Origin of the sequence: Kribbella sp. NPDC006257, assembly GCF_040613535.1 — a bacterium.
Classification (GTDB): Bacteria; Actinomycetota; Actinomycetes; order Propionibacteriales; family Kribbellaceae; genus Kribbella.
In genome coordinates this window covers 1-56145 of sequence record NZ_JBEXSJ010000045.1, presented here as the reverse complement: position 1 = coordinate 56145, position 56145 = coordinate 1, and the positions used below count along the sequence as shown (strand labels likewise).

General features: G+C 67.8%; 54 protein-coding genes and 1 riboswitch (1 of these 55 only partly in view). Of the genes, 37 read left to right on the top strand and 17 right to left on the bottom strand.

Going from position 1 to position 56145, the window contains the following annotated elements; translation table 11 throughout:
• Together cydD and cydC are read left to right on the top strand one after the other, a co-directional pair.
• A protein-coding gene (gene cydD / locus ABZ004_RS35920) for a thiol reductant ABC exporter subunit CydD (RefSeq protein ID WP_355686090.1) crosses the window boundary here: on the top strand, positions 1 to 1235 show its 3' portion. The gene continues 391 nt to the left of window position 1, outside the view; 1235 of the gene's 1626 nt are visible here — the last part of the coding sequence; its start codon lies beyond the left edge, outside the window; the stop codon is at positions 1233 to 1235.
• Complete coding sequence (gene cydC, locus ABZ004_RS35915) at positions 1232 to 2932, top strand: thiol reductant ABC exporter subunit CydC (RefSeq protein ID WP_355686088.1); 1701 nt, start codon at positions 1232 to 1234, stop codon at positions 2930 to 2932. Before cydD ends, cydC begins: the two co-directional genes overlap by 4 nt.
• Before the next feature lie 104 nt (positions 2933 to 3036).
• Here cydC and ABZ004_RS35910 read toward each other — a convergent pair whose 3' ends face one another.
• Positions 3037 to 3693 carry a hypothetical protein gene (locus tag ABZ004_RS35910; RefSeq protein WP_355686086.1) on the bottom strand — a complete coding sequence of 219 codons (657 nt, stop codon included), beginning with the start codon at positions 3691 to 3693 and terminating at the stop codon, positions 3037 to 3039.
• 154 nt (positions 3694 to 3847) lie between these two features.
• On the opposite strand from ABZ004_RS35910, the gene ftsY reads away from it, so the two are divergent.
• Complete coding sequence (gene ftsY / locus ABZ004_RS35905; protein ID WP_355686085.1) at positions 3848 to 5032, top strand: signal recognition particle-docking protein FtsY; 1185 nt, start codon at positions 3848 to 3850, stop codon at positions 5030 to 5032.
• A gap of 121 nt (positions 5033 to 5153) precedes the next feature.
• Here the strand turns inward: ftsY and ABZ004_RS35900 are convergent, their stop codons facing one another.
• Positions 5154 to 6128, bottom strand: coding sequence for an asparaginase (locus ABZ004_RS35900; RefSeq protein ID WP_355686083.1), 975 nt, complete (start codon positions 6126 to 6128; stop codon positions 5154 to 5156).
• A 106-nt stretch (positions 6129 to 6234) separates the two neighbouring features.
• The gene (locus ABZ004_RS35895) at positions 6235 to 6813 is read right to left on the bottom strand and encodes an XRE family transcriptional regulator (RefSeq protein ID WP_355686081.1); all 579 of its coding nucleotides are present in this window, start codon (positions 6811 to 6813) and stop codon (positions 6235 to 6237) included.
• A gap of 83 nt (positions 6814 to 6896) precedes the next feature.
• Here ABZ004_RS35895 and ABZ004_RS35890 point away from each other — a divergent pair, with 83 nt between their 5' ends.
• Genes ABZ004_RS35890 through ABZ004_RS35880 form a run of 3 tightly spaced genes read left to right on the top strand, consistent with a single transcriptional unit; the run spans position 6897 to position 9666 of the window.
• Positions 6897 to 7934, top strand: a complete 1038-nt coding sequence (locus ABZ004_RS35890; protein WP_355686079.1) for an NAD(P)/FAD-dependent oxidoreductase — start codon at positions 6897 to 6899, stop codon at positions 7932 to 7934.
• A 26-nt stretch (positions 7935 to 7960) separates the two neighbouring features.
• Positions 7961 to 8422 carry a sigma factor-like helix-turn-helix DNA-binding protein gene (locus tag ABZ004_RS35885; protein ID WP_355686077.1) on the top strand — a complete coding sequence of 154 codons (462 nt, stop codon included), beginning with the start codon at positions 7961 to 7963 and terminating at the stop codon, positions 8420 to 8422.
• Positions 8419 to 9666, top strand: a complete 1248-nt coding sequence (locus ABZ004_RS35880; RefSeq protein ID WP_355686076.1) for a hypothetical protein — start codon at positions 8419 to 8421, stop codon at positions 9664 to 9666. Before ABZ004_RS35885 ends, ABZ004_RS35880 begins: the two co-directional genes overlap by 4 nt.
• A gap of 1 nt (position 9667) precedes the next feature.
• On the opposite strand, the gene ABZ004_RS35875 is transcribed toward ABZ004_RS35880, so the two are convergent.
• Positions 9668 to 10273 carry a TetR/AcrR family transcriptional regulator gene (locus ABZ004_RS35875; protein WP_355686075.1) on the bottom strand — a complete coding sequence of 202 codons (606 nt, stop codon included), beginning with the start codon at positions 10271 to 10273 and terminating at the stop codon, positions 9668 to 9670.
• A gap of 263 nt (positions 10274 to 10536) precedes the next feature.
• Between ABZ004_RS35875 and ABZ004_RS35870 the strand changes: the two genes are divergently transcribed.
• Genes ABZ004_RS35870 through ABZ004_RS35855 form a run of 4 tightly spaced genes read left to right on the top strand, consistent with a single transcriptional unit; the run spans position 10537 to position 15510 of the window.
• A complete protein-coding gene (locus ABZ004_RS35870; RefSeq protein ID WP_355686073.1) occupies positions 10537 to 11874 on the top strand; it encodes an ammonium transporter in 1338 nt (445 codons plus the stop codon).
• Positions 11871 to 12209 carry a P-II family nitrogen regulator gene (locus tag ABZ004_RS35865; protein WP_355686072.1) on the top strand — a complete coding sequence of 113 codons (339 nt, stop codon included), beginning with the start codon at positions 11871 to 11873 and terminating at the stop codon, positions 12207 to 12209. Before ABZ004_RS35870 ends, ABZ004_RS35865 begins: the two co-directional genes overlap by 4 nt.
• Positions 12210 to 14474, top strand: coding sequence for a [protein-PII] uridylyltransferase (locus ABZ004_RS35860; RefSeq protein ID WP_355686070.1), 2265 nt, complete (start codon positions 12210 to 12212; stop codon positions 14472 to 14474).
• A gap of 13 nt (positions 14475 to 14487) precedes the next feature.
• Positions 14488 to 15510, top strand: coding sequence for a DUF2332 domain-containing protein (locus ABZ004_RS35855; protein WP_355686068.1), 1023 nt, complete (start codon positions 14488 to 14490; stop codon positions 15508 to 15510).
• On the opposite strand, the gene ABZ004_RS35850 is transcribed toward ABZ004_RS35855, so the two are convergent.
• Complete coding sequence (locus tag ABZ004_RS35850; protein ID WP_355686066.1) at positions 15494 to 16390, bottom strand: arginase family protein; 897 nt, start codon at positions 16388 to 16390, stop codon at positions 15494 to 15496. The two genes, ABZ004_RS35855 and ABZ004_RS35850, sit on opposite strands and share 17 nt — an antisense overlap.
• A gap of 165 nt (positions 16391 to 16555) precedes the next feature.
• Here ABZ004_RS35850 and ffh point away from each other — a divergent pair, with 165 nt between their 5' ends.
• The 8 genes from ffh (at position 16556) to ABZ004_RS35810 (ending at position 26942) form a co-directional block, all read left to right on the top strand.
• A complete protein-coding gene (gene ffh, locus ABZ004_RS35845) occupies positions 16556 to 18106 on the top strand; it encodes a signal recognition particle protein (RefSeq protein ID WP_355686064.1) in 1551 nt (516 codons plus the stop codon).
• Positions 18107 to 18291: 185 nt separating this feature from the next.
• Complete coding sequence (locus ABZ004_RS35840) at positions 18292 to 19638, top strand: lytic murein transglycosylase (protein ID WP_355686062.1); 1347 nt, start codon at positions 18292 to 18294, stop codon at positions 19636 to 19638.
• A gap of 326 nt (positions 19639 to 19964) precedes the next feature.
• A complete protein-coding gene (locus ABZ004_RS35835) occupies positions 19965 to 21101 on the top strand; it encodes a lytic transglycosylase domain-containing protein (RefSeq protein WP_355686060.1) in 1137 nt (378 codons plus the stop codon).
• Positions 21102 to 21126: 25 nt separating this feature from the next.
• Complete coding sequence (locus ABZ004_RS35830; protein ID WP_355686059.1) at positions 21127 to 22242, top strand: amidohydrolase family protein; 1116 nt, start codon at positions 21127 to 21129, stop codon at positions 22240 to 22242.
• A 116-nt stretch (positions 22243 to 22358) separates the two neighbouring features.
• Entirely contained in the window at positions 22359 to 23732 is a 1374-nt protein-coding gene (locus ABZ004_RS35825) for an N-acetylmuramoyl-L-alanine amidase (RefSeq protein ID WP_355686058.1), read from the top strand.
• 151 nt (positions 23733 to 23883) lie between these two features.
• Positions 23884 to 25116 carry a histidine kinase gene (locus tag ABZ004_RS35820; protein ID WP_355686056.1) on the top strand — a complete coding sequence of 411 codons (1233 nt, stop codon included), beginning with the start codon at positions 23884 to 23886 and terminating at the stop codon, positions 25114 to 25116.
• Positions 25107 to 25745: a response regulator transcription factor gene (locus ABZ004_RS35815; protein WP_355686054.1), complete on the top strand. Its 639-nt coding sequence runs from the start codon at positions 25107 to 25109 to the stop codon at positions 25743 to 25745. The genes ABZ004_RS35820 and ABZ004_RS35815 overlap by 10 nt, the downstream gene beginning before the upstream one ends.
• Positions 25746 to 25811: 66 nt before the next feature.
• Entirely contained in the window at positions 25812 to 26942 is a 1131-nt protein-coding gene (locus ABZ004_RS35810; RefSeq protein WP_355686053.1) for a S1 family peptidase, read from the top strand.
• A 65-nt stretch (positions 26943 to 27007) separates the two neighbouring features.
• On the opposite strand, the gene ABZ004_RS35805 is transcribed toward ABZ004_RS35810, so the two are convergent.
• The 3 genes from ABZ004_RS35805 to ABZ004_RS35795 are packed head-to-tail and all read right to left on the bottom strand — an operon-like array spanning position 27008 to position 29422.
• Complete coding sequence (locus ABZ004_RS35805) at positions 27008 to 27793, bottom strand: M23 family metallopeptidase (protein ID WP_355686051.1); 786 nt, start codon at positions 27791 to 27793, stop codon at positions 27008 to 27010.
• A 57-nt stretch (positions 27794 to 27850) separates the two neighbouring features.
• Complete coding sequence (locus ABZ004_RS35800) at positions 27851 to 29200, bottom strand: SPFH domain-containing protein (RefSeq protein WP_355686049.1); 1350 nt, start codon at positions 29198 to 29200, stop codon at positions 27851 to 27853.
• Between the two features lie 27 nt (positions 29201 to 29227).
• The gene (locus ABZ004_RS35795) at positions 29228 to 29422 is read right to left on the bottom strand and encodes a hypothetical protein (protein ID WP_355686047.1); all 195 of its coding nucleotides are present in this window, start codon (positions 29420 to 29422) and stop codon (positions 29228 to 29230) included.
• Positions 29423 to 29556: 134 nt separating this feature from the next.
• Here ABZ004_RS35795 and ABZ004_RS35790 point away from each other — a divergent pair, with 134 nt between their 5' ends.
• The 3 genes from ABZ004_RS35790 to ABZ004_RS35780 all read left to right on the top strand — a co-directional run bounded on the left by ABZ004_RS35790 (position 29557) and on the right by ABZ004_RS35780 (position 32961).
• Positions 29557 to 29931 carry a hypothetical protein gene (locus ABZ004_RS35790; protein WP_355686046.1) on the top strand — a complete coding sequence of 125 codons (375 nt, stop codon included), beginning with the start codon at positions 29557 to 29559 and terminating at the stop codon, positions 29929 to 29931.
• A 1-nt stretch (position 29932) separates the two neighbouring features.
• Positions 29933 to 32245: a caspase family protein gene (locus ABZ004_RS35785; RefSeq protein ID WP_355686045.1), complete on the top strand. Its 2313-nt coding sequence runs from the start codon at positions 29933 to 29935 to the stop codon at positions 32243 to 32245.
• Between the two features lie 65 nt (positions 32246 to 32310).
• Positions 32311 to 32961, top strand: coding sequence for a maleylpyruvate isomerase family mycothiol-dependent enzyme (locus tag ABZ004_RS35780; protein ID WP_355686043.1), 651 nt, complete (start codon positions 32311 to 32313; stop codon positions 32959 to 32961).
• A gap of 6 nt (positions 32962 to 32967) precedes the next feature.
• Here the strand turns inward: ABZ004_RS35780 and ABZ004_RS35775 are convergent, their stop codons facing one another.
• Genes ABZ004_RS35775 through ABZ004_RS35760 form a run of 4 tightly spaced genes read right to left on the bottom strand, consistent with a single transcriptional unit; the run spans position 32968 to position 36953 of the window.
• Positions 32968 to 33765, bottom strand: coding sequence for a carbohydrate ABC transporter permease (locus ABZ004_RS35775; protein WP_355686122.1), 798 nt, complete (start codon positions 33763 to 33765; stop codon positions 32968 to 32970).
• A 17-nt stretch (positions 33766 to 33782) separates the two neighbouring features.
• Complete coding sequence (locus tag ABZ004_RS35770; RefSeq protein WP_355686042.1) at positions 33783 to 34715, bottom strand: sugar ABC transporter permease; 933 nt, start codon at positions 34713 to 34715, stop codon at positions 33783 to 33785.
• Positions 34712 to 35998, bottom strand: a complete 1287-nt coding sequence (locus tag ABZ004_RS35765) for an extracellular solute-binding protein (RefSeq protein ID WP_355686040.1) — start codon at positions 35996 to 35998, stop codon at positions 34712 to 34714. Before ABZ004_RS35765 ends, ABZ004_RS35770 begins: the two co-directional genes overlap by 4 nt.
• Before the next feature lie 4 nt (positions 35999 to 36002).
• A complete protein-coding gene (locus ABZ004_RS35760; RefSeq protein WP_355686038.1) occupies positions 36003 to 36953 on the bottom strand; it encodes a carbohydrate kinase family protein in 951 nt (316 codons plus the stop codon).
• Positions 36954 to 37078: 125 nt separating this feature from the next.
• Here ABZ004_RS35760 and ABZ004_RS35755 point away from each other — a divergent pair, with 125 nt between their 5' ends.
• From ABZ004_RS35755 to ABZ004_RS35705, 11 genes are all read left to right on the top strand, one after another.
• Positions 37079 to 37831, top strand: a complete 753-nt coding sequence (locus ABZ004_RS35755; protein ID WP_355686036.1) for a DeoR/GlpR family DNA-binding transcription regulator — start codon at positions 37079 to 37081, stop codon at positions 37829 to 37831.
• Positions 37828 to 39171 carry a 6-phospho-beta-glucosidase gene (locus ABZ004_RS35750; RefSeq protein WP_355686034.1) on the top strand — a complete coding sequence of 448 codons (1344 nt, stop codon included), beginning with the start codon at positions 37828 to 37830 and terminating at the stop codon, positions 39169 to 39171. Before ABZ004_RS35755 ends, ABZ004_RS35750 begins: the two co-directional genes overlap by 4 nt.
• A 199-nt stretch (positions 39172 to 39370) precedes the next feature.
• Entirely contained in the window at positions 39371 to 39880 is a 510-nt protein-coding gene (gene rpsP / locus ABZ004_RS35745; protein WP_355686032.1) for a 30S ribosomal protein S16, read from the top strand.
• A gap of 5 nt (positions 39881 to 39885) precedes the next feature.
• Positions 39886 to 40137, top strand: coding sequence for an RNA-binding protein (locus ABZ004_RS35740; protein WP_355686121.1), 252 nt, complete (start codon positions 39886 to 39888; stop codon positions 40135 to 40137).
• Between the two features lie 106 nt (positions 40138 to 40243).
• Positions 40244 to 40867 (top strand): ribosome maturation factor RimM, encoded by a 624-nt coding sequence (gene rimM / locus ABZ004_RS35735; RefSeq protein ID WP_355686030.1) that lies wholly within the window; start codon positions 40244 to 40246, stop codon positions 40865 to 40867.
• Positions 40864 to 42063, top strand: a complete 1200-nt coding sequence (trmD, locus tag ABZ004_RS35730; protein ID WP_355686029.1) for a tRNA (guanosine(37)-N1)-methyltransferase TrmD — start codon at positions 40864 to 40866, stop codon at positions 42061 to 42063. Before rimM ends, trmD begins: the two co-directional genes overlap by 4 nt.
• Positions 42064 to 42216: 153 nt before the next feature.
• Complete coding sequence (gene rplS, locus ABZ004_RS35725; RefSeq protein WP_355686027.1) at positions 42217 to 42579, top strand: 50S ribosomal protein L19; 363 nt, start codon at positions 42217 to 42219, stop codon at positions 42577 to 42579.
• Positions 42580 to 42716: 137 nt separating this feature from the next.
• The gene (lepB, locus tag ABZ004_RS35720; protein ID WP_355686025.1) at positions 42717 to 43346 is read left to right on the top strand and encodes a signal peptidase I; all 630 of its coding nucleotides are present in this window, start codon (positions 42717 to 42719) and stop codon (positions 43344 to 43346) included.
• Entirely contained in the window at positions 43343 to 44110 is a 768-nt protein-coding gene (gene lepB, locus ABZ004_RS35715; protein ID WP_355686023.1) for a signal peptidase I, read from the top strand. The genes lepB (ABZ004_RS35720) and lepB (ABZ004_RS35715) overlap by 4 nt, the downstream gene beginning before the upstream one ends.
• Before the next feature lie 96 nt (positions 44111 to 44206).
• Entirely contained in the window at positions 44207 to 44905 is a 699-nt protein-coding gene (locus tag ABZ004_RS35710) for a ribonuclease HII (protein WP_355686021.1), read from the top strand.
• A gap of 76 nt (positions 44906 to 44981) precedes the next feature.
• On the top strand, positions 44982 to 45305 hold the full coding sequence (locus tag ABZ004_RS35705; RefSeq protein WP_012922325.1) for a DUF2469 domain-containing protein: 324 nt from the start codon (positions 44982 to 44984) through the stop codon (positions 45303 to 45305).
• 6 nt (positions 45306 to 45311) lie between these two features.
• On the opposite strand, the gene ABZ004_RS35700 is transcribed toward ABZ004_RS35705, so the two are convergent.
• Together ABZ004_RS35700 and ABZ004_RS35695 are read right to left on the bottom strand one after the other, a co-directional pair.
• Positions 45312 to 46430, bottom strand: a complete 1119-nt coding sequence (locus ABZ004_RS35700) for a phosphoribosylaminoimidazolecarboxamide formyltransferase (protein ID WP_355686020.1) — start codon at positions 46428 to 46430, stop codon at positions 45312 to 45314.
• 27 nt (positions 46431 to 46457) lie between these two features.
• Positions 46458 to 46540, bottom strand: a riboswitch (ZMP/ZTP riboswitch).
• Between the two features lie 10 nt (positions 46541 to 46550).
• The gene (locus ABZ004_RS35695; RefSeq protein WP_355686018.1) at positions 46551 to 47288 is read right to left on the bottom strand and encodes an AraC family transcriptional regulator; all 738 of its coding nucleotides are present in this window, start codon (positions 47286 to 47288) and stop codon (positions 46551 to 46553) included.
• Positions 47289 to 47345: 57 nt separating this feature from the next.
• Here ABZ004_RS35695 and ABZ004_RS35690 point away from each other — a divergent pair, with 57 nt between their 5' ends.
• Positions 47346 to 48905: an FAD-dependent oxidoreductase gene (locus ABZ004_RS35690; protein ID WP_355686016.1), complete on the top strand. Its 1560-nt coding sequence runs from the start codon at positions 47346 to 47348 to the stop codon at positions 48903 to 48905.
• Here ABZ004_RS35690 and ABZ004_RS35685 read toward each other — a convergent pair.
• On the bottom strand, positions 48892 to 50034 hold the full coding sequence (locus ABZ004_RS35685) for a cellulase family glycosylhydrolase (RefSeq protein ID WP_355686014.1): 1143 nt from the start codon (positions 50032 to 50034) through the stop codon (positions 48892 to 48894). The genes ABZ004_RS35690 and ABZ004_RS35685 overlap by 14 nt on opposite strands.
• A gap of 16 nt (positions 50035 to 50050) precedes the next feature.
• Positions 50051 to 51667, bottom strand: coding sequence for an FAD-dependent oxidoreductase (locus ABZ004_RS35680; RefSeq protein ID WP_355686012.1), 1617 nt, complete (start codon positions 51665 to 51667; stop codon positions 50051 to 50053).
• A 145-nt stretch (positions 51668 to 51812) separates the two neighbouring features.
• On the opposite strand from ABZ004_RS35680, the gene ABZ004_RS35675 reads away from it, so the two are divergent.
• The 4 genes from ABZ004_RS35675 to ABZ004_RS35660 are packed head-to-tail and all read left to right on the top strand — an operon-like array spanning position 51813 to position 55810.
• The gene (locus tag ABZ004_RS35675) at positions 51813 to 53186 is read left to right on the top strand and encodes an extracellular solute-binding protein (protein WP_355686010.1); all 1374 of its coding nucleotides are present in this window, start codon (positions 51813 to 51815) and stop codon (positions 53184 to 53186) included.
• Between the two features lie 37 nt (positions 53187 to 53223).
• Entirely contained in the window at positions 53224 to 54063 is an 840-nt protein-coding gene (locus ABZ004_RS35670; RefSeq protein ID WP_355686009.1) for a sugar ABC transporter permease, read from the top strand.
• A complete protein-coding gene (locus ABZ004_RS35665) occupies positions 54060 to 54944 on the top strand; it encodes a carbohydrate ABC transporter permease (protein WP_355686007.1) in 885 nt (294 codons plus the stop codon). Before ABZ004_RS35670 ends, ABZ004_RS35665 begins: the two co-directional genes overlap by 4 nt.
• Entirely contained in the window at positions 54941 to 55810 is an 870-nt protein-coding gene (locus tag ABZ004_RS35660; RefSeq protein ID WP_355686005.1) for an NAD(P)-dependent oxidoreductase, read from the top strand. The genes ABZ004_RS35665 and ABZ004_RS35660 overlap by 4 nt, the downstream gene beginning before the upstream one ends.
• Here the strand turns inward: ABZ004_RS35660 and ABZ004_RS35655 are convergent.
• Positions 55783 to 56145, bottom strand: a 363-nt coding sequence (locus ABZ004_RS35655; protein WP_355686003.1) for a substrate-binding domain-containing protein, incomplete at its 5' end; no start/stop codon positions are given. The two genes, ABZ004_RS35660 and ABZ004_RS35655, sit on opposite strands and share 28 nt — an antisense overlap.

Below are 56145 nucleotides of genomic sequence, written 5' to 3'. Positions count from 1 at the left end.
GATACCTGCCGCAGTTGGTGCTGGCGTCGACTGTGCCGGCTGGAGTGATCGGCTGGATGGCGACGGGTGACCTGCTGGCGGCGGGGACCGTGCTGGTGACCCTGCCGCTGATCCCGATCTTCATGGCATTGATCGGCTGGGTCACCCAGGCACACAGCAGACGTCGTCAGCAGGCACTCGCTGTACTGGCGCATCACTTCGCGGATGTCGTCTCCGGGCTGCCCACGCTCAAGTTGTTCGGTCGCGCGAAGGGTCAGGCGATCGCCGTCGAACAGGTGACCGATCGGCATCGGGTGGCGTCGATGGGGAGTCTGCGACTGGCCTTCCTGTCGTCCTTCGTCCTGGAACTGCTGGCCAGCATCTCGGTGGCGCTGGTCGCGGTCGGCGTCGGGCTGCGGCTGGTCGACGGGAAGCTGGGGCTCGAGACGGCGTTGATGGTGCTGATCCTTGCGCCGGAGGCGTACTTGCCGCTGCGGCAGGTCGGTGCGCAGTTCCATGCGAGTGCGGACGGGGTTGCGGCGAGCGAAGAGGTGTTCCGGGTGCTGGAGACGCCGCTGCCGATGCGGGGTGAGCGGACCGACGTACCGGATCTGCGGGTGACTTCGCTGCACCTGCACGACGTGACGGTGACGTACGCCGGGCGGTCGACGCCGGCGCTGGAGGGATTCGACCTGGACCTGTGGCCGGGGGATGTGGTCGCTCTGACCGGGCCTAGTGGGGCGGGTAAGTCGACCGTGCTGGCTGCGCTGCTCGGGTTCGTCGTGCCGGAGCAGGGGGTGATCGTGGCGGCTGGGAGTGCGGCGGATGAGTTCGACCCGGCGCTGTGGCGGCGACAGTTCGCCTGGGTGCCGCAGCGGCCGGGTTTGCTGGCGGGAAGCATTGCGGACAACGTGCGGCTCGGTCGGGCCTCGGCTTCCGACGACGACGTACGCCATGCGCTCGATGCGGCCGGGGCTGCCGAGTTGGAGCTCGGGACTGCGGTCGGGGAGCAGGGGAAACTGTTGTCGGGTGGACAGCGCCGGCGGGTTGCGCTGGCTCGGGCACTCGTCACCGAGGCACCCGTGCTGCTCCTCGACGAGCCGACAGCAGGTCTGGATGCCGACGCCGAAGCCGCAGTCGTCGCGAACCTCCGCGCAACTGGTCGAACCGTCCTCCTGGTAGCCCACCGCCCAGCCCTGATCACCGCAGCCGACCGGGCAGTCCACGTAGGGGAGAAAGAGTTGGTGAGGGCGTGAACGCCATCGTTGCCGGGCGCGACCGCCGAGCACAGGCGGCTGGCGATCCGCGGACGGCTGGAGCTACCGCGGTGGAAGGCGACCTGAGGGTGGGTGGGGTTGCGATGGATCGGCGGGTCGTTGGGTGGTTGGGGGTGGCGGTGGGGGCGGGGGTGTTGGCTTCCGGGTCGGCGGTGGCGTTGCTGGCTACTTCGGCTTGGTTGATCACCACTGCCGCGGCACAGCCGCCGGTGTTGACGTTGATGGTGGCGATCGTGGCGGTGCGGGCGTTCGGGGTCGGGCGCGGGGTGTTCCGGTATGTCGAGCGGCTCGCGGGACACGACGCGGCGTACCGGGTGCTGGGTGGGGTGCGGTCGCGGGTGGTGGGACGGCTGGAGGAGCTGGCGCCGGCTGGGGTGTCGTTGCGGAGCGGTGATCTGCTGACTCGACTCGTGCTGGACGTCGATGCGGTGCTTGATCTCTGGCTGCGAGTGTTGTTGCCGGTGGTGGTTGCTGCTGTGACCGCTACGGCGACGGTGGCACTGCTGGTGATCCTGCTGCCGGTTGCGGGTGGGGCGGCTGCCCTGGCTGTAGTGGTTGGTTGCACGGTTGTGCCTTGGGTGACGGCAACTGCAGCGCGACGAGCTGAGCAGGCGATCGCCGGAGCCCGGGGAGCTGTTGCTGCTGGCGCTACCGAGGCATTGCTGACTGCGGCGGATGTCGTTGCTTTCAACGCAGTCGACAACGTGCTGGCGGAATTTGCTGGTGGCGATGCGCGGCTCGCTGCTGCAGAGCGTCGGTCGGCGTGGAGTACCGGTCTCGGGAACGCATTGCTTGTGCTGTGTGTTGGCGGGGCAAGCGTGGCGGGATTGGTGCTCGGGAGCCAAGCTGACATCTCCGGGCCGGTCTTCGCGGTACTCGTGCTCACTCCACTGGCACTAGCCGACGTGCTGGGTGGGATCCCGCTCGCGGCTCAGCTCGGGATTCGGGTGCGGGCTTCGCTCGGGCGGCTGCGGGAGGTGATGGAGGCGCCGGTGCCGGTGACGGAACCGGCTGCCCCTGCTGAGCTGCCGACCGGGAGGGACCTGAGGGTTCGTGGGCTGCGAGCCGGTTATGACGGTAGAGACGTGCTGAGTGGGGTGGATCTGGAGTTGCCGGCGGGGAGTCGGCTGGTCGTGACAGGGCCGAGTGGTTCTGGAAAGAGCACGCTGGCCGCAGTACTGCTGCGCTTCCTGGAACCGCGTGGCGGCGAGTTGCAGCTGGGCGGAGTCGACCTGCGCGAGCTGCAAGGGGATCAGGTGCGGTCGGTGGTCGGATTGCTGACTCAGGAGAGCCATGTGTTCGACACGAGCATCCGGGAGAATCTGCTGCTCGCTCGCCCTGGTTCAAGCGACTTGAGGTTGTGGAAGGCGCTCTATCGCGCTCGGCTCGGCGAGTTCGTCGAGAGTTTGCCGGATGGGCTGGACACGATGGTCGGGGAGCACGGCGCTCGCCTGTCGGGTGGAGAGCGACAGCGGCTCGCCTTTGCCCGCCTGCTGCTCGCAGACCACGACGTACTGGTGCTGGACGAGCCGACCGAGCACCTGGACGAGGAGACAGCGCGGGCGCTGCTGGCTGACCTGTACGCCGCGGCCGGCAACCGCTCGGTGGTGCTACTGACCCACAATCCCGCCCAAGCGCCGTCCGCGACCCGGACTCTCGCACTTTCCGTTCACTGACGGACCACGGCCTTGCTTGCGTCCGAAGACGTCGGACGTGTTCGGACGCAAGCACGCAGCTCGGCAGAAGCGAGCACTCGGTTCAGCAGAAGACAGTGATCGGCTCAGCAGAAGACGGTGATCGAGTAGGAGCGGTTGACGATGACGTCGTTCTCGAACAGGCCGACCTGCACCTTGTGCACATCGGTGTCTGATGGTCGGGCGCTGATCCCCACGTGGCCGACCTGTCCCGTCACCTGGATCGCGCACCGGCTGACGTCCCGGTCGAACGTGACCAGGCTGGTGCCATTCGAGGTGAACTCCGCACCGGTCGCGTGGTTTCCGCTGGCCACCCGGACCGTTGGCCCGTGCCCGTCGAAACCGTCGTCGATCACGGCCCAGAGCGGTGAACCGTCAGCACCAGCCGGTCCCACCGGCCCGGCCGGTCCCACCGCCCCGGTCGCCCCAGTCGCGCCGGTCGGGCCAACCGGGCCCACCGGACCAGCTGGACCAACCGGACCGGCGGCACCGGTGGCGCCGACGGGACCCATCGGGCCGGTCTGGCTCCAGGCGATCGGTGTCTCCCCCGGGCGACAGCTCTCGTTCGTGTCGACCACTCGCAGCGATCCCTTCACCGGACCGAGGAGCGAGCTGTTGGTCGTGTAGCAGCCGTTGACCCGGCCGCTGGAATCCGGGATCGCGGCGTACGCGACGGCCCCGGCGGCGGTCAGGATGACCGCGGTGGCGGCGATCGCTGTCGCCCTGTTCCTGATGTGCGTCATGACATCCCCCTGTCGATGGCCGGTGGATCGGCCAGTTCCTGGAGCCATCCTGGTCGGGCCTGTTCAGAGTTCCTTAAAGTGCGCCAGCGGCTCAGCCGGGCAGCGGGTGAGGTGGGGGCCGGGGGTGGGCCGGGGGGTCTGTAAGGATGGGGGAGTGTCGAACCCTCAGCTAGTCACTCTGCTCACGGACCAGGCGCTGATCGCCGTCATCGTGGTGGTTGCCGTCCTGCTGGTCGGTGGTACCACCGGTCTGGTCATCTCCCGGCGCCGGAAGGCAGAGCTGCCGGCCGCGAAGCCGGCGCCCGAGCTCACCGAGCCGAAGGTCGGCGACGACGCGGAGGAGCCGCGGGACAAACCGACCCGGACGCTCGAGGACGCGGAGCTGCCCGAACCGGGTACGACGGCGACGCTCGAGAAGCCCGAGTCCGCGCAGGGCCGGCTGGTCCGGCTGCGGGCACGGCTGGCCCGCTCGCAGGGTTCGCTGGGCAAGGGACTGCTCGCGCTGCTGTCGCGCGACACCCTCGACGACGAGGCGTGGGAAGACATCGAGACCACCCTGATCACCGCCGACGTCGGCGTCGCCCCGACCCAGGAACTGGTCGAGAAGCTGCGGACCCGGGTCCGCGTCGAAGGCGTCTCCGGCGACCAGGCGCGGACCATCCTGCGGGAGGAGCTCATCGCGCTGGTCGACCCGAGCCTGGACCGCTCGCTGAACGTCGACCGCAAGGACGACCAGCCTGCCGTCGTCCTGATGGTCGGCGTGAACGGTACCGGCAAGACCACCACGGTCGGCCGGCTCGCCCGGGTGCTGATCGCGGAGGACAAGCACGTCGTACTCGGCGCGGCCGACACCTTCCGCGCCGCGGCTGCCGACCAGCTGCAGACCTGGGGTGAGCGGGTCGGAGCACGGACGGTTCGCGGACCCGAGGGCGGCGACCCGGCCAGCATCGCGTTCGACGCGGTCAAGCAGGGCATCGAGGAGCACGCCGACGTCGTGCTGATCGACACGGCCGGCCGGCTGCACACCAAGACCGGGTTGATGGACGAGCTCGGCAAGGTGAAGCGGGTGATCGAGAAGGCCGCCGAGGTCGACGAGGTGCTGCTCGTCATCGATGCCACGACCGGCCAGAACGGGCTGACCCAAGCGCGGGTGTTCGCCGAAGTGATCAACGTGACCGGCCTGGTGCTGACCAAGCTGGACGGTACGGCGAAGGGCGGCATCGTGATCGCCGTCCAGCGCGAACTCGGCGTACCGGTGAAGCTCGTCGGGCTCGGCGAAGGCGCCGACGACCTGGCCCCGTTCGACGCCGAACAGTTCGTCGACGCGCTCCTCGACTGACCCCGACGGACCGATGAACCGCCACACGCCGGGGATCAACGGACCGATGAACCGCCACACGCCGGGGATCAACGGACCGATGAACCGCGGCACGCCGGGGATCAAGGGACCGATGAACGGGCTAGTGGTGTTGGGCGAAGGCGGCGTTGATGTCTTCGGGGGGTTCGTTGGTTGCTAGGAGTAGGCGTAGGAGGATGCGGGCTTTGTAGGGGTCTAGGAAGCCGCCGTCGATGAGGCCGCGTCGGAGGAGGTCGGACTCGGAGCCGACTGAGCTGTAGGTGTTGCGGAGAATTGAGCCGCCGCCGGTGCGGGACGTCAAGACGACGGGGATGCGCTGAGCGATCTCGCCGAGCACAGGGGCGAGTGCGGACGGCACGTGCCCGACGCCGTAGCCCGCGACAACCAGACCTTGGTACTTGTCGGCCAGTCCTTCGAGCAGTTGACCGTCGTCGTCCAGCGTGACGGTGTACAGCGCCACCTTGTTCGCATCCAGGTCTTCCGGCTCAGCACGACCCTGTACGCCGTCCTGTCGCGCAGGGCGGGTCAGGATCCGCACCTGCTCCTCCACCAGGTGACCGATCGGCCCCGCGTTCGGGGACGCGAAGGCCGCAGTACTGGTGCTGTGGGTCTTGCGTACCCAGCGAGCTGCGTGGATCTGATCGTTGAAGACCACCAGTGCACCCAGGTCGCGAGCAGTGGGAGAGCAGGCGACTCGTGCTGCGGCCAGGAGGTTGGCCGGGCCGTCGGGGCCTGCCAGCGTTGGGTTCCGCATGGCACCGGTCAGGACGAACGGGTTGGAATGCGGCCACACCTGGTCGACCACGAAGGCGGTTTCTTCAAGCGTGTCAGAGCCCTGCAGGACAACGATGCCGGTCGCGCCGTTGCTGATCGCCTTGGAGGCGGCGTCCACCACGTCGAGCATCTTGGCCAGCGTCAGGTCCGCGCTTGGCACTGCCTGGATGTCCTGCACCTCCACCGGACGCCCTAGCTCGGCAAGCCCTGGTACTGCGGCGGTCAGCTCGGCTCCGGTCAACCGGTTCTTGTTGGGGCCGGCCATACCAATCGTGCCGCCGAGGGTGAACAGTGCGACGCTCACGGGCAAGTCCTCTCGTTCGGTGACAAGCCCGGGAAGACTACTGCCCGGGTGCCGCGAAGCGCGTGCCTGGGCGCCGGAGATGTGCGCGAACCTCCGACTCATGGCACTAGGTGGTTCGGGCTCGCACGTGTAGTCGTTCACCTTGCGGGCCGAAGAGGCACAGCATCTCGGCGGGACCTGGACCGGGGTTGCTGAACCAGTGCGGGACGCGGGTGTCGAACTCCACCACCTCACCTTCGGCCAGCAGGATCTCCTTGTCGCCCAGCAGTAAGCGGATCCGCCCGGACAGCAGGTAGAGCCAGTCGTAGCCCTCGTGGGTCTTCTGGTTGGGTTCGCCGCCTGGCCAGCCGGGCGGAACGATCTGCTTGTACGCCTGCAGCCCACCTGGTCGCCGGGTCAGCGGGATCATGATCGCGCCGTCCTTGCGCTTGATCGGGCGGGCATGGATTCGCGGATCACCGGTGGGTGGGGCGTCCACCAGTTCGTCCAGTTGCACCTGGTGGGCGCGGGCCAGCGGCAACAGCAACTCCAGGGTTGGCCGACGCTGGCCGGACTCCAGTCGCGACAGGGTGCTCAAGGAGATCCCGGTGGCGGCGGCGAGCTCGGCGAGCGTCGTACCGCGTTCCTGGCGGAGCATCCGCAGGCGCGGGCCGACGCCTTCGAGAACGGTTTCGAAGTCTTCCATGTTGCTATCTTGGCAAACTTTCTTGTCGTTTTGGCGAACGGGGCAGATTCTCGGGTCAGAGGCCGACGAGAAGGAGCAAGACGATGGACGAGTACGACGTGGTGGTGGTCGGCGGGGGAGCCGCTGGGCTGAACGGGGCGTTGGCGTTGGCGCGGTCGCGGCGGTCGGTGCTGGTGATCGATGAAGGCACGCCTCGCAATGCACCGGCGGCGCACGTGCACAACTTCCTGACACGCGACGGGGTGCCGCCCGCAGAGCTCTACGCGCTCGGCCGCGCCGAGGTGATCAGCTACGGCGCCGAGGTCCGCACCGGCACAGTCACCGCGGTGACGCCGCGATCCGGCGGGTCCGGCGGGTCCGGGGCGTCCGGGGAGTCCGGCGGCTCCGGGGAGTCCGCCTGGTCCGGCGCCTCCGGCCGGGCCGGGGCGCCCGGCGGGTTTGAGGTGGAGATGTCGGACGGGAGCAGGGTGGGGGCTCGGCGGGTGTTGGTGACTACTGGCTTGACCGATGAGCTGCCCGGCGTACCGGGGTTGGGTGAGCGGTTCGGTCGGGACGTGCTGCACTGCCCGTACTGCCACGGTTGGGAGGTGCGCGACCAGGTGATCGGCGTGCTCGCCACCAGCGTGATGGCGATTCACCAAGCGTTGCTGTTCTCGCAGTTGAGCGACGACGTCACCCTGTTCCTGAACGGCGGTCCGGAGCCGACCGAGGAGCAGTGGGAGCAGCTGGCTGCACGCGGGATCTCCGTAGTACTAGGCAAGGTCGAGGCGGTTGAAGTCACCGACGACAAGCTGTCCGGCGTACGGCTGGAGGCCGGCAGAGTGGTCCCGTGCGAGGCGCTGGTGGTGCAGCCACGTGCCAAGGCACGTGCGGGCTTCCTGGACGGTCTGGGACTCAAGGCTGCCGAGCTGGAGATCAACGGTGTCTCCATAGGCACAGCTGTGCAGGCTGATCCCGCAGGCAGCACCTCTGTGCCGGGAGTGTGGGTAGCAGGCAACGTGACTGCCCCGACGGCTCAGGTGATTGCCGCTGCTGCCGCTGGGCTGACTGCCGGCGCAGCTATCAATTTCGACCTGATCGAAGAAGACACCCGATTGGCAGTGGCCGCGCGGAGTAGTTGAGGAGTTGAATAGGCGCGGGAGGGTGGATGCGCGACACTGTCGACCCAGAATTCGCCTCGTACGTCGATGCGCGGCAAGGGAAATGGCTCCGGACGGCGTACCTGGTGTACGGCGACCTGGATCGGGCTGAGGAGCAGCTTCGGCATGCCTTCACCCGGCTGGCATTGCGCTGGGGAAAGGTCGACGACCCGGACGTCTTCGTCCAGCGGATCCTGTACGACGCGGCGCTGTCCCGCTTCTCCCGGACCAAGCAGCCGCTGGTGGACGAGGACGACCCGGTCACCTCGGCACTCGCCGGGCTCAGTCCGGTCCAGCGTGCCGTGTTCGTGTTGCTGCACCTCGAGGAGCTCACGGAGTACGAGATTGCCGACGTACTCAATCTCTCGCATGCCACCGTGCACGGGCATGCGATGAGCGCGATGACGCACTTCCGCTCGGCACTCGGCGCCGGTGACCAGCGGGACACCCGCCGCCGGGACTGGCGATGAAGCGCGAAGACGTCCACCCGCTGCTGGTCCAGGCGGTCGACGCGATGTTCGAGCCGGATCTCGCCGACGATTCGTGGGCCGCCGCGGTGGCCATCCGGCGCCGGCGGCGGCGCAGCGTGATCATCGTCGTGGTGGCGACTGCGCTGATCGCTGCGGTGGCCGGACTGATCGCCGGCCTGAGCGGAGGCAAGGCGGGGATCACGCCTCCGACCACGCTGCCGTCCGCACCGGCAGCGGTCGTGCCGCCGGCCGGGACGATCGCCGGAGCGGACTACTGGATCGCGCCGCAGGCCGCCAGTGAGCGGTACCTCGATCACCTCGAGACCCCGATGGGGGACTCACTGAGGTTCCCGGATTCGCCCGCGAACCTCAGTGAGTCGCCGGTGGACCGGATCGCAGCGGTAGTGCTCACGAGTCGCAGCGGTTCCTACGACCCGCTGCTGCTCGGCAGTGACGGGAAGTGGGCCCGCGCCGACGTACGGCTGAGCGCGATCGGCACCGGTGCCCCGCTCAGCACAGGAGCTGTCGCACCGAACGGGAAGCTGGTGGCCTTCCCACAGCCAGGCGCACTCTTGGTGCTCGATGCAACCAACGCCGGAATCCAGCGGTTCAACGTGCCCAACCAGGACCTGCGCAGTGTCAGCTGGCTCCCGGACAGCCATCGCGTCCTGATCAGCGGCCCCAATGCCGCCTATCGCATCCTGATCAGCGGCGGTGGTTTCGGCGAGCGGGCTGTCACGGTAGTTGAGCCAAGCATCGACCCGGACGCCGCAACCGCGCCGTACCGGCTGGACGACCGCTCTGGGCAGGTGGCGCTGTCGCGGTACTCCGCGAGCAACGGCTGGACTGTGAGCGGCGCAGCAGACCTCCCGGTGCAGTCCTGGGTGGGACAGACCTTCGGTAGCAGCTCTGTAGCTGCAAGGCTCTTCGTCGCAAGCAATAGTCCGCAGGTGCCCAACGCAGAGCTGCAGCCACAGATTGTGGCCGCCATCTCCGCGCAGCGCTCGTTGCCGAACCGCCTGCTCGTGCTCGGCCCCTCGCCACCACCAACGGCAGGAACGCTCGCGGCGGCAGTCGCCAGACCGGTCGGCTGCTGCCTGGTGCTCGGCTGGTACGACGAGAACACCGTGCTGATCCAGGTGCAGGGCTGGGTGATCGCCTGGAACGTCCAGTCCGGGCACGTACGCCGGGTCACCGAGCTCGAGGTGAGCGGTCTCGCCCTCGGGCCCGGTGTCCGCGGCTGACTTACCGGTCCTGCTCCGTGATCGAGCGCATCGTGATGGCGGCCAGGTGGCCGGCATCCTCCGGGGCCGGCATCTGGTCGCCGGTGAGTGCCCTCAGGATCAGTACGCCGGCCAGCCAGTGCACCATCATCACCGGGTCGGCGTTCGCCCGGATCGGTTCGCCGCGGCGCCGGGCCCGGTCCAGTGCGGCGGCCGTCAACGCGATCCGCCGGCCGAGGAAGGCCCGGTAGAGGGTGGCGAACCGTTCGTCGCGGTTCATCTCGGTGATCGCCAGCCGGATCCACGCGATCCCCTCCTTGGTGTTCACGAACAGCAAGGCATCGCGATAGACGTGCTGGAGATCGCCCTCGATCGAGCCGGTGTCCGCGTCCGGGATCTCGACGTCGAACAGCTCGGTCAGGGCGTCGTTGGCCAGTTCCTCTTTACTGGCCCAGCGGCGGTAGATCGTGGCTTTACCGACGCCTGCCGCCTCCGCGACGTCGTCCACCGTCATCCCGTCGAACCCGCGCTCCAGCAGTAGCTGGACGGCGTACCGGCGGATCCTCGGCTCAGCCTCCGGATCGCGCGGCCTGCCGCGGCGCGGCCTTTCCCCGCTAGTGGTCCCCATTTCTGTATTCCCCGGTTAGGACAGGCGCAGTGGCGCGGCTGCGGCCCTGTGTGGTCAGGCCAGAGTGCCACAGGTCGGCCGATGTCACGCCGATGTCACTTAAGAAGCCGCTTTGTCACATGCCTGAAACATCTCGACCGATCGGCTGAAACGGCGCGCCGACACCGTGTGCGGTGTGGCCGTGCGCGGGCTTCCCGGCGTTGTGGAGCTCCCCCTGATGAGGACGCGGGCCACCCCCCAGATCGATGGAAGGGATGACGTTGATGGAGATCAACGCCGGCGATACCGCCTGGGTCTTGGCAAGTGCCGCCCTGGTGTTCTTGATGACACCTGGACTGGCTTTCTTCTACGGCGGCATGGTACGTGTGAAGAGCGTGCTGAACATGATGATGATGAGTGCCATCACCATCGCCGTGGTCACCATTCTTTGGGTGGTGGTCGGCTTCTCGCTGACCTTCACCGGTGACAACGGGCACGTGATCGGTGACTTCTCGGCGGCCGGGCTGAAGGGCCTGATCGCGCCGGACGCGGTCAGCGGCACGATTCCCACCCTCGCCTTCGTCGCCTTCCAGTTGATGTTCGCGATCATCACCCCGGCGCTGATCTCGGGTGCCATCGCCGACCGCGCCACCTTCCGGGGCTGGATCGCGTTCGTGGCGGGCTGGACGTGCCTGGTGTACTTCCCGGTCGCGCACTCGGTGTGGTTCCTGGACGACGGCAACGGTGGCTGGATCGGCGACAAACTGAAGGCGATCGACTTCGCGGGTGGTACGGCGGTGCACGTGAACGCCGGTGCGGCCGCCCTGGCACTCGCCCTGGTGCTCGGCCGCCGGGTGGGCTGGCGCAAGGACCCGATGCGGCCGCACAGCCTGCCGCTGGTCATCCTCGGCGCCGGCCTGCTGTGGTTCGGCTGGTTCGGCTTCAACGCGGGCTCGGCGCTGAGCGCCGGCACCACGGCGGCAGTGACGTTCGTGAACACCCAGGTGGCCACCGCCGCGGCGGTGATCGGCTGGCTGATCGTGGAACGGATCCGGCACGGCAAGGCGACCACTCTGGGGATGGCGTCGGGCGCGGTGGCAGGTCTGGTCGCGATCACCCCCTCGTGTGGTGCGGTCACGCCGGTCGGCGCGATCATCCTCGGCGTGCTGGCCGGTGCGATCTGCGCCTTCGCGGTCTCGCTGAAGTACAAGCTCGGCTTCGACGACTCCCTCGACGTGGTCGGCGTGCACCTGGTCGGCGGTCTGTTCGGCTCGCTGGCGATCGGCTTCCTCGGCTCGGCGGCCGCTCCGTCGGCGGTGGACGGCCTGTTCTACGGTGGCGGTGCCGGTCAGCTCGGCCGGCAGGCCCTGGCCAACGTTGCCGTCGGCGTGTACTCGTTCGTGGTCGCCTTCGGTCTCGGCAAGCTGATCGACAAGACGATCGGCTTCCGGCTTCCCGAAGACGACGAGGTCACCGGTGTCGACCAGGTCGAGCACGCCGAGACGGCGTACGACTTCCTGGGCGCCTCCGGACTGCGGGGCCACAACCCGCTGGCGCGTCCGTCGGTCCCGGCCCCGGTCGAGGATGCACCCGCTGACACGAAGGAAGGTGCGAACGCATGAAGCTGATCACCGCGGTGGTCAAGCCGCACAAGCTGGAAGACGTCCGGGCCGCGCTGGAGACGTTCGGAGTGACCGGTATGACGGTCACCGAGGCCAGCGGCTACGGCCGGCAGAAGGGCCACACCGAGGTCTACCGCGGTGCGGAGTACGAGGTGGACCTGGTCCCGAAGGTCCGGCTCGAGGTCGTCGTCGAGGACGGTGACGGCGCCGACGTGGTGGATGTCATCGTCAAGGCCGCGCAGACCGGCAAGATCGGCGACGGCAAGGTCTGGGTGACCCCGGTCGAGACGGTCGTCCGGGTCCGTACCGGCGAAACCGACGGAGACGCCCTCTAGATGGTGAACCGAGCAGAGCAGCGGCGCGTTCGGGCGCAAGAGGCGGACGCGCTGCTGCACCTGCTCCTCTCGAAAGCCTGTGACGCCCTCGGCCAGTCAGCCGAGGGCGTCGCCTTGGTAGCCGTCGGTGGCTACGGCCGGGAGGAGCTCTCCCCGTACAGCGATCTCGACGTGATGCTGCTGCACGCTCCGGACTACCCACGGATCGACGAGCTCGCCGCGCAGATCTGGTATCCGCTCTGGGACTCACGGACGAAGCTGGACCACAGCGTCCGGACCGTGGTGGAGGCGCAGGGCGCCGCTGCGGACGACGTACGGGTAGCACTGGGCTTGCTGGACGCACGGCATGTAGCGGGCGACTCGCATCTCACATTGCAGTTGCGGTCGGTGCTGATGGCCGACTGGCGCCGTACGGCGAAGACGCGGCTACCCGCGCTCGCCGAGGCCTGCCGGGACCGCGCCAACACGGTCGGCGAGCTGGCACACCTGGCCGAGCCGGACCTGAAGGAGGCGTACGGAGGCCTTAGAGATGCCGTCGTACTGCGGGCGCTCGTCGCCTCCTGGCTGATCGACGTACCGCACCCTGTGGTGGAGCGGGCGCGTCTGGATCTGCTGAACATTCGCGATGAGCTGCACTCGGTTGCTGGCCGCGCTACCGACCGGCTGGTTGCCGACGTCGCTGGCGAGGTTGCTGCTGGGCTAGGGATGGCGGACCGCGATGAGTTGTTGAGGCACGTGTACTCGACCGGTCGGACTCTTGCGCATGTGTGTGACGTCTCCTGGCGCCGTGTTGAGAGCCTGGTAGCGCGTCCGCCTCGGTCGCGGCGACGTGGACGGGTTGGTGGACCGTTGCTGTTGGCCCTGGACGAGGGAGTCGGGCAGCACGAGGGTGAAGTCGTCCTGATGCCTGATGCTCGGCCAGAGCGTGATCCAGTGCTTGGACTGCGAGCTGCTGCGGTTGCTGCTGATCGCTCGCTGGTGCTGTCTCCTGCTGTCTGTGGCCGACTGGCTACGACGGCTGCCGCGATGCCTACGCCGTGGCCGGGTGAGGCTCGGCGACTACTATGCGCGTTGCTCGGTGCTGGGTCTGGGCTGCTTGAGGTGTGGGAGGCGATGGACCAGGCGGGCTACGTGTCGCACTTGCTGCCTGAGTGGGACACCGTGCGCTTCCGGCCACCGCAGTCGGCTGTGCACCGCTACACGGTCGACCGGCATCTGCTGGAGACCTGTGTCGAGGCTTCGAAGATGGTGCGCGACGTACGCCGTCCGGACCTGCTCCTGATCGCTGCGTTGGTGCATGACCTGGGCAAGGCGGTTGAAGGTGACCACAGCGTCACAGGTGCCGTCATTGCTACTGCTGTGGCTGAGCGACTGGGCTTCTCGCCGGCTGACGTTGCCACGATCACGCTGCTGGTCCGGCAGCACCTGGTGCTCGCCCAGGTGGCTACCCGGCGGGACCTGGACGATCCGATGACTGTGGACCTGATGGCAGGGATCGTCGGCGACACGGACACGCTGGATCTGCTGGAGGCACTCACGTACGCCGATGCGCGTGCTGCTGGGCCGGCCGCGTCGTCGCCGTGGCGGATGCGGCTGGTGGGGGAGCTGTCCCGCCGGGTGCGAGGAGAACTGTCCGGAGGAGGTGCTGGGCTGTGGACCGAAGCCCCGCCCGTCCCGGTTCCCGCGCTGCACCAGGTGGTCGGCATCGGGCGGATCGGTGTGACCGTGTCGGAGCATGCGGGCGACCTGCGCGTCAACGTGGCCGTGCCTGACCAGGTGGGGACGCTGGCGACGGTTGCCGGCGTACTGGCGGTCGAGCGCCTCGCCGTACGGTCTGCTGTTATCACTTCTGTTGACGGGCTCGGCATCTCGCAGTGGTCGGTCGCCGGGTCGGTCCCTGATCCGGTGCGGTTGCGGGACCGGCTTGCTGTCGCGCTCCGCGATGACACGGATCTCGTACGCCGGTTGTCGGCGCGGGACTCGTCGGCTGTCCGCAAGGTGGTGGCCAGCAAGGTCGATTTGTTGCCTGAGGCATCGGAAACGGCGACCGTGCTGCAGGTGCGGGCGCATGACCGGCCGGGCCTGCTGTACGACGTGACGGCGGCGATCGCATCGACCGGAGCGGACATCCGGTCGGCGCATGTGAGCACGCTCGGGGCCGAGTGTGTCGACGTCTTCTATCTGACCGACAGCACCGGTGCACCGCTGGAAGAGGAGGACGCGGAGACGACGGCCAAGTCCGTGCTGGATCGCCTGACCTTCTGAGTAATGTTTCGGCATGACTGTCGTAGAGGCACTGCAGGAGCAGGCGGGGGAGTGCGAAGAGCTGGGCTCTCCTATGTACGCCGAGTTGCTGCGGCTGATCGTGGACGACTATGAGCTCGGTGGTGTGTCGGCGAAGGTGCTGGACGGGTTTCCAGAGCGGTATGCCCTAGGGCTTCCGCTGTTGGGCGCAGTGCATCGGCTAGTGCTTGGTGGAGAGGTGCCGGAGCTGGCGCCGTTCTATCCGAGCGTCGGCGGTGAATGGGACCCGGTGCTGGGCTGGGAAGCTTTCGAGCAAGTTCTCCAGTCGCGCGGTGGAGAGCTGCGGTCGCTGCTGGCGCAGCAGCCCCAGACTAATGAGGTAGCACGGTCTACTGCTTTGTACGGCGGGTTGCTGCAGCTCTTCGAAGCCGTTCCGCTGCCGGTGCGACTGTTTGAGATCGGGTCGAGTGGTGGACTGAATCTGCGAGCTGACCACTTCCGGTTCAACCTGGATGACGGGACCGGGTTCGGGCCTGCATCGAGTCCGGTGCAGATTCCGTCAGCTTGGTCCGGGCGGGCTCTGACGCCGCAGCCGGGGTTGCGGATCGCGGAGCGGGTCGGGAGCGACATCTCGCCGGTGAACCCGTTGAGCGCCGAAGGCGAGTTGCTGCTGACGTCGTACATCTGGGCTGACATGGCGGGGCGGCTGGAGCGGCTCCGTGGTGCGATCGAGATTGCGCGGTCGGTGCCGGCCGACGTACGGCGTCAGGATGCCGTGTCGTTCCTGCGCGGCCTGGAGTTGTCGGAGGGCCACATGACCGTCGTCTGGCATTCGGTGATGTGGTACTACCTCTCGGCTGATGAGCAGGCGGCGGCTGATGAGGCGATCGCTGCGCTGGGTGCACGGGCGACCGCCTCTGCTCCGCTGGCGCGGCTCACGCTGGAACAAGACGACTCGGCTCTCGAGTTCCCGATCGTGTTGCAGGTCTGGCCTGCTGGTGAGACGCGCGTGCTCGGGCACGGCTCACCGCATGGGCTGCCTACGGTGTGGGAGTAAGGGCTGCGACGAGGGTGTCGGTGAGCTCCGCGGCGTACCGGCCGTCGGGATCGAGATCCGGGTCGAAGATGCCGATGTCGAGGCCGACGCACTTCGGTGATGCCAGGAGTTCGCGGAGTAGTTCGTGCAGGTGCTCGTGCTGCAGGCCGCCCGGATCGGGGCTGTCGACGGCCGGCATCACCTCGGCGTCGAGGATGTCCACATCGAGATGCACCCAGAACCCGTCCAGCTCGGGTCGTTCTTGCTGGCGCAGTACGTCGGCTGCTGCTCCGGCCGGGTCTTTCATGATGTCGAGTGCCGACCGGTGCAGAATCCCTGCTTCTTGGAGGGTTTCGAGGTACGCCTCGTCCTCGCGGTAGCCGAGCATGGCGGCGTCCTCGTCCTGGAAGTACGGCGAGAGCTGCTCGAGGTCGGTCAGATCCTTCTGCCCACGCCCGGTCACCAGCGCGAGCGCCTCGCCGCCGGCCGCCCCGACGTACTCGTCGTTGTCCACCGTGCGTAGATCCGAATGCCCGTCGAGGTAGACCACTCCGTAGCGGCCACGCCTCTTCAACGCCAACGCCGGACCCAGCAAGTTACTGCACTCACCACCCAGCAACACGACGAACTTCTCGTCGTCGAGCAGCTTCCCGATCCGGTCGGCCAAACGCACGGTGTAGGTGGCCATCGCCTCAGCATTGAACACACCGTCGCCGGGCTTCCAGTCGCCCCGGTCGTACCGAGGCGGTGTCACGCAGCCGGCGTCCTCCGCTCCGATCCGGCGCACGAACCCCAGATCCCGCAACGCCCCCGCCAGCTTGTAGCACCCCGGCACCGTCCCCACCACCGGCGGCCGCAACCCCAGGTTGGACGGTCCGTCCACCACGACCCGACTCTTCACCCACCCACCCCTAACCGCTAATTGCGCGACAATTGGTTAGATCCTCCCGACCCCCGACCCACCCTGTCAACATCCACGGGTCGGGGCGGCCGGTAGACTCGTCGAGTTGCTCTGGGGATGTGGGAGTGACGGTCTGCTCCACCTGATGAAACGGATTGTGGTCTCGTGTTCGACACGCTTTCTGATCGCCTGTCTGCCGCGTTCAAGAACCTGCGCGGCAAGGGCAAGCTGACCGATGCCGATATCGACGCGACCGCGCGGGAGATCCGGATCGCGCTGCTGGAGGCCGATGTCGCGCTGCCGGTGGTGAAGGACTTCATCGCGGCGGTGAAGGAGCGGGCCAGCGGGGCCGACGTGCGCGGCGGGCTGAACCCGGCGCAGCAGGTGATCAAGATCGTCAACGAGGAGCTCGTCACCATCCTCGGTGGCGCGACCCGTGAGCTGCGGATGGCCAAGCGGCCGCCGACGGTGATCATGCTCGCCGGTCTGCAGGGTGCCGGTAAGACGACGCTGGCCGGCAAGCTCGCGAAGTGGCTGAAGGAGACCAAGCACCAGACTCCGATGCTGGTCGCGGCCGACCTGCAGCGCCCGAACGCGGTGACCCAGCTGCAGGTGGTCGGCGAGCGCGCCGGCGTACCGGTGTATGCGCCCGAGCCTGGCAACGGAGTCGGTGACCCGGTCCAGGTCGCCCGGCTGGCGATGGATGAGGCGAAGAGCAAGCAGTACTCGGTGGTCATCGTCGACACGGCCGGCCGGCTCGGTGTCGACGAAGAGCTGATGAAGCAGGCCGCCGACATCCGCGACGCGGTCACGCCGGACGAGATCCTGTTCGTCGTCGACGCGATGATCGGCCAGGACGCGGTCACCACCGCGCAGGCCTTCCTCGACGGCGTCGGCTTCGACGGCGTGGTGCTGTCCAAGCTGGACGGTGACGCCCGTGGTGGTGCGGCGCTGTCGATCGCGCAGGTCACCGGCCGGCAGGTGATGTTCGCCAGCAACGGCGAGAAGCTCGAGGACTTCGACGTCTTCCACCCCGACCGGATGGCGTCGCGCATCCTCGGCATGGGCGACGTGATGAGCCTGATCGAGCAGGCGGAGAAGTCGTTCGACGCCGAGGAGGCCGCGAAGACGGCCGCCAAGCTGCAGAAGCGGGGCGGCAAGGACTTCACCCTGGACGACTTCCTCGCCCAGATGCAGTCGGTGCGCAAGATGGGCCCGCTGACCAAGATCTTCGGCATGCTGCCCGGCGCGTCGCAGTTCAAGGACCAGCTGGAGAACTTCGACGAGCGCGAGATCGACCGGATCGAGGCGGTCATCCACTCGATGACGCCGGCCGAGCGCAACGACCCGAACATCATCAACGGTTCCCGCCGGGCCCGGATCGCGAAGGGGTCCGGGACCGAGGTCGCGACCGTCAGCGGGCTGGTCGAGCGGTTCTTCGAGGCGCGCAAGATGATGTCGGCGATGGCGTCCGGCAAGGGCCTGCCGGGGATGCCGGGCATGCCCGGCATGCCGGGGACCGGCGGTAAGAAGGCCAAGCAGCAGGCGAAGAAGACCAAGGCGAAGCGCGGCTCGGGCAACCCGGCCAAGCGCGCGAACCAGGTCGAGCCGGCCGCTCCGCAGCCCGGTCAGCTCCCGGCGGCCTTCGGCGGCGGCGCCGGCGCGGACGGCTTCGAGTTGCCGGACGAGCTGAAGAACATGCTGGGCGGGAAATAGCCGCGCGGTACCACGTTCCGTGGCCGGCTGAGGCCGCTATCACGGATCGTGCCCCGGTGACAAGTCCTCGCTCGGTCATGAACTCACGTCCGGTCGTGGACGGTTGCCGGAACCTGCCCGACGGCTAAGATCGTGGCTACGCCCGAAGCAACGAGACACTGCGGAAACGCTGGGGGACGGTTCGGATGAGGCAGCAGTTCAAGAACCTGGACACGTGGCGGGGCAAGTTGACCGCCACGTGGATCACGCTTGCCCCACCTGCCGCGATGGTCGTCGTGTTCGTCGCCGGCGGCCTGCCGTCGAACCAGTTCGTGGTCGACTCGCACGCGCTCGGCGCGCCCCGGACCGACTCGGTCTTCGACGACCTGATCAGCGACGTCCCGGCCCAGCCCGGTGCGGACGGCAGTGTGGGCACCGAGAAGCGGTCCTCGATCGACGTCCCGGTCACCGGCGCCGTCGACAACAAGCAGCCGATCATCCCCGGTCTGGTCGGCGACACCTCGGGCATCCCGGGCACCGTGCTCGCGGCGTACCAGAAGGCGGCCAACGACCTCGCGCTCGCCCAGCCCAACTGCCACATCACCTGGCCGTTGCTGGCCGGTATCGGCAAGGTCGAGTCCTCGCACGCCAGCGGCGGCCTGGTCGACACGGCAGGTAACACCCGCGGCAAGATCCTCGGCCCGGTCCTCGATGGCGGTCCCGGGATGGCCGCGATCGCCGACACCGACCAGGGCAAGTACGACGGCAACACGAAATGGGACCGCGCGGTCGGCCCGATGCAGTTCATCCCCGGCAGCTGGACCGCGTTCGGCGCCGACGGCAACGGGGACGGCGTGAAGGACCCGCACAACGTCTTCGACGCTTCCCGGGCGGCGGCCGGCTACCTCTGCTCCGGCGGTTCGGACCTGAGCACGCCGCAGGGCCTGGTCCAGGCGGTACTCCGGTACAACCACTCGATGGACTATGTGAACACCGTCCTGCGCTGGATGCAGTCGTACAGCAAGTCCACGACGACCCTCCCTGACGGCACCGGGGTGATCGACCCGACGATCGACGACAACGGCAACGTGCAGCGGGACTCCGACCCGACCCACGTGCCGACCGACCCGACGACGACGCACCCGACCTCGGCGCCGACGTCGGCGCCGACCTCGGCCCACAGTACGGCCGGCACGCACCCGACGACGGTCCCGACCACGCCGACGCACTCGACCACGCCGACGACGACGCCGACCAAGACGCTGCCGACCAGCCCGCCGACCTCGACGACGCCGCCGTGGACGCCCACGCCGACCCCGCGGCCGACACCGACCCCGACGCCGACTCCCACGCCGACGCCGACCCCCACGCCGACCCCGACTCCGACGCCGACGGACACCCCCACGCCCACGCCGCAGCCGCAGTGCGACCCGACGGACACGCCGCCCGCGACGCCGGACCCGACCCCGACCTGCACGCCGGCCCCGCAGAGCCAGACCAGCGAGACCCCGAGCAGCAACGCCACCCCGGACGAGGCGCCCACCACCCCCTGACCGGTACGCCGTACGCAGGCGTGCCGGTCCGGTACCGGCGAGCGCCCGTCGCCGTCGGCCGACGGCTACGATCGCGGGTGTCCGAATGTAAGGACCGGGCAAAGGCGATTTCGGTTGCCGACGGCCCCTCTGCACCGGGTTTCACGCCTGAAACAGGGTGCCTTCTGACCGAGAGCTATCGACTCAGGTAACTTTCCGTCGATCTTCGGTAACTTTCTGGCGCTTGGGTCGTTGGGGGAACTATGCGCCTAACCCGTAGTGGTAACCGTCGGGTCAAAATCATCATCGCTTCACTCTGCACGGCCCCCCTCCTGGTGGGGGCCATCGTGACCGTCGCCTCGGGGGGTGCCGGTGCCTCCGGCGACTTCGCGGCGGACAGTCCGGTCGCCCCGTCGCCTGGGGCCGGGCTGAACAGCGGTGAGTTCGATGAATTGACCATGATCGTCCCGCAACGTCCCGGAGTGGACGGCCGGATCGGATCTGACAAGCCTGCCCGTGCCGACGTGCCCGTCCAGGGTGCGACCGACGGTTCGTCCGTCGTCCGGCCGGGCCGCCCCGATGCCGTCAACGGCATCCCGCGCGGGGTCTTCCCCGCCTACCGCCGCGCCACCGCGAATCTCGCCGTGGTCCGGCCGAACTGTGGCCTCACCTGGCCGCTGCTGGCCGGCATCGGCAAGGTCGAGTCGAACCACGCCTCCGGCGGCCGGGTCGACGTGGCCGGCACCACTCGCGGCAAGGTCCTCGGCCCGGTGCTGAACGGCAAGGGCGGGACCGGCCGGATCCTCGACACCGACAAGGGCCGGTACGACAGCGACAAGGTGTTCGACCGCGCGGTCGGCCCGATGCAGATCATCCCGGGGGTGTGGAGCGAGTTCGGCGCCGACGGCAACGGTGACGGCTTCCGCAACCCGAACAACGTGTACGACGCGGTCACCACCGTCGCGGTCTACCTGTGCTCCGAGGGCGACGACCTGAAGCGCCCCATGGACCTGGTCTCGGCCCTGCTGCGCTACCAGCACTCCAAGGACTTCGTGGCTACCGTGCTGCGCTGGATGCGGGTCTACAGCAAGAGCGCCGTGCTGATCCCGAACGCCAAGGGCAACCTGTCGACGCCCAAGGCGACCGGGAACGCCGACCGCAAGGTCGACCCGCGGCAGGTGCCGGACGTGCCGGACGACCCGAAGCAGCCGACCCAGAAGCCGACCAGCAGGCCGACCACCAGGCCGACCGGCAAGCCGTCGGTCCCGGACCCGATCGACACGCCCACCGGACGTCCGACCCGGCCGACGCACCCGCCGACGGACACCCCGACGCCGACCGATCCGCCGACGGACACCCCGACGCCGACCCCGACGCCGACCGACACCCCGACCCCGACGCCGACCGAGACGCCCAGCGGCTCGCCCTGCGCGGGCGATGGGAACCCGACTCCCTGCACGCAGGGCAGCGGGTCGCACGGCTGACGCCTGACCGGTTACGGTCGGCGTTATGGCCGACGTCATCAAGCTCACCGGCGTAGTCCTGCCGGCCGGTGAGCATCAGGAGATCCACCTCAGTGGCGGGCTGGTCGTCGACCGGCCCGCCACTGCTAGCCGACCGGGGCGGTGGGGTGGGGGAGGCGTGGGCACAGTAACGACTGTGTCGACGGGCGGCTGGATCGTGCCCGGGCTGGTCGACGCGCACTGCCATATCGGCCTGGACCAGCGCGGTGCCGTCGACGAGACCGTCCAGGAACGGCAGGCGTACGCCGATCGCGACGCCGGCGCCCTGCTGGTCCGCGACGCGGGGTCGGCCGCGGACACCCGCTGGATCGACGAGCGCGAGGACCTGCCGAAGATCATCCGGGCCGGCCGGCATATCGCCCGCTCGAAGCGCTACATCCGCAACTACGGCTGGGAGATCGAGCCCGACGAACTGGTTGCGTACGTCGAGCAGGAGGCCCGCAAGAGCGACGGCTGGGTGAAACTCGTCGGCGACTGGATCGACCGCGACGCCGGCGACCTCACCCCGTGCTGGCCGGCCGAGGCGCTGAACGCCGCGATCGCCCGCGCCCACGAGCTCGGCGCCCGGGTCACCGCGCACGTCTTCGGTGAGCACGCCCTGCCCGATCTGCTGGCCGCCGGGATCGACTGCATCGAGCACGGCACCGGGCTGCTCCCGGACATGCTCGACCAGATGGCCGCGGCCGGCGTCGCCGTCGTACCGACGCTCATCCAGCTCGAGAACTTCCCCGAGTACGCCGACCAGGCGGCCGGGAAGTTCCCCGCGTACGCCGCTCACATGCGCGACCTGTACGACCGGCGCCTCGACACGCTCCGCTCGGCCGTCGAAGCCGGGATCCCCGTGTATGCCGGGACGGACGCGGGCGGCGTACTGGGTCATGGTCTGGTCGCCGAGGAGATCCGGGCCCTCACCGACATCGGCATGTCCGGCGAACAGGCGCTGGCGGCGGGGTCGTGGGCCGCTCGCGAGTGGCTGGGCGTGCCCGGCACGCTGGAGCCCGGCAATCCGGCCGATCTGGTGGTGTACGACGAGGACCCGCGCGCCAACCCCGCAGTACTGGATCATCCGCGGATGATTGTCCTGCGCGGAAGAATCTGCTGATCACGGCCAAATGGGGAAAAATTCACGTAAGTACTGGCATTTTCGGAAGATATTGCCTTAGCGTGATGGGCACCCGCCGACGCCCCTCGGTGGGACGCCAAGGGAAGGAACTCCCGATGGGTAAGACCGCCCCACTGCCCAGATTGATCGCGGTGCTCGCCACCGCAGCCGCCGGTGCGATCGCCTTCAGCGGAACGAGCACCGCCGTCCCCTACCCCGAACCGACCGCCTCCGCCGTCCCAGGTGGCCTGGCGACGGCCTTCAAGAACGCCTCCGCGCGGTACGACGTACCGCGGGAAGTCCTCGTCGGTATCGGCTTCGCCGAATCGCACCTGGACAGCCACGACGGTCAGCCGAGCCAGGACAACGGCTTCGGTGTGATGCACCTGGCCAGCAACCCGACCAACCCGACCATTTCCGAGGCGGCCAAGCTGACCGGCCTGCCGGTCGAGAAGCTCGCCAAGGACCCCGCGGCGAACGTCCAGGGCGCTGCCGCCGTCCTGGCCTCGTACGCGGACAAGGCGGGCCTCGCTGGCGCCGCCCGCAAGGATGTGGCCAAGTGGTACGAGGTCGTCGCTCAGTACCCGCATTCCGCTGACGCCCCGACCGCACGGCTCTACACCGATGAGGTCTACAAGATCATCGGCCAGGGCGTCGGTGCCGCCGGCGTCTCGCTGTCGGCGAAGCAGGTCACCCCGGACCGCGGCCGCTACGCGAAGGTCGCACCCCTCGGCACCCGTACGCCGGCCTCGCTCCAGGCAGCCGACTACCCAGGCGCCATCTGGAACCCGGCCTGCACCTGTAACTACCGCGTCGGTAGGACCGCGGCAATCACCACCATCGTCATCCACGTCACCCAGGGCTCGTACGCCGGCACGATCAGCTGGTTCAAGGACCCGGCGGCCCAGGTGAGCGCGCACTACGTGATCCGGTCCAGCGACGGGCAGGTGACCCAGATGGTGGCCGAGAAGGACACCGCCTGGCATGTCCGCACCGAGAACCCGTACACGATCGGCATCGAGCACGAAGGCTTCGTGGACCAGCCGTCATGGTTCACCGACGCGATGTACCGCTCGTCGGCCGCGCTGACCAAGAACATCGCCGAGCGCCGCGGCATCCCGAAGGACCGGGCCCACATCAAGGGCCACAACGAGATGCCCAACAACGACCACACCGACCCAGGACCGTACTGGGACTGGAACTACTACATGTCGCTGGTCAACGACGGCAACCCGCCGCCGACCTACAACTTCACCACCTATGGCTCCGGTGTCCGGGTCCGGTCGGACGCCAAGCTGACCGCCTCGATCGTCACCACGCTGCCCGGCCCGACACAGGTGTTCGTCACCTGCCAGAAGCAGGGCGACACGGTGACCGCCGAAGGCACCACCAACAACTGGTGGGCCAAGCTGCGTGACCAGGGCGGCTACATGACAAACATCTACATCCAGGACCCGAACGCCAAGCTCCCCGGCGTCCCCGTCTGCTAGCGGCTGAGGTGCTCGGGGGGCTCCGTTGTGGAGACCCCCGAGCACTAGGCTGTCCAGTAAATGCCCGGACGAAGAGTAGAGCCTGCTGTACCGACTGAGACCTGCCCGTTGCTTCAGGATCGATACTGACGACAACGGAAAGGCAAAGGCCATGCTCTCGAAGATCCTGACCCGCGGCGGCCCGGCCTGCGGTTATCTGGTGATCAGATACCTGAAGTTCCTGGTGCTGTTGGCGGCGACGCCGATCAGTCTGCTGCTGGCGTGGATGATCCCGGGAGCTACCGCTGGGCTCGTCCGGCTGGCCAATAGTGAGCTCTACCGAGCCGCCCGCTACCTGGGCGAGGACGAGTCGGTCCAGCTCCCGCCGGCCGCGGAGCGCGCTCCCGGTGATCTGGTGACGCTGGCCCGCGACAAGTCCTTCAAGCGCAGCCTGTGGCTCTACCTCGGCCCCTTGGTGATGATCCCGGAGCTCTTCGTTGCTGTCGCGTCGATCTCCGCAGTGCCGTCGGCCGTGATCTCAGGGGTGATCTGGCCGATGGACAAGGGCAACGTCACGATCATGGGTGTAGCCGTCCACAGTTGGTGGCAGGCGCTGATCTTGGTACCGCTGCAGATACTCATCGGGCTCGGCCTGCTGGGCTGGGTGGCTCCGGCTCTAGCGCGTGGACATGCCCGTGCTACTCGCCGCCTGCTTGCGCCGAGCGCTGCCGAGCTGGAGACCGTGCGGCTCTCGCAGAGGGTCGAGGAGCTGACCAGGACTCGTGCTGGTGCTGTCGACTCGCACGGTGCCGAGCTGCGCCGGATCGAGCGCGACCTGCACGACGGCACCCAGGCACAGCTGGTCTCCCTGGCGCTGCGGATCGGCGTAGCCAAGCAGACGATGGCTCACGACCCCGAGAAGGCCGCTCAAATCCTCGACGACGCCCGTGACGGCGCAGAGCAGGCCATGACCGAGCTGCGCGGCGTACTGCGGAACATGTACCCGCCGATCCTCGCCGACCGTGGTCTGGCCGGCGCCGTGTCCGCCCTGTGCGCCCGCTGCCCGATCCCGGTGGAGCTCCGCCTCGGTGAGCTCGGCGCCGTCCCCGCTCCGGTCGAAGCCGCGGCGTACTTCGTGGTCGCGGAATCACTGACCAACGTCACCAAGCACTCGGCGGCCGGCCACGTCGACGTACTGCTCGAGCGGCGCGGACAAGAGCTCTACCTGGCGATCACTGACGACGGCATCGGGGGTGCGCGCGTCACCAAGGAGCGGGACCTGCTGGGCCGGGGGAGTGGACTGCATGGCATGGTGCACCGGGTGGAAGCGATCGACGGACACATGGAGCTGCAGAGCCCTATCGGCGGCCCGACGACGGTCGAGGTGATTCTCCCGTGCGGGTAGTGATCCTCGAGGACAACCCGATCCTGGCCGAGGGCCTCGGCCTGCTGCTCAACAACTCAGGCTTCGAGGTCGTCGCCGTCGCCGGAGATGCGGACGAGTTCGCGAAGGCCGTCGCCGAGCACGATCCGCAGATGACCGTGGTCGACGTACGGCTGCCGCCCACGTTCACCGACGAGGGCCTGCGGGCTGCGATCGAGGCCCGCCGGGTGCGCCCGGGTCTGCCGGTGCTCGTCTTCTCGCAGTACGTCGAGGAGGTGTATGCCGCGGAGCTCCTGGCTGCCGGGAGTGAAGGCGTCGGGTACTTGCTCAAGGACCGGGTGTCCCGGGTCGACGAGTTCCTCGAAGCCGTACGCCGGGTGGCGGCCGGCGGGACCGTCCTCGACCCCGAAGTGGTCAGCCAGCTGATGGTGAAGCGGACCGATCCGCTCGAACGGCTGACGCCCCGCGAACGCGAGGTGCTCGCCCTGATGGCCGAGGGGCTGGGTAACTCCGCCATCGCCGAGAAGCTCGTGATCAGCGAGGGAGCCGTCCACAAGCACGTCGGGAACGTCTTCCTCAAACTCGACCTGCCGCCGACCGATTCCGGTCACCGCCGGGTCCTCGCAGTACTGGCTCACCTCGGGCTCTGACGCTACTCTGATCTGCGAGAGCGCTCTCACCGCACCGAAACCGCCCCCTAGGTGAGGAGAGTCCGTATGAAGTTTCTAGTCGCCACCGTGCTCGTAGTGAGCGCGGTAGCAGTCCCGAGTCAGGCCGTCGCGGCCGCGCCCGACAAGCCGTTGGCAGTGCCAGGTCAGGCGCTGGCCATGCAGAAGGACCTTGGCCTGACCGAACAGCAGGTCAAGGGCCGGCTCAAGGTCGAGGCCGCAGCCACCAAGCTGGTGCCGACCGCGCAGAGTGCTGCCGGAGCCGCCTTCGGTGGAGTCTGGTACGACAGTGCGAAGCAGAAGCTCGTTGTGGGCCTGACATCGGAGGCCGCAGCGGCCGCAGTACGGGCTACCGGTGCTGACGTCGCTCTAGTGCCGCTGACTGCTAAGCAGCTTGATCAGCGCAAAGCAGCGGTCGATAAGGTTGCCGGCAAGGCTGTCCCGGCGGCCGTGAGTGGCTGGTCCGCCGACCCGCGGACCGGCAACGTCGTGGTGAATGTCCAAGCAGGTAAGCGTTCTGCGGCTGTCGACGCGTTTGTCGCCAAGGTCTCCAAGGCCAGTCCGGTCACTGTCCGGGAGGTCGCGGCTCAGGCTCCGCGGACCTTCGCGGCCGGCACGGTGGGTGGAGATCCCTACTACACAGGCAATGTCCGCTGCTCGATCGGCTTCTCCGTGTACGGCGGGTTCGTCTCGGCCGGGCACTGCTCCCCTGGTGTCGGGGCCAGGACGTGGGGCTGGGACGGGTCGGCGCAAGGTGTCTTCCGCGGCTCCTCGTTCCCTGGCAACGACTACTCCTGGGTCGCGATCGACAGCGGCTGGTGGACTGTCCCGGTGGTGCTCGGCTGGGGACAGGTCAGTGACGCACTGGTCCGCGGCTCCTGGGTAGCACCGATCGGTACGTCGGTCTGTCGCAGCGGGTCGACCTCGCATTGGCACTGCGGCCAGGTGACCGGCATGAACGAGACCGTGAACTACGGCAACGGTCAGCTGTTCTACGGTGCTACCAAGACCAGCGTTTGCGCGGAGCCCGGTGACTCGGGTGGGTCGTTCATCACTGGCGACCAGGCGCAAGGGGTCACGTCCGGCGGCTGGGGCAACTGCAGCAGCGGCGGCGAAACCTGGTTCCAGCCCGTCAACGAGATCCTCAGTACGTACGGGCTGACGCTGCACACCGCCTGACCCTGGTAGTTACGTCCGAAGAAGCGGACGACACGTCCCTCCGCTTCTTCGGACGTAACGGGGGTTCAGCAGTTGGGGACTCCTGGGAGGACGGCGTTCGGGTCGTCGATGTAGATGTTGCTGATGAAGCCGGCCGGGCTGGCGAGCTTGGCCCACCAGTTGTTGGTGTAGCCCTCGGCGTTGACGGTGTCGCCCTGCTTCTGGCAGAGCACCCGGACCGCGGTGGGGCCAGGCAGCGTGGCGACAACCGGCGAGCTCAGGTACGCGTCCGAGCGAACCCGTACGCCGGAACCCCAGGTCATGAACGGCTTCCCGGGCTGGCTACCGCAGCCGTTGTCGCTTGTCAGGAAGGCGGAGCCGTACGAGCTGGGATAGGACAGTGCACTGCCGTTGATGACGATGTTCTGGCCGACACCGTTGAGCAGTTGCTCGTAGTGGATGTGCGGGCCGGTGGAGTTGCCGGTGCTACCGGTGACCCCGATCTGCTGGCCCTGGGAGACCTGGGCGCCTTCCGCCACGGAGTACGCCGACAGGTGGAAGTAGTAGGTCTTCCAGCCGCCACCGTGTTCGACGGCGATGTAGTTGCCGGCGCCACTGGGCTGGGAGAAGCGGTGGGCTGTGCCGGCGGCGGACGCGAGCACCGGTGTGCCATTGGTCGTCCCGCCGTCCGAGCGGATGAAGTCGAGAGCGCGGCGGACCTCGCCGGAGTGGTGGCTGTAGGTCCACTGTTGGCCACACGGAAACGGGGCCTTGAAGTTCGGCGCGGCCAGCGCTTCGGTCGGCACCGCCACGAGCGTGGCGATGCCGACCAGGAGCGAGGCGATCACTGCGAGCAGTTTTCTGGGCGGCATCTCGTCAGTGTCGGGGTGAACAACAAACCGCGCAACCGTTTCGACGGTGAATAAATGTCAGGCGGTTGCGTCCTTGACCGGCTCCAGCGTCGGTGGCTGCTCGGGCTTGGTGCTGAGCGATTCGATCAGCTGCTTGGCCAGCGCGAAGCCGGAGCCGCCCATCGTGATCGTCTTCACCAAGGTGTCCTCGATGCCCTGAGCGCCGTTCAGCACGACCATGTTGCCGACCTTCTCGAAGGACGACGCGGCGGCCCGGACGATCTCCGGGTAGGCCTCGGCGAGCTGCTGGGCGACGACCGCATCGGTGTTCGTGGCCAGCGCCTCGGCACGTGCCTTGATACCGGCCGCCTCGGCCATCGCCTTGGCCTGGACGGCGAGCGCCTCGGCCTTACCGTTCAGCTCGGTCGCCTTCGCCTGCGCCTCACCGCGCAGGGTGACCTCGCGGGCCTGCGCCTCGGCGGCGGCGATCTGCGCGTCCCGGGCGGCCTGGGCCAGCGTGCGCTGCCGGTACGCCTCGGCGTCGGCCGGCTTCAGCACCGACGACTCCAGTTGCTTCTCGGCCAGCGACGCGTTCAGCTTCGCGGTCTCGGTCTCGGCGACCACAACTTCCTGGCGGGCCAGGGCTTCGGCCAGCGGCCCGGACTGCGACGCCTTCGAGTTCGCCTGGTCGACCTCGGCCTGGTAACCGGCCTGGGCGATCGAGCTCTGCCGTACTGCGGCGGCCTTCGCCGCGGCGGCGACCTGCTCGCGCTCGGTCGCCTCCTGGTCCCGCTCGGCCTGGGCGATCCGGGCCTGCGCCTCGACGGCCGCGGCCTGCGGGCGGCCCAGGTTGCGGATGTAGCCGGACTCGTCGTCGATCTCCTGGATCTGCAGCGAGTCGACCACCAGGCCGAGCTTCTCCATGTCGCCGGCCAGCGAGCCGCGGATGTTGGTGGTCAGCGTCTCCCGGTCGTGCAACATCTCCTCGACCGTGGTGGAACCGACGATCGCGCGCAGGTGACCCGCGAACAGCTCGTGGATCGTGCTCATCACCTGCTCGTCGCTCTGGTCCAGGAACCGCCGGGCCGCGTTGGCGATCGAGCCGAAGTCGTCACCGACCTTGTACGCCGTGACGCCCTTGATGTGCAGCGGGATGCCCTGGCTGGACACGCAGGTGACGGTCAACGGCGTCGCGCGGATGTCGAGCGGCAGCCGGCGTACGGTCTGGAAGCCGGGCAGCACGGCGGTACCGCGGCCGACCACGATCTTGAAGGCCAGGGTGTCGTTGGCCTGTTCGGTGGTCGCGTGCGCGCCGAGGCCGGAGATGATCAGCGCCTCGTTCGGCTCCGCCACCCGCCAGACCATCCGGAACAGGATCAGCAGGATCACCAGCGCGACGGCGCCGGCGATCAGGTACGTCCAGAGCATTTCCCCTCCAGGGAACGGAACAATGGTTCAGATGGCCCGAGCGACGTAGACCGTGCGCGGCGGATCGAACTCCACCACGACGACCGGCGTACCGACCTCGATCACCTCGTCGGTTGCCGGGTAAGCGTAGAAGGCTTCGGTGGCACCACGGACCGGCAACATCACTTCGCCGACGATCCCCGGCCCGACCCGCCCGATCACGCGTCCCCGCTTCCCGACCATGACGCCCCCTCCGACGCAGCATCAACCACTTCCGTTCCTGCAGCCTAGTGTCCCTGCGTCACGCCTTGTGATCGGCGCGGTGCGGGCGCATGGTTGGAACAGAGCTTTGCGGCCTGGGGGTTGGGGGAGAAGCGATGGGCGCAGAGGTTCGGCTCGGCGTGGTCGAAGCGGGGTCCGACGACGCGCGGCTGGAAGAGCTCGCGTTGATGCTGCGGCAGGAACTGCTGGCGCTCAACGTGCGATCGGTCGAGCCGTACGCCGAGGGCGAGGCGCCCGACGGATCGCGATCCGCGCTGGCGGCGATCGCCGGCGTACTGACGGTTTCGCTGCAGCCCGGGCTGCAGGTGATGGGTGCGGTCGTTGCCGTGGTCCGCGACTGGCTGCGGAGATCGGACAGCGGGCGGACGGTGAAGATCGCGATCGACGGGGACGTGATCGAGCTGACCGGCGCCAGTGACGACGTACAGCAGCGGCTGGTCGACGCCTGGGTGAAGAAGCACGGCGGATGACATGGACGGCACGCGAGTCGCTCTGGTCATAGCGAACGACGAGTACAGCGATCCGGGGTTGCGCCGGCTGGTGGCACCGGCGCAGGACGCGGCCGCGCTGGCGGAGGCGCTCGGGGATCCGTCGGTCGGCGGCTTCGAGGTCACCGTGCTGCAGAACGAGTCGGCGCAGGAGATCCGGTACGCCGTCGAAGACTTCTTCGCCGACCGGGCGCCGGAAGACCTGCTGTTGCTGCACTTCTCCTGCCACGGTTTGAAGAACGCGGCCGGCGAACTGTTCCTTGCGGTCGCCGACACCAAGCCGACTCGGCTCGCGTCCACGGCGGTGGCGGCCGACTTCGTCAACCGGCAGATGGCGGACAGCCGGGCGCAGCGGATCGCGCTGTTCCTCGATTGTTGCTACGGCGGCGCATTCCCGCGCGGCATGGTCGTGCGAGCGACTGGTGAGGCTCAGGTGCGGGATGCCTTTGCTGGGCAGGAAGGTGTTGGTGGTGGGCGCGGCCGGGTGATCGTGACGGCTTCCAGCGCGATGGAATACGCGTTCGAGGGTGGGCAGCTCGCGACCGACGCAACCAAGCCCCGGCCTTCGGTCTTCACGGGTGCCGTGGTCGACGGTCTGACCACCGGCGAAGCTGATCGCGACGGTGACGGGTGGGTGGGTCTCACCGAACTGGTCGGCTTCGTCACCGATCGGGTCCACCGGGTGACGCCCAACCAGAACCCGCAGATGTGGACCTTCGGATCCCAAGGCGAGTTGCTGATCGCCCGCAGCCGAGTACGCCGGATCACCCCGACGCCGCTTGCTCAGGAGCTGCTCGAAGCCATGGACAGCCCTTTGACGGCCACCAGATTCGGCGTCGTCGACTACCTCCGCGAACAAGTACTCGGCGCGGATCTAGGTCAGGCGTACGCCGCCTGGCAGGCGCTCCAGCACCTCACCGAAGACGACAGCCGCAAGGTCTCCGAAGCCGCCCGCCACGCCGTCGCCGCAGCCATCCCGCAAACCACTCCGGCCGACCTCACGCTCGATCCCACCACCCCCACCACCCTCCAACTGACCGGCCCCCCACTGGCCCAGACCGCAGTAGCCACCACCCCCACCCCGTGGCTCCAGATAGAACAAATCACCACCCAGATCCGCCTGACCACAACCCCCCAACCCCCAGGCCCCCACGAAGCCATCCTCCTCCTCACCGCCCCCACCGGCACCCGGACAATCCCCCTCCACCTACAAGTCCCCGAACCACCCCCAGCACCCACCGCACCGCGCCCAGAACCGGCGTCCCCTCCTCCTAGCACCCCGATGAGGGCGAAGGCGCAGCCTGAGCGCGAGCCCGCAGGCGCCTCGCGCGTGACTCCAGCTGAACCTCAGCCCATCGCGGCGGAGCCGCCGGATCTCGCGTCGGGAATCCAGTCGCGTACTCCGCCTGAAGGCCAGCCCGCTTCGGCTGGCCGGCCGCCCGCCTCGCCCCAGCCTGCCGTGGTCCCGCGCGCTGCTGCGCCTGAACCTCAGCCGGCTGGTTCACCTCAGTCTTTCGCGCAGTTGCCTGAGACAACTGTTGCTTCTTGGTGGGTGGTTGCGGGGCTGGCTGTAGGTGCGTTGCTCCTGGTCCTGATCAACTGGCCGGGACCGCCGGAGACGTACAAGGTTTGGTATGACTCGGATACCGGGTGGCATGTCTACCGGAGTTGGAGTGATCCGGAGATCCTCGCCTCGCTCCTCGCGCTGGTGGCAAGTCTTGCGATCAGGTTGTCGAGACGTTGGGCCGCGCTCACGCTCGGCGTCGTAGCCGGCTGCGTCTTCGCCCTCATCGAGGACGGCTTCCTGATCCTCGGCAGCGGCATCGCCGTGGATGAAGTCAACGAGTGGCTCGCCACCACAGCGATCGCCGGTGCCATGGCAGTCGGACTCATCGCATTGATCAAACCGAAGCTGACGCGACTCTGGCCAGTACCACTGCCGGCCGCCGCCCTCGTCATCACCGGCGGCCTCCTGCTCCTCATCAGCGCAGGGATCAAGGAGTCCGATGGCTACTCCTTCTTGACCGTCACAAAGCTGGCCGCGCTGGACCCGATCGTCCTGGTCGCCCTGGCGTGGTTCGCCCTGGCAGCCGTGGACGCGACTACCAAAGTCTGGCTCAGCGCGGCAACAACGACGTACGCGATGTTCTCTGCCATCGCCGTCGTTCCCGCGCTCACCATCGGCGGGTCGAGTTCCGTGCTGCTCACCAGCTGGCTCGCCAACGGTCTGGTGGTGCTGGGAGTACTCGGCAGTCTCTTGATCAGCCCCGGATCGCCCCTTCGGCCGCGCCCCTGACGAACTACGGGGCGAAGGTGACGCAGCTCTGGTCCTGAGCCTTCGGCGAGTGCAACACTCTGCTCATGGGGGAGCTGACTGAGCTGATCAGAAGCGAGCGGTTGGTGCTGGCCGACTTCCTGGAGACGCTGACTCCGGATGAGTGGGCTACCCCTTCGCTGTGCGGAGAGTGGCGCGTGCAAGACGTGGCAGCGCATCTCACCTTCGCGCCGGTGGTCCCGCGGGGCGAAATGCTCGGAGGCCTGCTCAGGTACGGGTTCCGGGTCAACAAGGCCAGCGCGGAGGTGTCCAAGAAATGGGCCCAGCGTGGTCCGGCCGAGATCATCCAGCAGTTGCGGACCAACGCCGCCGCAGGCGCAAAGCCCGCCGGCGTACCGGAGATCGCTGCGCTGGTGGACACCGTGGTCCATTCGCTCGACATCAGGGTTCCGCTGGGCAAGCTCCGGACGATCCCGCCCGAGGTGTTCGCGCCGGTTGCCGACTTCTCGGTCAGCATTCGTTGGCCGATGACGATCTCGGTCGGTCGGAATGCCCGGAAGCGACTTCAGGGTCTGCGGTTGGTTGCCGATGACTACGACTGGTCGTACGGCGAAGGCGCACAGGTGAACGCGAGTGGCGTCACCGTACTGCGGGTGCTCAACGGCCGCCCGGTCGCGCGGACCGAGCTGACCGGTCCCGGCGCCGATCAGCTCTACGCCGCGCAGCCGAAAGGCTGACGACCCTCAGCCTCGGATTGCTCCTTCGGTGGCGCCCTTGATGAACTGACGGGCGAAGATGGTGAAGATGACGATCAGCGGGATCATCGCCATCAGCGCGCCGGTCATCACCATGCTGTAGTCGACGCCGTGGCTGCGGTTCAGCGACGACAGCGCCACCTGCAGCGTCAGGTGATCCGGGTTGGTCAGCACGATCAGCGGCCAGAAGTAGTCGTTCCACGAACCGACGAAGGTGAAGATCCCGAGGAACGCCAACGCCGGCCGCGCCGACGGCAAGGCCACGTTCCGGTAGATCCCGAGGAAGCCACAGCCGTCCAGCGTCGCCGCCTCCACCAACTCGTCATGGATCGAGTTCTGGAAGTACTGCCGCAACCAGAAGATCCCGAAAGCGTTAGCAGCCGCCGGAATGACCAGTGCCTTCAACGACCCGACCCAGCCGAACGCGGCCATCGTCTGGAACTGCGGTACTGCGCCCAGTTGCGCAGGAAGAAGCATCGTCGCCAGCAGGATCACGAACAACACATTGCGCCCCGGGAACCGGAACTTCGCAAAGGTGAACGCCGCCAGCGAATCGAAGAACAGCACGAGCAATGTGGTGGAGACAGCCACCACAGCCGTGTTCCCCATCGACTGGAAGAACGCCACGTTCTGCAGCACCGCGTGGATGTTGTCGTCGAGCTGCGACCCGAAGGTGAACTTCGGCGGGTACCGGTAGATGTCCGACGTCGTGTTGGTCGCCATCACGAGCGTCCAGTAGAACGGGAACAGGCACAGCAGCCCGGCAACGGCCAGCAGCCCATGCATCAGCACGCCACGCCACTTCACTGGCGTCCCCTTCCGCCCAGCAGCTTCCAGTTGATTGCCGTGAACAACAACACGAGCATGAAGATGCTCAGGGCAATCGCACCGGCGTACCCGTAGTCGTTGTTGAAGAAGGCCTGGTTGTAGAAGTACATGACCACGGTCATGCCGCTCTGCCCGGTGCCACCGTTGTTGCCGACCATCACCTGTGGCTCGGTGAAGGTCTGCAGGCCACCGATCGTCGACATGATGACCGTGAACAGTACGACGGGGCGCAGTTGCGGCAGGGTGATCAAGAAGAACGTCCGGAACGGGCCGGCTCCGTCGACCTTGGCCGCCTCGTACTGCTCGGTCGGGATCGCCTGCAATCCGGCCAGATAGATGATCGTGTTGTAGCCGGCCCACTGCCACACGATCATCGTGGAGATCGCGATCTTGATGCCCCAGGGTTGCCGGAGCCAGTCCTCGGTGGGCAACCCGAGCGACCGTAGTACGGAGTTGATCAGCCCGAAGTTGGTACTGAAGACGGCGGCGAAGAAGATCGCCGCCGCCACCAGTGAGGTGATGTTCGGGATGAAGTACGCGATCCGGTAGATGCCCTTGAACCGTACGGCGGAGTGCAGCATCACCGCGAGCGTCATGGCGATCACCAGCGTCGGCACCGTCGACATCACGAACAGGATCACCGTGTTCCACAGTGACAACCAGAACGTGCTGTCCTCGATCAGGAAGCCGAAGTTCTGCAGCCCGACCATCTTGCGCGGTCCGAGCCCGTCCCATTTCTGGAACGCGAGCAGGATCGTCGAGGCGACCGGGTAGAGCCCGAAAACCAGGAAGATCAGGTAGAACGGCGACAACGCGAGGTAGAAGCGCCAGTACGACAGGACGCCCCGGCGGCGCTGCGGCTTCGCAGTACGGGCCCTTCTCGACGGAGCTGTCGCAGTCAGGGTCACTGCACGCCCTGACGCTTGCCGATCTGCTTCGCCTTCGAGACGGCCTCCGCCCAGGCCGCGTCGGACGACTTCTTGCCGGCCTGGACGAGCTTGAGACCGTCGGTGAACGGGACCGCGATCGCACTGTCCAGCGGCGCCTCGTAGGCGATCGGGATGTTCTTGGCCGCAGGTCCGAAGACCTCGATCGGCACCTGGCCGCCGAAGAACGGGTCGGCCGCCTTGAGTTGCGGCTTGTCGTACGCCGCGGGCGCGGCCGGGAAGATCTGCGCGTCGGCGAAGGCCTTGGCCTCGTTGTCCGGGCTCAGCATGTACTTGATCACCTCGAGCGCGGCCTTCGGGTCGGCGGCGTTCTTGGTGATGGTGAGGAACGAACCACCGAAGTTCGCCGGTCCGCTCGGCGTCGGGGCGACCCGCCACTTGCCGATGCTGGTCTTGCAGGCCGCCTTGATGTCCAGCGCGACCCAGGCGGCGCCGGTGACCGTGGGCACCGTCCCCTTGTCGAGGCCGGCATTCCAGTCCGGCGAACCACCGAGGGTCTTGCCGTCGACCTTGAGCGTCACCGCCTTCACCGCGGTGTCCCAGGCCTTGCGGATGTGGTCCTGGTCGCCGATGAACTTGTTGTCCTTGTCGATGTAGCGCGCTGTGCCCTGGTTGACGATGGTGCCGTACAGGTCGGTCGCATCGGCGACGATGAACGCCTTCGGGTTGGACTTCTTCAGCTCCACCCCGGCCGCGATGAAGTCGTCCCAGGTCTTCAGTTGCTCAGCTACCTTGGCCGGGTCGCTGGGCAGCCCGCCGGCGGCGAAGACGTCCGCGCGGTAGAACAGCGCGGTCGGGCCGATGTCGATCGGGATGCCGATCACCTTGCCGTCCAGCGTGGTGGCCTGCTTGACCTTCCAGTCCAGGTAGTCGCCCAGGATCGAGTCGGCGCCGATCGTCTTCAGATCCACGAACCGGTTGGCCTGCGGCAGCATCGAGGCGATGTCCTCGCCCTTGATGCCGGTGATGTCCGGGATCGACGTCCCGCCGTTGAACGTGGTGACCAACTTCTGCTTGAAGTCGCCGCCGACCTCGGAGTACTTGATGTGCTGGTCGGGGAAGTGCGCGATCGTGTCGTCCAGCACGGACTTGCCCAGCCCGCCCGGCCAGCACCACAACGAGATGTTGCCGGTGGCATTCTTCTTGGTCGTGCCGGCGTCCATGCTGGACGAGCAGCCGACCACGGTTCCGCCGAGCATGGCGGCGAAGCCCCCGGCGATCAAGGTGCGACGAGAGAGCTCCATGTTTCTACCTTCCTTGGTGCGCGCGGATCAGCGCGTCGATTGCCCCGTCTGATGGATTGCGGTTCTGCCACGCCTCGATCTCGGCCCAGGTCGGCGCCGCGTCGGCACCGCCCAGCCGGGTGACCGAGAGCGCGGCGACGAGCGCGCCGAACCGCACGCGCTCGGCCAGCGGCAGCTCCCACAAGGTGGCCGCGATGAACCCGGCGGCGAAAACATCGCCCGCTCCGGTGGTATCAACAGCCGGTACTGCGTACGCCGGTACTGCGACTTCCTCGCCGGAGCCGGCGTCGATCGCCAGTGCGCCGTTGGAGCCGTCCGACACGACGACCACGGGCACCCGCTCGGCCAGCTGACGCAGGGCGGCGGCCGGCGTCGTAGTACGGGTGTAGCTCATGGCTTCACCGGCATTGGGGAGGAAGACGTCGCAGTGTTCGAGTTGGTCGAGTACTGCGGAGTCCCACTGCTCGGCCGGGTCCCAGCCGACGTCTGCGAACACCAGGCTGCCTGCTGCTTTTGCCTTGGCCAGCCACTCGTTCGGCCACGGACCGATGTGTGCGGCAACAGCTCTGGCGGCCGGTGGCGTCTGTAGTAAGTCGTCTGCGCTGAGTGGGGGAGTAGTGCCTCGGGTCACGAGGGCACGGTCGTTGTCGTAGGCAAGGGCCACCGTGAGTGGGGTGTGCCAGCCGCTGATCTTGCGGGAGTGGGTGAGGTCGATGCCCTCGCCGGTCTCGAGTCGCTGCCAGGTGCGGTTGCCCAGGTCGTCGTCACCGAAGACCGCGGCCAAACCTGTGCTTAGACCGAGTCTCGCGAGGGCGACCGCGAAGTTGGCGATGCCGCCCGGGCTTTCGGCGGAGTCGGTGGCCCACACCTCGGTGCCGGGCCGCGGCGGAGTGGGCAGCCCGAGCACCAGGTCATGGAAGACCAGCCCGGACACGACCACGTCCAGTTCGCTCATCACCAGCACACTCCTGCAGGGTCGCTCAAACTCGTGCAGACAGTGTGGATCTTTTGAGCAGACTACGCAATAGGTGTGCAATCAGATGACTGACTATGACGGAGTTTGCGTGATACGGTCTCTCTGTGTTGCCAAAGCAGCGTCAGGATCAGATCGTCCGCGCGCTCAAGGCCGATGGGGCCGGGGGCGTGAAGGTGCTGGCTGCCCAGCTGGGGGTCAGCGAAGCCACGATCCGCCGCGACCTGGAGCAGCTGCACGAGCAGGGCCGGCTGACCCGTGTCTACGGCGGTGCGCTGGCTGTCGACGGTGGCGACGAGCCGTTCGCCGACGTGAGTGTGGTGAACGTCGACGAGAAGGACCGGATCGCTCGTCGCGCAGCTTCCCTGATCAGCGACGGCCAGTCCGTGCTGCTGGACATCGGTACTACGGCGCTCCGGCTGGCGCAGCATCTGCACGGCCGGTCGGTGACCGTGGTGACCAGCAACCTCGCAGTACTGGAGGAGCTGCAGAACGACGAGGAGATCGAGCTGATCATCCTGGGCGGCTTCGTACGCCGTAGCTACCGCTCGCTGGTCGGCTACCTGACCGAGGAGTCGCTCCGGCAGGTGCATGTCGACTGGCTGTTCCTGGGGACCAGTGGTGTCCGTCCGGACGGTGGCGTGATGGACAGCACGATGATCGAGGTACCGGTGAAGCGCGCGATGATCAAGGCCGCCGACCGGGTAGTGCTTCTCGCGGACGCGACCAAGTTCCCCGGCCATGGGGTAGCCAAGGTCTGTGAGCCGACCGAGCTTTCAGTAGTAGTGACCGAGTCCGCTGCCGACGAGGCGACCCGGACCCAACTGACAGAGGCGGGGGTACAGGTGATCTTGGCATGAGGCTGACCATCCTTGGCGGCGGTGGGTTCCGGGTGCCGCTCGTCTACCAGGCGCTGCTCGGTGACCGCGGTGCAGGCCGGATCACGTCGGTGATGCTCTACGACACCGACCGGGCCCGGCTGTCCTCCATCGGCGCCGTACTACGCCAGCAGGCTGCCCGGTACTCCGATGCGCCGGTGGTGACCGAGACGACCGATCTCGACGAGGCTCTGCGCGGGTCGGACTTCATCTTCTCCGCCATCCGGGTCGGTGGGCTCGAGGGGCGGACCATTGACGAACGGGTCGCGCTGGACCTCGGCGTACTCGGGCAGGAGACCGTGGGAGCGGGCGGGATCGCCTATGCGCTCCGGACGCTGCCTGTCGCGGTGGGGATCGCGCAGCGGATCGCTGAGCTGGCACCCGAGGCGTGGGTCATCAACTTCACCAACCCTGCTGGGATGGTGACCGAGGCGATGATTCCGTACCTGGGTGACCGGGTGATCGGTATCTGTGACTCGCCGTCGGGGCTCGGGCGTCGTGCTGCGCTCGCTCTTGGGCTGGACGCGTCGACTGTGTTCTACGACTACGCAGGGCTGAACCACTTGGGCTGGTTGCGTGGTCTGCAGTCCGGTGGGGTGGACCACCTTCCAGCATTGCTTGCTGACTCTGATGCGCTTGGCGCTTTCGAGGAGGGGCGGCTGTTCGGAGTCGAGTGGTTGCGGTCTTTGGGGTCGATCCCTAATGAGTACCTGCACTACTACTACTTCGCGCGGGAGACGCTGGCCGCAGTACAGGCGGTTGAGCAGACGCGGGGGACGTTCCTGTTGGAGCAGCAGTCCGCGTTCTATGCGGAGACGGCTCGGCGGCCTGCTGATGCGCTGGAGCTGTGGCAGAAGACAAGGGCGGAGCGGGAGTCGACGTACATGGTCGAGAGCCGAGCAGTGGCCGACGCGGGGGAGCGGGACGAGCGGGACATGTCTGCTGGGGGGTATGAGCAGGTGGCGCTGTCACTGATGCGGGCGATCGCGCACAACGAGCGCGCCTCGCTCATCCTCAATGTGCGCAACCGGGGGACGCTGCGGCACCTCGACGACGACGCTGTGGTCGAGATCCCGTGCACGGTCGATGCGAACGGTGCGCGGCCGCTCACAGTCACCCAGTTCACCGACCACCAGGCCGGCCTGGTCTGCGCCGTGAAGGCAGTGGAACGCTCGACCATCGAGGCCGCAGCTACCGGGTCGCGGGCGGCCGCAGTACGGGCTTTCGCCTGGCACCCCCTGATCGACTCGGTAACGGCCGCCCACCAACTCCTGGACGGCTACAGCAGTCGGCTGCCCGAGCTGGCCCCCTTCCGCCCCTGACCTGCGCTTTTGTCGTCGAGGGCCCGGATTGGTTCCTGAGCGCCGGATCTGGCAGACTAGACGGCTGAGTGTCGTCCGGATCGCGTGCAGCCCTCTAACTCCACGTCCCGGTCGGCCCATCCGAGTGGTCACCCGTTGTCCCCACGACGCCGGTGGCTCACTCAACCAGACATGAATTCCCAAGGGAGACCACACAAACGTGGCAGTCAAGATCCGTTTGAAGCGCATCGGCAAGAAGCGTGCGCCGCACTACCGCATCGTCGTCATGGACGCCCGCACCAAGCGTGACGGCCGCGCCATCGAGGAGATCGGCAAGTACAACCCGAAGGCCGAGCCGTCGTTCATCCACGTCGAGTCGGACCGGGCGCAGTACTGGCTGGGCGTCGGCGCGCAGCCGACCGAGGCCGTCGAGGCGATCTTCAAGGCCAGCGGTGACTGGCAGCTGTTCAAGGGCCTGCCGGCCCCGGCGCCGCTGCGGGTCAAGGAGCCGAAGCGCGACAAGCAGGAGATCTTCAACGAGGCCCTCGCCGAGGCGCACGGCACGCTGAAGACCGAGGCTGTCACGGCCAAGAAGACCACCGCCAAGAAGGCCGCGGCGAAGAAGGACGAGCCGAAGGCCGACGAGGCTGCTCCGGCCGCCGAGGAGACCCCGGCCGCTGCCGAGGCCCCCGCCGCCGAGGCCGCGCCGGCCGACGACGCCAAGGCCTGACCATGATGGAGACCGAGGCGCTCGAGCACCTGGTCCGAGGCATCGTGGACAATCCTGACGACGTCAGCGTCCGCTCGCGCAACCTGCGCCGCGGCCGCACCCTCGAGGTGCACGTGCACCCCGACGACATCGGCAAGGTGATCGGCCGCAACGGCCGGACGGCGACGGCCATCCGTACCGTGGTCGGGGCGCTCAGCTCCGAGTCCTCGGTCCGGATCGACTTCGTCGACGAGTTCAACCGGCGCCCGCGCCGCTGACTCGCAGCTGTTTCCCGAAGGGCCGCATCCGAGACTGGATGCGGCCCTTCGGTATCTCTTCGGCCAGACTGGGCCCGGAGCAACCAGAAAGTTAAGGGGTATCGAGGTGTTGGTGATCGTCGGCCGGATCGGCCGGGCGCACGGGATCAAGGGCGAGGTCGGGATCATCGTCCGGACCGACGAGCCGGACCGCCGGTTCGCCGACGGGGCGCAGCTCGTCACGACCACCAAGCCGCCCCGCACGCTCACGGTCGAATCCACCCGCTGGCACAGCGGCAAACTGCTGGCGAAGTTCGCCGAGGCGCCGGACCGGACCGCCGCCGAACTGCTCCGCAACCTGGAGCTGCAAGCGGAGATCGGCGAGGACGAGCGCCCGGAGGAGTCGGACGAGTACTACGACCGCGAGCTGATCGGTCTCGCCGTACGAACCACCGACGGCGCCGAGGCAGGCGAGGTGATCGACGTGATCCACCTCCCGTCCCAGGACCTCCTCGAGATCCGCCGCCCCGCGGGCAACGCCGTACTGGTCCCCCTGGTCGAGGAACTGGTCCCCGAGATCAACCTCACCGCCAATTTCGTCCTCGTCGCCGACCGCCCAGGCCTCCTCGACCCCGAAGGCGCCGAAGTAGTCCCCAACACCCCCGGCACGGACAACGGCTCCGGCTCCGGGGACGCCTCGGACTCCGGTTCTGGTTCTGGTTCTGGTTCTGGGGAGGGTAGTGGGGGATGAGGCTGGATGTTGTCTCGATTTTTCCGGAGTATCTGGCTGCGCTGGATCTGAGTCTGGTCGGCAAGGCGGCCAAGAGCGGGCTGCTCGACGTACGGGTGCATGATCTGCGCGAGTGGACGTACGACCGGCACCGGACGGTGGACGACACGCCGTACGGCGGTGGCGCGGGCATGGTGATGAAGCCGGAGCCGTGGGGCGAGGCGCTGGACGCTATCGCTCCGATCGACGGCCCTGCCCAGCCCCGGCTGATCGTGCCGACGCCTGCGGGTCGCCCCTTCACGCAGGAGCTTGCCTACGAGCTTGCTGCCGAGCCGTGGCTCGCGTTCGCCTGCGGGCGCTACGAGGGGATCGACGCACGGGTAGCGGCGCACGCTGCCGAGCGGATGCGGGTGGACGAGGTCTCCATCGGCGACTACGTGCTCAACGGTGGCGAGGTCGCCGTACTGGTGATGGTCGAGGCCGTCGCACGCCTGCTTCCGGGAGTGATCGGCAACCCGGAGTCCCTGGCAGAGGAGTCCCACTCGGGCGACGGCCTGCTGGAGTACCCGGTCTACACGAAGCCGCCCACCTGGCGAGGTCACGCCGTACCGGACGTCCTCCTGTCGGGTAACCACGCTCTAGTCGCCAAGTGGCGCCACGAAGAGTCCGTACGGCGTACTGCTGAGCGCCGGCCGGATCTCTTGGCTGCCTGGGGTGCTGCTGTCTCCTCAGAGAAGGAGGCGCTCGACGCTGTTCAGGTGCTCCCGGCAACCGCGGCAGACGCAGGAGAGATCCACACGCTGCAGCTAGCGGCGTACCTGTCTGAGGCAAAGGCCTATGACGATCTGACCATTCCGCCGATGCAGGAGGCGCTGGAGGGCTCGGCAGAGCGGGTGAGCGCTGGTGGCGTCTGGAAGGCCGTGGCCGGTACCAGGATCGTCGGGGCCGTCCATGTCGCTGTGGACGGCCCAGTGGCGCGCATCGGGCGGCTCATGGTCGCTCCTGACTGGCAGGGCAAAGGCGTGGGGACGAAGCTGCTCCGGGTTGCCGAACAAACCGCGCCGGCCGACGTCACGCAGTACGAGCTGACTACTGGCGCCAAGAGCGAGCGCAACCTGCGGTTCTACCGCAAGGCCGGTTACCGTGAGGTGCGGACCGAGTCACAGACGGCGAAGGTCGACCTGGTGCTGCTGGCCAAGCGGCGCCGCCGGCGCTGATTTCGGATCGGCCACGGTCGTGTGGCAAACTTGGTCGCTGTTGTCCGTTCGGTGCTCCTGCCACAGGGGGTGACCACCGCACGGCGGCATCTTCGACTTCTCACACCGAGCATTCGTGGGTGACCTGTGGCACGCGCGAGAGAGAGACACCTGATGAGCAACCTCCTGAACGAGCTCGACAACGCGAGCAAGCGCGACGACATCCCGGCCTTCCGCGCCGGTGACACGGTGAACGTGCACGTGAAGGTCGTCGAAGGTAACCGGTCCCGCGTCCAGGTGTTCAAGGGTGTCGTGATCCGCCGCCACGGTGGTGGCCTGCAGGAGACCTTCACGGTCCGCAAGGTCAGCTTCGGCGTCGGCGTCGAGCGCACCTTCCCGCTGCACACCCCGATCGTCGAGAAGGTCGAGGTCGTCACCCGCGGCGACGTGCGTCGCGCCAAGCTGTACTACCTGCGCGAGCTGCGCGGCAAGGCAGCCAAGATCAAGGAGAAGCGGGACAACATCCCGGCCTCCTGATCGTCTAGTAACGACGGTCAAGTATGGCGCCGAGCACTGCGACTCGCGCTCGCCCGGTCGCCAGGAGAGCACGTCGCAGCAAGGGACGTCACCGTAGGCTCAAGCAGCGGAATCCGCTGCTGAGCCTGCTCGTCGAGATGACCACCGTGACGGTGCTCGCACTCGTCATCACGGTGGTGCTGCGGCTGTTCGTCGCCGAGGCCTTCTACGTGCCCTCGGAGTCGATGTACGACACGCTGACGACGAACGACCGGATCCTGGCCGAGAAGGTCAGCTATCTGCATCGCGACGTCGACCGCGGCGACATCATCGTCTTCAAGGACCCCGGCCACTGGCTGAACGAGGAGCAGAAGCCGCCCGGCACGATCCGGCAGATCGGCGAGTTCGTCGGCATCCTGCCGCGCAGCGGCGAGGGTCACCTGGTCAAACGGGTGATCGGCGTCGGCGGCGACCGGGTGATCTGCTGTGACCGGTCCGGCCGGATCATGGTGAACAAGATCCCGCTCGACGAGCAGGAGTACCTGCTGAAGGGTGCCAAGCCCTCCCTGCAGCCCTTCGACGTGGTCGTCCCGCCCGGCCATCTGTGGGTGATGGGCGACAACCGGGCCGAATCGGCCGACTCCCGCGCCCATATGGGTGGCCCCGGTGGAGGATTCGTTCCGGTCGAAAACGTGGTTGGCCGGGCCTGTTGCGTAATCTGGCCGTCTGACCGGATGACGATGCTGCGTCCTCCGGAAACCTTCAAGAAGCCGGGGCTGAAGAAGTGACTGAGACACCGACTGCGACGAAAGAGAAATCACCCCACCGCTCCGGGCTCGCGGCAGCTGCCCGCGAGTTCGTGCTGATCGTGGTCGGTGCTCTCATCGTCTCGTCGATCCTGCGGGCCTTCGTCGGCCAGATGTTCATCATTCCGAGCGAGTCGATGCAGAACACCCTGCTGGTCGGCGACCGGGTGGTGGTCGAGAAGCTGACCGACGTCCAGCGCGGCGACGTGGTCGTGTTCGAGGATCCGGGCGGCTGGCTGGGCCAGGAGGAGAGCGGCCAGAAGCGCGGCTCGATCGGGCGGTTCTTCGAGGTCGTCGGCCTGCTACCGGACTCCAGTCACGGACACCTGATCAAGCGCCTGATCGGGATGCCGGGCGACAAGGTCGCCTGCTGCGACTCCAAGGGCCGGCTGCTGGTGAACGGCAAGCCGCTGGACGAGACCAGCTACCTGTACCCCGGTGACGCGCCCTCGGCGATGGAGTTCCAGGTCACCGTGCCGGCCGGCCGCGTCTTCGTGATGGGCGACCACCGGTCCGAGTCCGGCGACTCCCGGGTGCACCTGAGCGACACCGGCCCCGACGGTGGCTCCCCGGGCGACGCCGCCTTCGTCCCGCTGGACAAGGTCACCGGACGGGCGATCCTGGTGGTGTGGCCGGCCAACAGATTCGCCAAACTCGGGATCCCGGACACCTTCAAGGACATCCCGGCCGCGGCCGCCCCGCCGCCGGACAAGCCCTCGATCTCCCTCACCCCACCGCCCAAGTAACGGAGCCCCCGTGACCGAGCCGAACCCGCTGGGTCCCGTGACCACCCCCACCTTGTACTGCGATCTTCTGGCCCAGCAGAGTCCGAGGGGGCGCGGATGAGCGCTTTGCCGCGGGGGAGCACGATTCGGCGGGACGCCGGGCTGTACGGGTACGAGCGTGCCCTGCGCCGGGTCGGGCTCGACCCGATCGCCGGCGTCGACGAGGCGGGCCGCGGACCGTGCGCGGGCCCGCTGGTCGCCGCCGCGGTGATCCTGCCGGACGGCAAACGAGGCCAGATCCCCGAACTGGCCGACTCCAAGCTGCTCACCGCGAAGGCCCGCGACCGCTGCTACGAGCAGATCCGCGAGCGCGCGCTGGCCTGGTCGGTGGTTTCGATCGAGGCGGCCGAATGCGACCGGCTGGGCATGCACGTCGCGAACGTGGAGGCGCTGCGCCGCGCCCTCTTCCGGCTCGACGAGCGCCCGTCGTACGTGCTGACCGACGGCTTCGGCGTCGACGGTCTCGGCGTCCCGGGACTGGCGATCTGGAAGGGCGATCGGGTGGCGGCGTGCATCGCGGCCGCCTCGGTGATCGCCAAGGTGACCCGCGACCGGATCATGCAGCACTGGCACGAGGTGTATCCGCAGTACGACTTCGCGGTACACAAGGGCTATTGCACCCCCGAACACCAGGCGGCACTGGACGAATACGGCCCGTGTCCACAACATCGACGGCGGTTCGAGAATGTCCGCCGCAGTCTGCGGCCCGATATGGGACAGAATGTGACCAGTCCCACCGGAGTGGAGAGCCGATGAGCGAGCGCAGCGAGCGAACAGACAACAGAGCTGCCAATGCACTCATGCCTGGGCCGAGCGTTAGCGAGGCGCAGGTATGAGTGCCGATGATCTTGAGAAGTACGAAACCGATATGGAGCTTCAGCTCTATCGGGAGTACAAGGACGTCGTCGGGATCTTCAAGTACGTCGTGGAGACCGAGCGGCGCTTCTATCTGTGCAACGCGGTGGACCTGAAGGTCCGCACCGAAGGCGGTGACGTGTACTTCGAGGTGACCATGGCCGACGCCTGGGTCTGGGACGTCTACCGCTCGGCCCGCTTCGTCAAGAACGCGAAGGTCGTCACCTTCCGCGACGTCAACATCGAGGAACTCGCCAAGTCCGACCTGGAAGTCCCCAAAGACTCCGACTTCGGCCGCTGACCTTTCTCAGTGGTGGAACAACCTGACGCCGGTGCGGGTGAGCGTGATCCCGTACTCGGAACAGGCCTTCGCCACCTCGTCCGACCTGATCGACCCACCCGGCTCAGCGATGGACCGTACGCCGTGCCGCTGCGCGTGATCCACGTTGTCCCGGAAGGGCAACGCCCCGTCGGACACGAACGCCACCCCATCGAGCCTCACGATCCACTCCGCGCGCTCCGCACTCGTCAACTCCTGCGCCGGCTCAGCTAGCGCCTGATCGAACCGCTCCCGCTCGTACGCCGTCAGGTCGCCCTCGCACCACCGCACCTGCCAGTTGATCCGCTCCTGACGCCTGACCTCGTCCCGGAACGTCAGACCGCTGACCTTCGGATGACGCCTGAGCCACCAGATATCAGCCTTCGCCCCTGCCAGCCGTGTGCAATCAACCCGCGATTGCTGCCCCGCCCCGATTCCGATCGTCATCCCGTCGCGCACATAGCAAACCGAGTTGGACTGCGTATACCGAGCCACCACCATCCCCAACCGCAAGTCCTCCCCAGCCACCGCCGGCCCGACTGCCTCCTCGGGCCTCTCCTGGGTCAGGCGTACGCCGTACACCTCCCGCATCTCTTCCCGCGGCGGCACGAAATCCTGATCAGCCTCCATCACCAGGAACCGCCCGTTCTTCTTCCGACTGAGCCGCTCAACCGTCCCCGCCTCGAACCCCGGTGCGACGATCCCGTCACTCACCAACCCGCCCAGCACCTCAGCCAGCTCCAGATCGACCGGCCGCGACACAGCCACAAAGTCCCCGTACGACGACTTCGGATCCGCATCCCTCGCCCGCAGATACGCACTCGTCAGCTCACCAACCCCACCGCCCCGCACCCCGTACAGCCCAGCCGCGACCTCATCAAGGTCCCCCGCGACCGCAGCCCCAGCAGGCGACACATGGTTGAACGACGCGGCCGCCACCCTCCCCAGACCGAGGCTCGCCTCCCGCACCAACTGCCATCCGTTCAACGCATCCAGCACGTTGATGTACGACGGCTCCCCATTGACCACCCGAACCGGCCAATCACCAGCCACCACTGGCTCAGCCGTCGCCGCCTGCCCCGGATTGATCCCGTACCGCAGCTCCACCACACGCCTCCTCAGTCACGTTCCCTGAGAAAGCGCCCAGGCGGTCGACGCTCACACCCAACTTGCCGCTCCCCGGTGGTTCTCCACCCTCGCCAGTCGCGGACTCTCAGCTACACCATCTCAGACACGGTTGGTGTTGCGGTGGTGGGACGGGGGATAGCCGGTGTGGTGGGTGAAGAGGCGGCTGAGGTAGAAGGCGCTTCGGTAGCCGGAGCGTTCGGCGATGCTCTGAAGGGTGGCGTCGGTCTCGGTCAGGAGTTCGCGGGCCTTCTGGAGACGGAGGTTCCGCAGGTAGGCGACCGGGGTGATGCCCTGGACGGCCTTGAAGCGTCGGGAGAGCTGCGCGGGGCTGATGCCGAGGCCCGCGGCCAGGTCGGCGAGGGAGAGATCCGGCGAGGCGAAGTGTTCGAGCAGGTATGCCGTGGCGCGCCGGACCAGTTCGTCGCCGGGAGCATCTCGGTGGGCGCGCAGCATCATCAAGATGAGGTCGGTGACGACGTGTGCGGCCACCAGGTCGGCGTGCCCCTCGGCACAGTCGAGCATCGCCAGGTCGGCGCGGAGCCGACCGACGTCAGGAAGCCGGGTGCAGCCGGCCGGCGGTTCGAGCTCGGTGCTGAACCGCGCGTGGAAGAACGACATCGGCCTCAGCATCCGGCGCTGCAGCGTTCCACCCGGCGGACAGACGACGACGTCGCCGAATCCCGCGACTCCTGAACTCCCGCCCGACACCTCGAAGGCGAACGCTCCGGTGCGTGGCAGCAGTAGACACCAGGTGTCGTAGCTGTCGACCGCGAGGCTGAACTGCGCCCGGCGTGCCAGCAGGTAGCCGCCCATCGTCAGCATGGAAAGAAAGTACATGCCGATGCTCAGTATCGCTATGGGCAGGAAGATCAGCGAAGCTGGACAGTACATGGCATGACGACAACGGCTGATGTCTGTGTGTACGGAGGTACGGCCGCGGGGTGTGTCGCCGCGATGACGGCGTACCAGGAGGGCGCGTCCGTCGTCCTCGTCGAGCCCGGGAGCCGGCTCGGCGGCATGCTCGGTGCGGGCATCAAACCGCACCAGGATGCCCCGATCCCGGCCGCGGTGGGCGGGCTGACCAGCGACGCGGTGTTCGGCTTCGGCGACCAGCCGCACGAGGTGATGCGGGCGTTCCACCGGTGGATCGCGAGTACGGACATCGAGGTGATCTTCGAGCGCCGCGTCCGTTCGGTCACCCGGGAAGGTAACCGCATCGCGTCGATCCAGCTGGAGACCTCGCAGCCGGACAGGTGGGGCGTGCCGTTGCCCGCCTCGGAGTCCGCCGCCGACGGCGAGGTCCGGGCAGCCGTCTTCATCGACGCGTCGTACGAAGGCGATCTGATGGCACGGGCCGACGTCCCCTATCGCATCGGGCGCGAGTCGCAGGAGACCTTCGGTGAAGAGCTCGCCGGCGTCCGGCCGGTCACCAACTGGACACCGATCGACCCGTACGTCGTACCGGGTGACAGCACCAGTGGTCTGCTCCCGCTGCTCGATCCCGATCACGGCCTCCCGGTCGGAGCCGCCGACGGCTACACGCAGGCCTACAACTACCGCTTCTACGTCACCACCGACCCGGCCCGCCGCGCTCCGCTCACCCCGCCCGGCGACTATTCCCCCGACCAGTACGAACTGGTACGCCGGTACGTCGCACACCTCTCGAACGACCTAGAAGCACTCCGAGGCATTTTTCCCGGCTGGATCAACTCCGGCGAATACAACTACCAGCGCGCATCCCTGATCACGAACGCTCCGCTGGGTGTCAGCCGCGAATACCAGGACGGCAACTGGGACGATCGCTCGAGAATCTGGCGGGCGCATATCGACTACCTGCGCGGCCTGCACCATTTCCTGTCGACTGATCCCGCTGTACCGGAGGAGTTTCGCGCCGAGACGGCCGCCTACGGTCTCGATGCGAGTGTCTTCCCCGACACCGACGGGTGGCCTCCGCAGCTCTATGTGCGGGTGACCCGCCGGCTCGAGGGGAGCTACACCGTGACGCACGCCGACGTGATCAACCAGACCGACCCCGGCGACAGCATCGGCCTGGCCCTGTTCGGCGTCGACGTCTATCCGGTACGGCGAATCCCGCATCGCGACCCTGCGACCGGCGAACTCGGGGTGGCCACCGAGGGGGACATGTTCATCGGCGGCCACCTGGGAACCGGGGAGCCGTATCCGGTCCCTTACCGGGCGGTCGTCCCGCAGCAGACGGACTGCGGCAATCTCCTCGTCCCGGTCTGCCTCTCGGCGAGCCACATCGGCTATGCCGCCACCCGGATGGAGCCCGTCTTCTGTGTCCTGGCCGAGTCCGCCGCGGTCGCCGCTGTGCAGGCGCTGCGGGCACAGACCCACGTACAGGCTGTCGACATCGCCAAGCTGCAAAGCCGAATCGTCGAACGCGGCCAAGTGATCGCCTGGGAATCTGAGGAGAGCGTCACTCCCCGGTAGCCAGGATGATGCGTGGCGGGCCGCCGGCGACCCAGTCGCTTGTCCACCGGTCGGCGAAGTCGAGGTCCGCGATGGCGTCCCGGGAGAGGACGATCTGAGCTACGTCCGGTGCAGTGGGCCGGGTACGCCGGAGGTCGGCGATCGTCTCGGCGAAACGCCGGCCGACCGGCTTGACGCGATTGTGGACATCGAGCAGGCCCAGGTCGTACTCGATCGAGTTGAAGCCGGCGTGGTCCGGGCGGATGTCGTGCGACGCCCACCAGGACAGCCCGGCCACTCCGGGCACCGACAGCGCCTCGCGGATCAGCTGCTCGGCCGCATTCTCGACGGCGACCCTGGCGATCCATTGAGGGGCGACGCCGATCTCCTGCACCCAGATCGGCCGTGGCTGCGACTGATAGGCGGCAGCGACCCGCGCCAGGTAGGCGCCGATCGTCCAGGAGACGTCGTTGTCCTCACCGAAGCGGCCGAGGAAGCCGCTGAAGTACGGCCAGGCGTGGACGGTCGTCAGATCGAGTTCGTTGGCGAGCAGCGGCCGGCCGAAACCGGGCTTCGCGGTCATCCAGGGTTGGTGATCCGCACCGAGGACGACCGGCAGGTCGGGTGCCGCCGACCGGACCGCCGCGATCATGGACCGCGCCCAGGCGTCGAGGTCCGCTCCGGTGACCGGCTCGGGCTCGGAACCGGCCAGCATGTTGGGTTCGTTCCCGAGGTCCACGCCCGCGCCCGCGGGATGTCCGGCGACGACTTCGGCGACGGCGCCGAGCAGCGTCCTGGCCGCGGAGATCGCCAGCGGATCGGTGAAGACGTTGCGGTCGTGCATCCAGGCGGGACGGAAGACCCAGCCGCTGAGGAATCCGTTCAGCACGGTGACCCAGACGTCCAGTCCGGCGGCGTCGGCCCGGTCCAGCACGGTGGACAGCCGGGCCATCGCCGTCGCCGAGACCGAGGTCGGGAACGGCTGGAACACCGGCCACAGGCACTGGATCCGGACATGGTCGCAACCGAGTGCCGCGATCGCGGCGAGGTCGTCCGCGATCGACGCCTCGTCGAAATCCAGCCAGGCGTTCCACCACTGCTCGCGGGGAACGTAGTTCACGCCGAAAGCGGGCGAATCCGGGTTGTTCACGTCGTCTCCTGACGGGTCAGTTCGTGGCCGGCTGCCAGTTGGCCGGGTGGGTGCGGATCTCGTCGGACCAGGCCAGCGGGATGCCGAGCGGGCCCGACAACACCGCGCGGAAATCTTCCAGCCGGCGCGCATTGTTGCGGATCTCCCGCGGCGGCCGGTTGGTGGCCAGCGCCTGAGCGGCGAGCGCACCGGCAGCCTCGCCGATGCTCCACTCGACCGGGTGCAGCCGGTAACAGCCGTTGGTGATGTGGGTGGTGCCGAGGTTCTTGTTCGCGGGCAGCAGGTTGTCGACCCGGACCGGGATCAACGCGCCCAGCGGGATCTGGAACGGAAAGCTGTCGACGTCGACATAAGTCCGTCCGGCGGTACTCGGATGCAGGTCGATCCGGTACGACCCGATGCCGACGCTGTCGGGGAAGACCTCTGAGCCCGCGTCCTCACCACGCGCCTCGACACCGACGTGTTGTTCCAGCACCGTGAACTCGGCTTGGATGCGGCGTGATTCCCGGATGTACACGGCCTTTGCCAGGCCGTCGGAGGTGTCGACGACGTCGGGTCGCAGGCGAAGTCCGGGATAGCCGGTGCCGCCATCCGGGCGCGGAGCTTCGGTCTGCATCCAGTACAGGAACGACAGTGAGAGATCCCGTGCTCCCGCCAGCGCGCGCTGAGTCGTCGCCGCATCCACCCCGAGGAGAGGCAGCTCCCAGTAGTCGATCTGCGGCCAGTTGACGAGGGTGACGTCTGAACGGATGAGCTCTCCCGCGAACTGACTCCGGGCCAGGATCCGCCGGTAGTGCCAATGATCGAGCACGAAGGCGGCGTCCGGATCGCCGTCGAAGATCCGGCGCTCCCTGGGCCTCAGCCCGACAGGGTCGACGTCCACCCAGGAAAGCTGTGGCCCTGGCCAGAACGGCGCCACGGTGGTCCGCCAATGGTCGTAGCCGGCCGGCCGATCGATGACGTGGTCCTCGCCGTCGCGGTGCTCGAGCGGGAAACACCAGCTGACTGCCTGCTGGTCGAGCGGATCAGCCTGCACGGGTGCGTGTGGCTCACCGGTCTGATTGTTGCCTTCAGCCCCGATGACGTGCTCGACCCCGGCCAGCTCGACCACGTCACCGAGCTCGGTGGCGTCGATGACGTAGTCGGCCGAGACGGTGACTTCGAGCCCGTCGGTCAGTCGCCGGAACGTCACCGCCTCGATCCGGTCGCCGGTCGTGGTGGCCACGACGGGCCGATGCTCCAGCAGGGTCGTCACCAGACCGGCTGAGCGGTACGGCGCCAGCAGTTCGTCGATCACCGCCACGGCCACCCGCGGCTCGTGGCAGAGCCGGCTGACGAAGCCGAGACCGGGATTCAGCACCGGATTCCTGGCCGGCTCCGGGCGCAGCGGGTAGTTGCGGCGGTAGTAGTCCCGGATCCGGTTGCGTAGGTCGCGATAGCTCGGCGATGCGTACTGCGACTCGATCCACGGATGCTCGTCCGGTGGCACGGCCTGCGCCGTGAGTTGCCCGCCGAGCCAGTCGGTCTCCTCGGTCAGCACCACTCGGTGGCCCAGCCGCGCCGCTGTCAGGGCGGCGGCGATCCCGCCGAGGCCGCCACCGACGACGAGCACCGGGCAGTCCTGCTCGTACATGGATGTCCTTTCCCCACCGGCGGTCGGTCCGGCCGGCGGACCGGATTCTGCGCCGCAGAAACTGAACTCTAGCTTTTGCGAAAGCGCTTGCGCTACTCTGCGAAACGATCGGTGCGACGATCGCCATCCCCGCTGAGGAGTTCCGATGACCACAACCGCAATCCGTTCCACCGCAGCGCTCTCCGCCTCCCTCACGCTGCTGGCAGGGCTGGTGGCCTGCTCCAGCGCACCGTCCACGGCCGGTGATTCCGGTGCCGGGGGCCAGGTGACGATCACCGTCGGTGACCGGCCTAGCAGCGCCGATCCGACCAACCGGGCGCAGTTCGACAAGAAGGTGGCCGACTTCCAGCAGGCCAACCCCGACATCAAGCTGAACCCGGTCGAGACCATCTGGGACGCCACCACGTTCCAGGCGCAGGCGGCCGGCGGTCAGTTGCCCGACGTACTGAGCGTGCCGTTCACCGAGCCGCAGGGAATGATCGCCCGCAAGCAGGTCGCCGACCTGACCAAAGCGGTGAAGGACGACGGGCTGCTGGCCGAGCTCAACCCGAACGTGCTGAAGATCGGCCAGGACCAGGCCGGTAACGTGTACGCGATCCCGACCGCGGCGTACTCGATCGGATTGATCTACAACCGCGACCTGTTCAGCAAGGCCGGCCTCGATCCGGACAAACCGCCGGCGACCTGGGACGAGGTCCGCGCGGACGCCAAGCAGATCGCGGCGAAGACCGGTCAGGCCGGCTACGGGCAGATGACCACCACCAACACCGGTGGCTGGATGTTCACCACCCAGACCTACGCGTTCGGCGGCACGATCGAGAACGCCGAGGGAACCAAGGCGACCTTCGACGACGCGCCGTCGCGGGCCGCGCTGCAGGCGCTGCACGACATGAAGTGGGTCGACAAGTCGATGGGCCAGGCCGTGCTCTACGACTACGACGGGATCCAGAAGGCGTTCGCGGCCGGCAAGATCGCCATGTACATGGGCGCCCCGGACATGTACCGCTCCGTGGTCGTCACCAACGGGCTCAAGCCGGCGTCGTTCGGGGTGGGCCCGCTCCCGCAGCAGGGTGGAGACCACGGCACGCTCACCGGTGGCAGCGTCCAGATCGTCAGCAAGACCGCGACGGACGCCGAGAAGGCCGCCGCGATCAAGTGGATCAAGTTCGCCAACCTCAACAAGTACGTGACTGAGGACGCCGCCGTGACCAGCGCCAAGAACGGCGTGGCCGCGAAGCAGCCGGTCGGCGTCCCGGGTCTGCCGGTGATCGCGGCCGACAAGTACGCGACATACCAGTCCTGGATCAAGCCGTACGTGAACGTGCCGCTGGACAACTTCGCGCCGTACACGAAGGTGGCGGCCGAGCAGAAGATCATCCCCGAGCCGCCGGTGAAGGCGCAGGAGGTGTACGCCGCGCTCGACCCGGTCGTGCAGACCGTGCTGGGCAATGCGAAGGCCGACATCCCGGCGCTGCTGACCAAGGCCGCCGCCACGGTGAACGCCAAGCTCGGGCGCTGAGTTGCTCCGGCGTCTGCGCAACGGAGTACCGGCAGTGGTGTTCGCCCTGCCGGTACTCCTGGTCTTCCTGCTCTTCTCCTGGGGGCCGATCGTCAAAGGCCTGGTGATGAGCCTGCAGCAGACCAACCTGGTCGATCCGGTGAAGTGGGTCGGGCTGGAGAACTTCCGGTACGTCCTGGCTGATCCCGCGGTCGGACAGGCCACGGTGAACACGGTCTGGTTCACCTTGCTGGCCTTGCTGTTCGGGTTCCCGCTGCCGGTCCTGCTGGCGATGTTCCTGTCAGAGCTGCGCGGGCGGTCATGGGCCTACACGACGCTGGCCTACCTGCCGGTGATCACTCCGCCGGTGGTCGCCATCCTGCTGTGGCGGTTCTTCTACGACCCGTCGCCGAACGGGATGTTCAACGGGATCCTCGGCGTGTTCGGCCTCGGGCCGTTTCCCTGGCTGGACAGCCCCCATTCGGCGATGCCGTCGATCGTGCTCGAGGCCACCTGGGCCGGCGCCGGCAATGCGGTGATCATCTACCTGGCCGCACTGACCTCGGTCCGGACCGACCTCTACGAGGCGGCCGAACTCGACGGTGCCGGCATCCTGCGCCGCGTCTGGCACGTGATGTTGCCGCATCTGCGCGGCGTACTCCTGCTGATGCTGCTGTTGCAGGTGATCGGGACCATGCAGCTGTTCACCGAGCCACTGCTGTTCACCGGTGGCGGACCGCAGAACTCGACCTTGACGATCCTGCTCCTCATCTACAACTACGCCTTCGTCAATGGTGACTACGGCGCGGCCACGGCGTTGAGCGTGCTGCTGGCCGTGGCCCTCGCCGTCCTTTCGGCCGGCTTCCAGCTCGCCACGCGTCGCTGGAGCACCGAGTGAGCGCCGAGCGCGGACTGCTCTCGCAGACCGACCGCACACGGCGGCGGGTCCGGGTGCCGTTCGTCATCGGGCAGGTGGTGGTGTTCGCCGGCCTGCTGGTCGCCGGCCTCGGCCCGTTCCTCTGGTTGCTCAAGGCAGCGATCTCGCCGACCCAGGACAGCATCCGCAAGCCACTCGCGCTGTTCCCGTCCGGCGAGGTGCAGTGGCAGAACCTCGGCACCGCGTGGCAACAGGGTCACGTCGGTTACTACCTCGCCAACACGGCGATCATCGCTGCCGGTACGGCGCTCGGCTCGTTGATCGTCTGTACGACGGCCGGCTACGTGCTCAGCGTGCTCCGGCCGCGCTGGGGTTCGGTGCTGTCCGCGGCGATCTTGGTCACGCTGTTCGTGCCCCACATCGTTTCGCTCGTCCCGCTGTATCTGACCGTGCTGAAGCTCCCGGTCGTCCACACCAACCTGACCAACACGTTCTGGGCCGTCTGGCTGCCCCCGGCCGCCAGCGCGTTCAACGTGCTGATCGTGAAGCGCTTCTTCGACAGCATCCCGCGGGAGTACTTCGAAGCGGCCAGGATCGACGGCGCCGGCTCGCTCCGGGTGTTCACCGCACTGGTGCTCCCGCTGTCGCGGCCGATCCTCGGTGTGGTTGCGCTGCTCAGCATCATCTCCTCGTGGAAGGACTATCTGTGGCCTTTGCTGGTGCTGACGAATCCGGATCTGCAGCCGGTCTCGGTGGCGTTGCCGAAGATCGCGAAGGTGACGGAGCTCAACATCCAGTTGGCGGGCCTGTTCCTGGCCCTGCTGATCCCGGTGGCGCTGTTCCTCGTCTTCCAGCGGGCGTTCCTGCGGGGCGTCGGGCTGTCCGGCGGGATCAAGGCGTGACCCGGGTCCTGGTCACCGGTGCGGACGGATCGATCGGCCGGGCGGCCGTGGCCGGCCTGCGTGACGCCGGGTACGGCGTGACCGGGCTGTCCCTGGGCTACGACCAGGAGAGTCGGGCGGACCGCGCGCTGGTCGGCGATGCGCGATCACCCGTCGATGTCGCGGCGGCCCTCGAGGACGTGGACTCCGTCGTGCATCTGGCCGCGATCCCGCATCCGAGCCTGGGGACGCCGGAGGAGGTGTTCGAGAACAATGTCGCCGCGACCTTCAACGTGCTCGCCCAGGCCGGGCAGCGGGGGATCGGCCGGGCCGTGATCGCGAGCAGCATCAACGCGTTCGGCGTACCGATGAACGTGAACCCGGTAGTGCCGGCGTACTACCCGCTCGACGAGGACCTGCCGGTCGACATCACCGATGCCTACTCGCTGTCCAAGTACGTGGACGAGCAGACCGCCCGGATGGTCTGGCGGCGCTGGGGGACCGACGTGATCGCCCTGCGTTTCCCACTGGTGAAGTCGCAGCAGCACCTCCTGCGGTTCCGGGCCACCGCGGAACGCGACCCGTCGTCGATGGCCCGGGAAGGATGGGCCTACCTCGACCTGCGTGACGGGGTCCGGGCGATCATCGCGGCGCTCGAATGCGAGACCCCCGGCGCGCATGTGGTCGGACTTGCTGCCGCCGACATCCTGATCGACCGCCCGACGGACGAACTGCTCCGCGAGTACGCCCCGACCGTTGCGCTGCGGCGTCCGGTCGCCGGTCGCGGGTCATTGGTCGACACCTCTCGGGCTCGGCAACTCCTCGGGTTCGTGCCGCGCTACTCGATCCACTCCGGCGATCAGGCGGTGTCCGCGATCACCAGTTGAGGTACGGCGTACTGGATGCCCGGCTCGAGGTCGGGCTCGAGCAGGCGATCCGCCACCAGGCGGCCGATCTCCTCGAGCCCGACGTCGATGGTGGTCAGGTGCCGGCGGACCCGCTGGTCGTGCATCAGCTGCTCCCAGTTGTCGACGCCGATCAGCGCGACGTCGTCGGGCACCCGGCGGCCGCTGGCCCGGATCACCCGCTCGGCGCCGCGGGCGATCGCGTCGCTGCCGCAGAAGATCGCGTCCACGTCGGGCACCGCGGCGAGTACCTCGGTCGCAGCCTCCTCGCCCCACTCCTCGCGCCAGCGGCCGAACCGAACCGGCGTCGCCCAGTC

What these genes read in the sequence shown, in the direction of transcription:
- ABZ004_RS35840 (WP_355686062.1), top strand. Translation starts at nt 18,292, where the DNA reads ATGAGGCAGCAGTTCAAGAACCTGGACACGTGGCGGGGCAAGTTGACC.
- lepB (WP_355686025.1), top strand. Translation starts at nt 42,717, where the DNA reads ATGACCACCGTGACGGTGCTCGCACTCGTCATCACGGTGGTGCTGCGG.
- ABZ004_RS35705 (WP_012922325.1), top strand. Translation starts at nt 44,982, where the DNA reads ATGAGTGCCGATGATCTTGAGAAGTACGAAACCGATATGGAGCTTCAG.
- ABZ004_RS35810 (WP_355686053.1), top strand. Translation starts at nt 25,812, where the DNA reads ATGAAGTTTCTAGTCGCCACCGTGCTCGTAGTGAGCGCGGTAGCAGTC.
- ABZ004_RS35790 (WP_355686046.1), top strand. Translation starts at nt 29,557, where the DNA reads ATGGGCGCAGAGGTTCGGCTCGGCGTGGTCGAAGCGGGGTCCGACGAC.
- ABZ004_RS35820 (WP_355686056.1), top strand. Translation starts at nt 23,884, where the DNA reads ATGCTCTCGAAGATCCTGACCCGCGGCGGCCCGGCCTGCGGTTATCTG.
- ABZ004_RS35885 (WP_355686077.1), top strand. Translation starts at nt 7,961, where the DNA reads ATGCGCGACACTGTCGACCCAGAATTCGCCTCGTACGTCGATGCGCGG.
- trmD (WP_355686029.1), top strand. Translation starts at nt 40,864, where the DNA reads ATGAGGCTGGATGTTGTCTCGATTTTTCCGGAGTATCTGGCTGCGCTG.
- ABZ004_RS35875 (WP_355686075.1), bottom strand. Translation starts at nt 10,273, where the DNA reads ATGGGGACCACTAGCGGGGAAAGGCCGCGCCGCGGCAGGCCGCGCGAT.
- ABZ004_RS35895 (WP_355686081.1), bottom strand. Translation starts at nt 6,813, where the DNA reads ATGGAAGACTTCGAAACCGTTCTCGAAGGCGTCGGCCCGCGCCTGCGG.
- ABZ004_RS35780 (WP_355686043.1), top strand. Translation starts at nt 32,311, where the DNA reads ATGGGGGAGCTGACTGAGCTGATCAGAAGCGAGCGGTTGGTGCTGGCC.
- ABZ004_RS35825 (WP_355686058.1), top strand. Translation starts at nt 22,359, where the DNA reads ATGGGTAAGACCGCCCCACTGCCCAGATTGATCGCGGTGCTCGCCACC.
- ABZ004_RS35785 (WP_355686045.1), top strand. Translation starts at nt 29,933, where the DNA reads ATGGACGGCACGCGAGTCGCTCTGGTCATAGCGAACGACGAGTACAGC.
- ABZ004_RS35865 (WP_355686072.1), top strand. Translation starts at nt 11,871, where the DNA reads ATGAAGCTGATCACCGCGGTGGTCAAGCCGCACAAGCTGGAAGACGTC.
- ABZ004_RS35765 (WP_355686040.1), bottom strand. Translation starts at nt 35,998, where the DNA reads ATGGAGCTCTCTCGTCGCACCTTGATCGCCGGGGGCTTCGCCGCCATG.
- ABZ004_RS35760 (WP_355686038.1), bottom strand. Translation starts at nt 36,953, where the DNA reads ATGAGCGAACTGGACGTGGTCGTGTCCGGGCTGGTCTTCCATGACCTG.
- ABZ004_RS35880 (WP_355686076.1), top strand. Translation starts at nt 8,419, where the DNA reads ATGAAGCGCGAAGACGTCCACCCGCTGCTGGTCCAGGCGGTCGACGCG.
- ABZ004_RS35710 (WP_355686021.1), top strand. Translation starts at nt 44,207, where the DNA reads ATGAGCGCTTTGCCGCGGGGGAGCACGATTCGGCGGGACGCCGGGCTG.
- ABZ004_RS35675 (WP_355686010.1), top strand. Translation starts at nt 51,813, where the DNA reads ATGACCACAACCGCAATCCGTTCCACCGCAGCGCTCTCCGCCTCCCTC.
- ABZ004_RS35800 (WP_355686049.1), bottom strand. Translation starts at nt 29,200, where the DNA reads ATGCTCTGGACGTACCTGATCGCCGGCGCCGTCGCGCTGGTGATCCTG.
- ABZ004_RS35805 (WP_355686051.1), bottom strand. Translation starts at nt 27,793, where the DNA reads ATGCCGCCCAGAAAACTGCTCGCAGTGATCGCCTCGCTCCTGGTCGGC.
- ABZ004_RS35855 (WP_355686068.1), top strand. Translation starts at nt 14,488, where the DNA reads ATGACTGTCGTAGAGGCACTGCAGGAGCAGGCGGGGGAGTGCGAAGAG.
- ABZ004_RS35910 (WP_355686086.1), bottom strand. Translation starts at nt 3,693, where the DNA reads ATGACGCACATCAGGAACAGGGCGACAGCGATCGCCGCCACCGCGGTC.
- ABZ004_RS35890 (WP_355686079.1), top strand. Translation starts at nt 6,897, where the DNA reads ATGGACGAGTACGACGTGGTGGTGGTCGGCGGGGGAGCCGCTGGGCTG.
- ABZ004_RS35680 (WP_355686012.1), bottom strand. Translation starts at nt 51,667, where the DNA reads ATGTACGAGCAGGACTGCCCGGTGCTCGTCGTCGGTGGCGGCCTCGGC.
- ABZ004_RS35690 (WP_355686016.1), top strand. Translation starts at nt 47,346, where the DNA reads ATGACGACAACGGCTGATGTCTGTGTGTACGGAGGTACGGCCGCGGGG.
- ABZ004_RS35750 (WP_355686034.1), top strand. Translation starts at nt 37,828, where the DNA reads ATGAGGCTGACCATCCTTGGCGGCGGTGGGTTCCGGGTGCCGCTCGTC.
- ABZ004_RS35830 (WP_355686059.1), top strand. Translation starts at nt 21,127, where the DNA reads ATGGCCGACGTCATCAAGCTCACCGGCGTAGTCCTGCCGGCCGGTGAG.
- ABZ004_RS35870 (WP_355686073.1), top strand. Translation starts at nt 10,537, where the DNA reads ATGGAGATCAACGCCGGCGATACCGCCTGGGTCTTGGCAAGTGCCGCC.
- ABZ004_RS35775 (WP_355686122.1), bottom strand. Translation starts at nt 33,765, where the DNA reads ATGCATGGGCTGCTGGCCGTTGCCGGGCTGCTGTGCCTGTTCCCGTTC.
- ABZ004_RS35740 (WP_355686121.1), top strand. Translation starts at nt 39,886, where the DNA reads ATGGAGACCGAGGCGCTCGAGCACCTGGTCCGAGGCATCGTGGACAAT.
- ABZ004_RS35795 (WP_355686047.1), bottom strand. Translation starts at nt 29,422, where the DNA reads ATGGTCGGGAAGCGGGGACGCGTGATCGGGCGGGTCGGGCCGGGGATC.
- ABZ004_RS35860 (WP_355686070.1), top strand. Translation starts at nt 12,210, where the DNA reads ATGGTGAACCGAGCAGAGCAGCGGCGCGTTCGGGCGCAAGAGGCGGAC.
- ABZ004_RS35695 (WP_355686018.1), bottom strand. Translation starts at nt 47,288, where the DNA reads ATGTACTTTCTTTCCATGCTGACGATGGGCGGCTACCTGCTGGCACGC.
- rplS (WP_355686027.1), top strand. Translation starts at nt 42,217, where the DNA reads ATGAGCAACCTCCTGAACGAGCTCGACAACGCGAGCAAGCGCGACGAC.